General features: G+C 60.4%; 46 protein-coding genes. 28 read left to right on the forward strand and 18 right to left on the reverse strand.

Annotation, left to right across the window (positions count from 1 at the left end):
• The coding region (locus tag DCO47_RS27010) for a hypothetical protein (RefSeq protein ID WP_177434314.1) at window positions 1-252 on the forward strand (252 nt) is incomplete at its 5' end.
• Window positions 253-353: 101 nt separating this feature from the next.
• Here the strand turns inward: DCO47_RS27010 and gatB are convergent.
• Genes gatB through gatC form a run of 3 tightly spaced genes read right to left on the reverse strand, consistent with a single transcriptional unit; the run spans window position 354 to window position 3,565 of the window.
• Entirely contained in the window at window positions 354-1,799 is a 1,446-nt protein-coding gene (gene gatB, locus DCO47_RS09130; RefSeq protein ID WP_016771702.1) for an Asp-tRNA(Asn)/Glu-tRNA(Gln) amidotransferase subunit GatB, read from the reverse strand.
• A 10-nt stretch (window positions 1,800-1,809) separates the two neighbouring features.
• Window positions 1,810-3,261 carry an Asp-tRNA(Asn)/Glu-tRNA(Gln) amidotransferase subunit GatA gene (gene gatA, locus DCO47_RS09135; RefSeq protein WP_042608774.1) on the reverse strand — a complete coding sequence of 484 codons (1,452 nt, stop codon included), beginning with the start codon at window positions 3,259-3,261 and terminating at the stop codon, window positions 1,810-1,812.
• Window positions 3,262-3,277: 16 nt separating this feature from the next.
• Window positions 3,278-3,565: an Asp-tRNA(Asn)/Glu-tRNA(Gln) amidotransferase subunit GatC gene (gene gatC, locus DCO47_RS09140; RefSeq protein ID WP_024011606.1), complete on the reverse strand. Its 288-nt coding sequence runs from the start codon at window positions 3,563-3,565 to the stop codon at window positions 3,278-3,280.
• A gap of 211 nt (window positions 3,566-3,776) precedes the next feature.
• On the opposite strand from gatC, the gene mreB reads away from it, so the two are divergent.
• The 8 genes from mreB (at window position 3,777) to tldD (ending at window position 15,202) form a co-directional block, all read left to right on the forward strand.
• Complete coding sequence (mreB, locus tag DCO47_RS09145) at window positions 3,777-4,814, forward strand: rod shape-determining protein MreB (protein ID WP_002555108.1); 1,038 nt, start codon at window positions 3,777-3,779, stop codon at window positions 4,812-4,814.
• 305 nt (window positions 4,815-5,119) lie between these two features.
• Entirely contained in the window at window positions 5,120-6,223 is a 1,104-nt protein-coding gene (gene mreC / locus DCO47_RS09150) for a rod shape-determining protein MreC (protein ID WP_116657956.1), read from the forward strand.
• A complete protein-coding gene (mreD, locus tag DCO47_RS09155; RefSeq protein ID WP_042608773.1) occupies window positions 6,223-6,714 on the forward strand; it encodes a rod shape-determining protein MreD in 492 nt (163 codons plus the stop codon). The genes mreC and mreD overlap by 1 nt, the downstream gene beginning before the upstream one ends.
• Window positions 6,715-6,751: 37 nt before the next feature.
• Window positions 6,752-7,348 (forward strand): nucleoside triphosphate pyrophosphatase, encoded by a 597-nt coding sequence (locus DCO47_RS09160; RefSeq protein ID WP_116657957.1) that lies wholly within the window; start codon window positions 6,752-6,754, stop codon window positions 7,346-7,348.
• Between the two features lie 58 nt (window positions 7,349-7,406).
• Window positions 7,407-8,864, forward strand: coding sequence for a ribonuclease G (gene rng, locus DCO47_RS09165; protein WP_016771696.1), 1,458 nt, complete (start codon window positions 7,407-7,409; stop codon window positions 8,862-8,864).
• 75 nt (window positions 8,865-8,939) lie between these two features.
• Window positions 8,940-12,743 (forward strand): YhdP family protein, encoded by a 3,804-nt coding sequence (locus DCO47_RS09170; protein ID WP_116657958.1) that lies wholly within the window; start codon window positions 8,940-8,942, stop codon window positions 12,741-12,743.
• 151 nt (window positions 12,744-12,894) lie between these two features.
• Entirely contained in the window at window positions 12,895-13,755 is an 861-nt protein-coding gene (locus DCO47_RS09175; RefSeq protein ID WP_116657959.1) for a carbon-nitrogen hydrolase family protein, read from the forward strand.
• Window positions 13,756-13,759: 4 nt separating this feature from the next.
• Window positions 13,760-15,202, forward strand: a complete 1,443-nt coding sequence (gene tldD, locus DCO47_RS09180) for a metalloprotease TldD (protein WP_116657960.1) — start codon at window positions 13,760-13,762, stop codon at window positions 15,200-15,202.
• A gap of 51 nt (window positions 15,203-15,253) precedes the next feature.
• Here the strand turns inward: tldD and yjgA are convergent, their stop codons facing one another.
• Window positions 15,254-15,778: a ribosome biogenesis factor YjgA gene (gene yjgA / locus DCO47_RS09185; RefSeq protein ID WP_042608768.1), complete on the reverse strand. Its 525-nt coding sequence runs from the start codon at window positions 15,776-15,778 to the stop codon at window positions 15,254-15,256.
• 108 nt (window positions 15,779-15,886) lie between these two features.
• Here yjgA and pmbA point away from each other — a divergent pair, with 108 nt between their 5' ends.
• From pmbA to DCO47_RS09220, 6 genes are all read left to right on the forward strand, one after another.
• The gene (gene pmbA / locus DCO47_RS09190; RefSeq protein WP_116657961.1) at window positions 15,887-17,233 is read left to right on the forward strand and encodes a metalloprotease PmbA; all 1,347 of its coding nucleotides are present in this window, start codon (window positions 15,887-15,889) and stop codon (window positions 17,231-17,233) included.
• A 251-nt stretch (window positions 17,234-17,484) separates the two neighbouring features.
• Complete coding sequence (locus DCO47_RS09200) at window positions 17,485-17,892, forward strand: hypothetical protein (protein ID WP_042608766.1); 408 nt, start codon at window positions 17,485-17,487, stop codon at window positions 17,890-17,892.
• Window positions 17,873-19,249, forward strand: coding sequence for a lyase family protein (locus DCO47_RS09205; protein ID WP_116657963.1), 1,377 nt, complete (start codon window positions 17,873-17,875; stop codon window positions 19,247-19,249). Before DCO47_RS09200 ends, DCO47_RS09205 begins: the two co-directional genes overlap by 20 nt.
• A gap of 27 nt (window positions 19,250-19,276) precedes the next feature.
• Window positions 19,277-19,717, forward strand: a complete 441-nt coding sequence (locus DCO47_RS09210) for a hypothetical protein (RefSeq protein ID WP_116657964.1) — start codon at window positions 19,277-19,279, stop codon at window positions 19,715-19,717.
• Between the two features lies 1 nt (window position 19,718).
• Window positions 19,719-20,330, forward strand: coding sequence for a superoxide dismutase (locus DCO47_RS09215; RefSeq protein WP_065615789.1), 612 nt, complete (start codon window positions 19,719-19,721; stop codon window positions 20,328-20,330).
• A 30-nt stretch (window positions 20,331-20,360) separates the two neighbouring features.
• The gene (locus DCO47_RS09220) at window positions 20,361-21,254 is read left to right on the forward strand and encodes a ZIP family metal transporter (protein ID WP_064364465.1); all 894 of its coding nucleotides are present in this window, start codon (window positions 20,361-20,363) and stop codon (window positions 21,252-21,254) included.
• A 38-nt stretch (window positions 21,255-21,292) separates the two neighbouring features.
• Here the strand turns inward: DCO47_RS09220 and DCO47_RS09225 are convergent, their stop codons facing one another.
• The 10 genes from DCO47_RS09225 to DCO47_RS09270 form a co-directional block, all read right to left on the reverse strand.
• Complete coding sequence (locus tag DCO47_RS09225; protein WP_064364464.1) at window positions 21,293-21,568, reverse strand: HPr family phosphocarrier protein; 276 nt, start codon at window positions 21,566-21,568, stop codon at window positions 21,293-21,295.
• Between the two features lie 15 nt (window positions 21,569-21,583).
• On the reverse strand, window positions 21,584-22,441 hold the full coding sequence (rapZ, locus tag DCO47_RS09230) for an RNase adapter RapZ (protein WP_042608760.1): 858 nt from the start codon (window positions 22,439-22,441) through the stop codon (window positions 21,584-21,586).
• Between the two features lie 2 nt (window positions 22,442-22,443).
• Window positions 22,444-22,908: a PTS IIA-like nitrogen regulatory protein PtsN gene (gene ptsN, locus DCO47_RS09235; protein WP_042608759.1), complete on the reverse strand. Its 465-nt coding sequence runs from the start codon at window positions 22,906-22,908 to the stop codon at window positions 22,444-22,446.
• Between the two features lie 12 nt (window positions 22,909-22,920).
• Window positions 22,921-23,229, reverse strand: coding sequence for a ribosome hibernation-promoting factor, HPF/YfiA family (gene hpf / locus DCO47_RS09240; protein ID WP_042608758.1), 309 nt, complete (start codon window positions 23,227-23,229; stop codon window positions 22,921-22,923).
• 73 nt (window positions 23,230-23,302) lie between these two features.
• Complete coding sequence (locus DCO47_RS09245; RefSeq protein WP_116657965.1) at window positions 23,303-24,793, reverse strand: RNA polymerase factor sigma-54; 1,491 nt, start codon at window positions 24,791-24,793, stop codon at window positions 23,303-23,305.
• 166 nt (window positions 24,794-24,959) lie between these two features.
• Window positions 24,960-25,685 carry an LPS export ABC transporter ATP-binding protein gene (lptB, locus tag DCO47_RS09250; protein ID WP_024011621.1) on the reverse strand — a complete coding sequence of 242 codons (726 nt, stop codon included), beginning with the start codon at window positions 25,683-25,685 and terminating at the stop codon, window positions 24,960-24,962.
• Window positions 25,685-26,230: a lipopolysaccharide transport periplasmic protein LptA gene (lptA, locus tag DCO47_RS09255; protein WP_016771679.1), complete on the reverse strand. Its 546-nt coding sequence runs from the start codon at window positions 26,228-26,230 to the stop codon at window positions 25,685-25,687. The genes lptB and lptA overlap by 1 nt, the downstream gene beginning before the upstream one ends.
• Complete coding sequence (gene lptC, locus DCO47_RS09260; protein ID WP_042608756.1) at window positions 26,217-26,789, reverse strand: LPS export ABC transporter periplasmic protein LptC; 573 nt, start codon at window positions 26,787-26,789, stop codon at window positions 26,217-26,219. The genes lptA and lptC overlap by 14 nt, the downstream gene beginning before the upstream one ends.
• A gap of 8 nt (window positions 26,790-26,797) precedes the next feature.
• Window positions 26,798-27,322, reverse strand: coding sequence for an HAD family hydrolase (locus tag DCO47_RS09265; RefSeq protein ID WP_016771677.1), 525 nt, complete (start codon window positions 27,320-27,322; stop codon window positions 26,798-26,800).
• Window positions 27,322-28,296, reverse strand: a complete 975-nt coding sequence (locus tag DCO47_RS09270; protein WP_042608754.1) for a KpsF/GutQ family sugar-phosphate isomerase — start codon at window positions 28,294-28,296, stop codon at window positions 27,322-27,324. The genes DCO47_RS09265 and DCO47_RS09270 overlap by 1 nt, the downstream gene beginning before the upstream one ends.
• Window positions 28,297-28,568: 272 nt before the next feature.
• Here DCO47_RS09270 and DCO47_RS09275 point away from each other — a divergent pair, with 272 nt between their 5' ends.
• The 10 genes from DCO47_RS09275 (at window position 28,569) to hisC (ending at window position 36,534) form a co-directional block, all read left to right on the forward strand.
• Window positions 28,569-29,378 (forward strand): ATP-binding cassette domain-containing protein, encoded by an 810-nt coding sequence (locus DCO47_RS09275; protein ID WP_039759369.1) that lies wholly within the window; start codon window positions 28,569-28,571, stop codon window positions 29,376-29,378.
• Window positions 29,378-30,175 (forward strand): lipid asymmetry maintenance ABC transporter permease subunit MlaE, encoded by a 798-nt coding sequence (mlaE, locus tag DCO47_RS09280; RefSeq protein WP_042608753.1) that lies wholly within the window; start codon window positions 29,378-29,380, stop codon window positions 30,173-30,175. The genes DCO47_RS09275 and mlaE overlap by 1 nt, the downstream gene beginning before the upstream one ends.
• The gene (gene mlaD, locus DCO47_RS09285) at window positions 30,175-30,642 is read left to right on the forward strand and encodes an outer membrane lipid asymmetry maintenance protein MlaD (protein ID WP_016771673.1); all 468 of its coding nucleotides are present in this window, start codon (window positions 30,175-30,177) and stop codon (window positions 30,640-30,642) included. Before mlaE ends, mlaD begins: the two co-directional genes overlap by 1 nt.
• Before the next feature lie 11 nt (window positions 30,643-30,653).
• Window positions 30,654-31,307, forward strand: coding sequence for a phospholipid-binding protein MlaC (locus tag DCO47_RS09290; RefSeq protein ID WP_116657966.1), 654 nt, complete (start codon window positions 30,654-30,656; stop codon window positions 31,305-31,307).
• Window positions 31,304-31,609, forward strand: a complete 306-nt coding sequence (locus DCO47_RS09295) for a lipid asymmetry maintenance protein MlaB (RefSeq protein ID WP_039759362.1) — start codon at window positions 31,304-31,306, stop codon at window positions 31,607-31,609. The genes DCO47_RS09290 and DCO47_RS09295 overlap by 4 nt, the downstream gene beginning before the upstream one ends.
• Window positions 31,610-31,724: 115 nt before the next feature.
• Window positions 31,725-31,964, forward strand: a complete 240-nt coding sequence (locus DCO47_RS09300; RefSeq protein WP_042608750.1) for a BolA family protein — start codon at window positions 31,725-31,727, stop codon at window positions 31,962-31,964.
• Window positions 31,965-31,986: 22 nt separating this feature from the next.
• Window positions 31,987-33,252: a UDP-N-acetylglucosamine 1-carboxyvinyltransferase gene (murA, locus tag DCO47_RS09305; RefSeq protein ID WP_042608749.1), complete on the forward strand. Its 1,266-nt coding sequence runs from the start codon at window positions 31,987-31,989 to the stop codon at window positions 33,250-33,252.
• A 128-nt stretch (window positions 33,253-33,380) separates the two neighbouring features.
• Window positions 33,381-34,016 (forward strand): ATP phosphoribosyltransferase, encoded by a 636-nt coding sequence (gene hisG, locus DCO47_RS09310; RefSeq protein WP_016771668.1) that lies wholly within the window; start codon window positions 33,381-33,383, stop codon window positions 34,014-34,016.
• Between the two features lie 125 nt (window positions 34,017-34,141).
• Window positions 34,142-35,479: a histidinol dehydrogenase gene (gene hisD / locus DCO47_RS09315; protein ID WP_042608748.1), complete on the forward strand. Its 1,338-nt coding sequence runs from the start codon at window positions 34,142-34,144 to the stop codon at window positions 35,477-35,479.
• A 2-nt stretch (window positions 35,480-35,481) separates the two neighbouring features.
• The gene (hisC, locus tag DCO47_RS09320) at window positions 35,482-36,534 is read left to right on the forward strand and encodes a histidinol-phosphate transaminase (protein WP_116657970.1); all 1,053 of its coding nucleotides are present in this window, start codon (window positions 35,482-35,484) and stop codon (window positions 36,532-36,534) included.
• An 84-nt stretch (window positions 36,535-36,618) separates the two neighbouring features.
• Here hisC and DCO47_RS09325 read toward each other — a convergent pair whose 3' ends face one another.
• The 4 genes from DCO47_RS09325 to algW form a co-directional block, all read right to left on the reverse strand.
• Entirely contained in the window at window positions 36,619-37,059 is a 441-nt protein-coding gene (locus tag DCO47_RS09325; RefSeq protein ID WP_116657967.1) for a hypothetical protein, read from the reverse strand.
• A gap of 482 nt (window positions 37,060-37,541) precedes the next feature.
• Window positions 37,542-38,261 (reverse strand): DUF4198 domain-containing protein, encoded by a 720-nt coding sequence (locus DCO47_RS09330; RefSeq protein WP_065615793.1) that lies wholly within the window; start codon window positions 38,259-38,261, stop codon window positions 37,542-37,544.
• 12 nt (window positions 38,262-38,273) lie between these two features.
• Entirely contained in the window at window positions 38,274-40,379 is a 2,106-nt protein-coding gene (locus DCO47_RS09335; RefSeq protein ID WP_116657968.1) for a TonB-dependent siderophore receptor, read from the reverse strand.
• Window positions 40,380-40,467: 88 nt separating this feature from the next.
• Complete coding sequence (algW, locus tag DCO47_RS09340; protein WP_042608743.1) at window positions 40,468-41,625, reverse strand: Do family serine endopeptidase AlgW; 1,158 nt, start codon at window positions 41,623-41,625, stop codon at window positions 40,468-40,470.
• Between the two features lie 104 nt (window positions 41,626-41,729).
• Here algW and DCO47_RS09345 point away from each other — a divergent pair, with 104 nt between their 5' ends.
• The 3 genes from DCO47_RS09345 (at window position 41,730) to cysN (ending at window position 45,563) form a co-directional block, all read left to right on the forward strand.
• Window positions 41,730-42,488: a Nif3-like dinuclear metal center hexameric protein gene (locus tag DCO47_RS09345; protein WP_116657969.1), complete on the forward strand. Its 759-nt coding sequence runs from the start codon at window positions 41,730-41,732 to the stop codon at window positions 42,486-42,488.
• 249 nt (window positions 42,489-42,737) lie between these two features.
• Window positions 42,738-43,655, forward strand: coding sequence for a sulfate adenylyltransferase subunit CysD (gene cysD, locus DCO47_RS09350; RefSeq protein ID WP_007912374.1), 918 nt, complete (start codon window positions 42,738-42,740; stop codon window positions 43,653-43,655).
• A gap of 9 nt (window positions 43,656-43,664) precedes the next feature.
• Window positions 43,665-45,563 (forward strand): sulfate adenylyltransferase subunit CysN, encoded by a 1,899-nt coding sequence (cysN, locus tag DCO47_RS09355; RefSeq protein ID WP_083354229.1) that lies wholly within the window; start codon window positions 43,665-43,667, stop codon window positions 45,561-45,563.
• The last annotated feature ends 44 nt before the right edge of the window (window positions 45,564-45,607 follow it).

A 45,607-nucleotide genomic window follows, 5' to 3' on the forward strand; every position in this document is an offset into this window, starting at 1 on the left:
AGAGTGAAGAAAGGAAAGAGGAGGAGGGAGGCGGAAAGGGAGGAAAGGAAGAAAGAGAAGGAGAAGGAGGAGAGAGAAACGAGGAGAAAGGAAAGGAAAAAGGAGAAGAGGAGGGAAAGGAAGAAAAGGAGAGAGAAGAAGGAGAAAGAAAAGGAGAAAAAGGAAAGAAGGGAGAGAAGGGAGAAGAAAAAAAAAAGGGGAAAAAAGAAAGGAAAAAAGGAAAAAAAGAAGGAGAGAGAATGCTCGCGATAGCGGTTCGACAGTCACTTTTTCAGTGTCTGACATTTCGCTATCGCGAGCAGGCTCACTCCTACAGGGGATGGAGCCAGGCTTTGGATCTGGCTCCATTGTGGTCAGCCTTCGAGCTTGCTTTTCAGCAGTTCGTTCACCTGCTGCGGGTTGGCCTTGCCTTTGGAGGCTTTCATGGCCTGGCCCACGAAGAAGCCGAACATCTTGCCGCGTTTGGCTTCGTCTGCCGCGCGGTACTGTTCGACCTGTTCGGCGTTGGCTGCGAGCATTTCGTCGAGCACCGCGGAGATTGCGCCAGTGTCGGTGACCTGCTTGAGGCCGCGCTTTTCGATGATCTCGTCAGCGCTGCCTTCGCCGTTGGCCATCGCTTCGAACACCACTTTGGCGATCTTGCCGGAAATGGTGTTGTCCTTGATGCGCTGGAGCATGCCGCCCAGTTGCTCGGCGGACACTGGCGAATCCTCGATGTCCAGGCCCTGCTTGTTGAGCAGGCTGCCCAACTCGACCATCACCCAGTTCGCCGCCAGTTTCGCGTCGCCACCGATGGCCGCGACTTTCTCGAAGTAATCCGCCTGCTCACGGCTGGTGGCCAGCACGTTGGCGTCGTAGGCCGACAGACCGAACTGGCTCTGGAAGCGCTCGCGCTTTTGCGGTGGCAGTTCCGGCAAGGTCGCACGCACTTCACCGAGGAACGACTCTTCGATGACCACCGGCAGCAAGTCCGGATCGGGGAAGTAACGGTAGTCGTTGGCTTCCTCTTTCGAACGCATTGGACGGGTCTCGTCCTTGTTCGGATCGTACAGGCGAGTCTGCTGAATCACTTTGCCGCCGTCTTCGATCAGTTCGATCTGGCGCTGGATTTCGGAGTTGATCGCCTTCTCGATGAAGCGGAACGAGTTGACGTTCTTGATCTCGCAGCGGGTGCCGAATTCGACCTGGCCTTTCGGGCGCACCGAGACGTTGCAGTCGCAACGCAGCGAGCCTTCGGCCATGTTGCCGTCGCAGATGCCCAGATAACGCACGAGTGCGTGAATGGCCTTGACGTAAGCCACGGCTTCCTTGGCGCTGCGCATGTCCGGCTCGGAGACGATTTCCAGCAGCGGCGTGCCGGCACGGTTGAGGTCGATGCCGGTGGCGCCGTTGAACTCTTCGTGCAGGCTCTTGCCGGCGTCTTCTTCCAGGTGCGCGCGGGTAATGCCGACGCGTTTGACCGTGCCGTCTTCCAGGGCGATGTCCAGGTGGCCCTTGCCGACGATCGGCAATTCCATCTGGCTGATCTGGTAGCCCTTCGGCAGGTCCGGATAGAAGTAGTTCTTACGGGCGAACACGTTGTGCTGGCCGATCTCGGCGTCAATCGCCAGACCGAACATCACCGCCATGCGCACCGCTTCCTGGTTGAGCACCGGCAGCACGCCGGGCATGCCCAGGTCGATCAGGCTGGCCTGGGTGTTCGGCTCGGAACCGAAGGTGGTGGAACTACCGGAAAAGATTTTCGACCGGGTGGTGAGCTGAGTGTGAATCTCCAGCCCGATCACGACTTCCCATTGCATGTGTGTCTCCTCAGAAGCCGGTTGGGGTGCGGGTGTGCCAGTCAGTGTTGAGCTGATACTGGTGGGCAACGTTCAACAGGCGGCCTTCCTGGAAATACGGCGCGAGCAACTGCACGCCCACCGGCAGACCGTCGACAAAACCGGCCGGCATCGACAGGCCCGGCAGGCCGGCGAGGTTGGCGGTGATGGTGTAGACGTCTTCCAGATAGGCAGCGACCGGGTCGCTGTTCTTCGCGCCGAGTTTCCACGCCGGGTTCGGTGTGGTCGGGCCGAGGATGATGTCGACTTCATTGAAGGCAGCCATGAAATCGTTTTTCACCAGACGACGGATCTTCTGCGCTTTCAGGTAGTAGGCGTCGTAGTAACCGGCGGACAGCGCGTAGGCACCGACCATGATCCGGCGCTGTACTTCCGCGCCGAAGCCTTCGCCACGGGAGCGCTTGTACAGGTCGATGAGGTTTTCCGGGTTCTCGCAGCGGTGGCCGAAACGCACGCCGTCGAAACGCGACAGGTTGGAGGAGGCTTCTGCCGGGGCGATCACGTAGTACGCGGGAATCGCGTGCTGCATGTTCGGCAGGCTGATTTCCTTGATCACCGCACCGAGCTTCTGCAACTGCTGGATGCTGTTCTGGATCAGCTCGGCGATGCGCGGGTCGAGACCGGCGCTGAAGTATTCCTTCGGCACGCCGATGCGCAGGCCTTGCAGCGAATCACCGAGGCTGGCGGAGTAATCCGGCACCGGCTCATCGATGCTGGTGGAGTCGTTCGGATCGAAGCCGGCCATGCCTTGCAGCAGGATCGCGCAGTCTTCGGCCGTGCGCGCCAACGGACCGCCCTGATCGAGGCTGGACGCGTAGGCGATCATGCCCCAGCGCGAAACGCGACCGTAGGTCGGCTTCAGGCCGGTGAGGTTGGTGAACGCCGCCGGCTGACGGATCGAGCCGCCGGTGTCGGTTGCGGTGGCCGCCGGCAACAGACGCGCAGCAACCGCCGCCGCCGAACCACCGGACGAACCGCCCGGCACATGTTCCAGGTTCCACGGGTTTTTCACCGCGCCGTACCAGCTCGACTCGTTGGCCGAACCCATGGCGAATTCGTCCATGTTGGTCTTGCCCAGGGTCACGGCGCCGGCAGCGGCCAGTTTCGCGACTACGGTGGCGTCGTACGGAGCCTTGAAGTTGTCGAGCATTTTCGAGCCGCAGCTGGTGCGAATGCCCTGGGTGCAGAACAGATCCTTGTGGGCGATCGGCGCGCCGAGCAGGGCGCCGCTCTCACCGTTGGCCCGGCGTGCGTCGGCGGCTTTCGCCTGCTCGATGGCCAGGTCCTCGGTGAGGCTGATGAAGCTGTTGAGCTGCGGATCGAGCTGGGTAATACGCGCCAGCAGGACTTTGGTCAGCTCTTCGGAGGAAAACTTTTTATCGGCGAGACCGCGGGCGATCTCGGCCAGAGTCATTTGATGCATTGCAGGCTCTTTCCCTTTAGTCGATGACTTTCGGAACCAGATACAGGCCGTTTTCGACCGCTGGTGCGATGGACTGGTAGGCCTCGCGATTATTCGTCTCGGTCACCACGTCGGCGCGCAGGCGCTGACTGGCTTCCAGGGGGTGGGCCAGCGGCTCGATACCGTCGGTATCAACGGCCTGCATTTCGTCGACCAGCCCGAGAATGCTGTTGAGGGCGGAAGTAATGTGCGGAAGATCGGCATCATTGAGGCCAAGGCAGGCCAGGTGCGCGATTTTTTCCACGTCGGAGCGTTCTAGCGCCATCGGGATTCTCCAGTGGAAAACAGAACGGACGGCGTCCGTGTGTTAGATTGTCGGAACACTACCGCACTTCTACGGTCATAAGGCCGCGATTGTGGGGCTTGGTGCACAGAAAAGCGGCCAATTTAACATATTGGCGCCTTGCCCAAAATCCCTGTCGTTGTTAGAGTTTGCCGCACTTTTTTACCCACGCGTTGCCTAGGGTCCCTTTCCCATGTTCAAGAAACTGCGTGGCATGTTTTCCAGCGATCTTTCCATTGACCTGGGCACTGCCAACACCCTTATTTACGTGCGCGAGCGCGGTATCGTCCTGAATGAGCCATCGGTTGTGGCCATTCGGACACACGGTAACCAGAAAAGTGTCGTCGCTGTCGGCACCGAGGCCAAGCGCATGCTCGGCCGTACGCCGGGCAACATTGCTGCCATTCGTCCGATGAAGGATGGCGTGATCGCCGACTTCAGCGTCTGCGAAAAGATGCTGCAGTACTTTATCAACAAGGTTCACGAAAACAGTTTCCTGCAGCCCAGCCCTCGTGTGCTGATCTGCGTTCCATGCAAGTCCACCCAGGTTGAGCGTCGTGCCATCCGTGAATCGGCCCTTGGCGCCGGTGCCCGTGAAGTGTTCCTGATCGAAGAGCCGATGGCCGCTGCGATCGGTGCCGGTCTGCCGGTCGAAGAAGCGCGCGGTTCGATGGTCGTGGATATCGGTGGTGGTACCACTGAAATCGCCCTGATCTCCCTCAACGGTGTGGTTTACGCCGAATCCGTCCGTGTCGGCGGCGACCGTTTCGACGAAGCGATCATCACCTACGTGCGCCGCAACTACGGCAGCCTGATCGGTGAATCCACCGCTGAGCGCATCAAGCAGGAAATCGGTACCGCCTACCCGGGCGGCGAAGTCCGCGAAGTCGATGTTCGCGGTCGCAACCTGGCCGAAGGCGTTCCACGCGCATTCACCCTGAACTCCAACGAAGTGCTCGAGGCTCTGCAAGAGTCGCTGGCGACCATCGTTCAGGCCGTGAAAAGCGCTCTGGAACAATCGCCGCCGGAACTGGCTTCCGACATCGCCGAGCGTGGCCTGGTGCTGACCGGTGGTGGCGCGCTGCTGCGTGACCTCGACAAGTTGCTGGCCCAGGAAACCGGTCTGCCAGTGATCGTTGCCGAAGATCCGTTGACTTGCGTTGCTCGCGGCGGTGGCCGTGCATTGGAAATGATGGATAAGCACACCATGGATCTGCTTTCGAGCGAATAATCAAACGGCGTGAAAGCTACTCAGGGCTGGGAGCCTTCGGCTTTACGCGCGCAATACTGCGTTAAAAACAGGCTCGGAATGCTCATTTACAACCCGTAAACTCCGCTTCCTCGCCTGTTTTTGCCTTGTCTTGCCGTCGCTCGCTACGCTTTCACACCATTTGATGCTTCGAATGCAATACGTGGGTGAACGCACAGGCAGCACTTTGCAGTGCTGCCTGTTGGCGTTTATCTTCTGTCAGTCTTCATCCAGGCCGGTTTGATGCCGTATGAATAAACAGAACATTTGCCTGGGAGGAGCGGCTTATTAAACCGCTTTTCACCAAGGGCCCTTCGTTGGGCGTGCGCCTGTTGGTGCTGGCCGTGCTCGCGGTCGCGCTGATGGTGGTCGATGCGCGTTTCGACCTGCTCAAGCCCGCGCGCAAACAAGCGTCGCTGGTGCTCATGGACGCCTACTGGATCACTGACCTGCCCGGCCGCTTGTGGGAAGGGGTCGCCAGCCAGTTCGGCAGCCGCACCGAGCTCGTCGCCGAAAACGAAAAACTCAAGACCGAAAACCTGCTGTTGCAGGGACGCATGCAAAAGCTCGCGGCCCTGACCGAGCAGAACGTTCGGCTGCGCGAGCTGCTCAATTCCTCTGCACTGGTCAACGAAAAGGTCGAAGTGGCCGAGTTGATCGGCATGGACCCCAACCCCTTCACCCATCGCATCATCATCAACAAAGGTGAGCGCGACGGCGTGGTGCTCGGCCAACCGGTGCTCGATGCACGGGGGCTGATGGGCCAGGTGGTCGAATTGATGCCTTACACCTCGCGTGTCCTGCTGCTGACCGACACCACCCACAGCATTCCGGTGCAGGTGAACCGCAACGGTCTGCGCGCGATTGCCAGTGGCACCGGTAACCCGGAGCGCCTGGAATTGCGTCATGTCGCCGACACGGCGGACATCAAGGAAGGCGATCTGTTGGTCAGTTCCGGTCTCGGCCAGCGTTTTCCGGCCGGCTATCCGGTGGCCACGGTCAAGGAAGTCATCCACGATTCCGGCCAACCGTTTGCCATTGTCCGCGCTGTGCCGACCGCCGCCCTGAACCGCAGCCGCTACCTGCTGCTGGTGTTCAGCGACAGCCGCACCGCCGAGGAGCGCGCCAATGACGCCGCCCAAGCCCAGGAACAGCTCGACGCCCACGGTGGCGGGCCGATGTTGCCGGCCAGCGTACCGAAACCGTTGATCATGCCTGCCACGCCTTCCACCGCTACCGCCGCGCCGGCCGCCGAAGCCGCAGCACCTGCCGCCACGCCAGCCAAGCCCGCCGCGAGCAAGCCGCCCGCTGCCGCGCCGGCCGCGGCCAAGCCACCGGCCGCCAGCAAATCACCGGCGAAACCGCCAGCGACTACCGGGGGACGAGAATAATGGTCGGCGCGAAAAAATCCGCAAACGGCTGGATGATCTGGCTGACCTTCTTCGTCGGCATCCTGCTCAGCGTTTCACCGTTGCCGATCTTCATGGAAATCCTCCGCCCGCTGTGGCTGGCCTTGCTCGTGACCTTTTGGGCGCTGTACATGCCGCACACGGTCGGCATGGTCACCGCGTTCTGTCTGGGGCTGGCCGAAGATGTCCTGCAGGGCGACCTGCTTGGGCAGAACGCGCTGATCCTGACCCTGATCACGTTCCTTGTACTGTCGTTGCAGCAGCGTCTGCGCATGTTCCCGATGTGGCAACAGTGCCTGGTGATCCTGGTGATCTTCGGCCTCGCACAATTGGCGCAACTGTGGCTCAGCGCCTTGACCGGCAATCGTCAGCCAACCCTGGCGTTGGTCTTGCCGGCACTGGTCAGTGCCTTGCTCTGGCCGTGGGTGAGCTTCGCCCTGCGCGGGATGTGCCGACGCTACAGAATCTATTGAGCCGGTGAAGCAGGGCACTGAACAGGGAGATGTTTTGATGAAACTGCTTTACCTCGCCTCCGGCTCACCGCGTCGCCGTGAATTGCTCACGCAGGTCGGCGTGCAGTTCTCCGCCATCAGTGCGGATATCGACGAAACCCCGCTTCCTGATGAATCCCCTTCGGCCTATGTCGAACGCCTCGCGCGCGGCAAGGCTGAGGCCGGTCGCCGCTCGGTCGTCTCTGACCAGCCGTTCTGCGTGCTCGGCGCCGACACCGCTGTGGTGCTCGACGGCAAAATTCTTGGCAAACCGGTGGACGAAGCCGATGCATGCGCCATGCTGATGATGTTGTCCGGCAACGAACACGAAGTGCTGACGGCCATCGCCGTGCTCGAAGGCGAGCGCTGCGAGTCGCGGGTGGTGCGCAGTCGGGTGCATTTCCGCACGATCAGCCGCAGTGAGGCCGCCGCCTACTGGGCCAGTGGCGAACCGCGTGACAAGGCCGGCGGTTACGGCATTCAAGGCCTCGGTGCGGTGTTTGTCGCCGGGCTCGAAGGCAGCTATTCGGCGGTGGTCGGCCTGCCGTTGTGCGAAACCTGCGAGCTGTTGGGCCATTTCGGCATACCCTGTTGGCAAAACCTGAACACGCGCTGAGCGTCGTACGAATCCAGATGCGGCCACTATCGTGAACATGCCTGAACGAGATCCTGCCATGAGTGAAGAGATTCTGATCAACATCACGCCGATGGAGTCGCGCGTGGCGGTGGTCGAAAACGGTGTGCTGCAAGAAGTCCACGTCGAGCGCACGCAGAAACGCGGGATCGTCGGCAACATCTATAAAGGCAAGATCGTCCGTGTTCTTCCGGGCATGCAGGCGGCATTCGTCGACATCGGTCTCGATCGCGCCGCCTTCATTCACGCCGCTGAAATCTCCCTGCGCGAAGGCCCGGCGGTAGAAAGCATCAGCTCGCTTGTGCATGAAGGCCAGAGTCTGGTGGTGCAGGTCACCAAGGATCCGATCGGTTCCAAAGGCGCACGTCTGACCACGCAACTGTCGATTCCTTCGCGTTATCTGGTGTACATGCCGCGCACCGCTCACGTCGGCATTTCCCTGAAGATCGAAGACGAAGCTGAACGCGAGCGCCTCAAGCAGGTGGTGAGTGATTGCGTGGCCAAAGAGGGCATCAAGGAAGCCGGCGGCTTCATTCTGCGCACCGCCGCCGAAGGCGCGGGCGCTGATGAAATTCTCATGGACATCCGTTACCTGCGCCGGCTCTGGGACCAGATCAATGAGCAGATCAAGACCATCGCCGCGCCAAGCGTGATCTACGAAGACCTCGGCCTGGCCCTGCGCACCCTGCGTGATCTGGTCAATCCGAAGATCGAGAAGATCCGCATAGATTCCCGGGAAACCTTCCAGAAAACCACGCAGTTCGTCGCCGAACTGATGCCGGAAATCGCCGATCGTCTGGAGCACTATCCGGGTGAGCGGCCGATCTTCGATCTGTACGGAGTCGAAGACGAAATCCAGCGCGCGCTGGAGCGCAAGGTACCGCTGAAGTCTGGCGGCTATCTGGTGATCGATCCGGCGGAAGCCATGACCACCATCGACGTCAACACCGGGGCGTTCGTCGGTCACCGCAACCTCGAAGAAACCATTTTCAAGACCAACCTCGAAGCGGCTACCGCGATTGCCCGGCAGATGCGCCTGCGCAATCTCGGCGGGATCATCATCATCGACTTCATCGATATGGAAGATGAAGAGCACCAGCGTCAGGTCCTGCGCACTCTGGAGAAACAGCTGGAGCGCGATCACGCCAAGACCAACATCATCGGTATCACCGAGTTGGGCCTGGTGCAGATGACCCGCAAGCGCACCCGTGAAAGCCTTGAACAGGTGCTGTGCGAACCATGCAGCAGTTGCCAGGGACGCGGCAAACTGAAAACCGCCGAAACCATCTGTTACGAGATTTTCCGCGAGATTCTGCGCGAGGCTCGTGCCTATCAGGCCGAGGGTTACCGGGTGCTGGCCAACCAGAAAGTGGTCGATCGCCTGCTCGACGAAGAGTCCGGTAACGTCGCCGAGCTTGAAGGCTTTATCGGTCGCACCATACGCTTCCAGGTGGAAACCATGTATTCCCAGGAACAATATGACGTGGTGCTGCTCTGAAGCCCTGCAACACCTTTCATTCAACGCGGCTGGCCTCAGCTTTTCGCAGTTTTTTTGCCATGGGAGCCAACTGACATGGAGCGTCTGACACGCATACTGGCCGCACTCACCCGCTGGGGGCTGGGCCTGTGCGCGTTGGTTCTGGTGTTGTTGGCGCTATACGTCAGCCTCGGCCGCGAGCTGACGCCACTGGTGGCCGAATACCGCGCCGACATCGAAGACAAGGCCAGTGCCGCCCTCGGCATGCCCTTGCAGATCGGTGAGCTGGAAGGCAACTGGAGCGGTTTCGCGCCGATCCTGCTGGCCCATGACGTGATGGTCGGCGACGGTGCCAACGCACTGCGCCTTGATCGCGTGCGGGTAGTGCCGGATCTGTGGGCCAGTGTGTTGGCTCGCGAAGTGCGCCTCGCGCATATCGAACTCAACGGTCTGAAGATCAGCCTCAAGGAAGCCGAAGACGGCACCTGGGCGCTGGAAGGCTTGCCGGTGCAGAAGGATCAACCGTTCGATGCGGCGCAACTGTTCCAGCGCTCGCAGATGATCAGGCAGTTGTCGGTGCTCGATAGCCAGGTGACCCTGCAACCGCTCGATCATCCGCCCATGACGCTCACCTATGTCGGCCTCAATCTGCGCACCGGCGCCAGCCGTCAGCGGCTCGATGCGCGTCTGACCTTGCCCGATGGCCAGCCCGTTGCGCTGAGCCTGCGCAGCCAGCTTCGTCCCGATCAATGGCAGAACAGCGCCATCGAGGGTTACGCCAGCCTGCCGCAGAGCGACTGGTCGAAGTGGCTGCCCGAGCGGCTGACCCAGCAATGGAATTTTTCCGAGATCAAGGCCGGCGGCGAACTCTGGGTCGATTGGGCCGAAGGCGCATTGCAGAGCGCCGCGTTGCGCTTGAATGCGCCGCAAGTGACGGGCGCCTACGCCGAGCGCAAGCCAATCCAGATCAATAATCTGGCGCTCAACGCCTACTACCGCAACAGCGCCGAGGGCGTGAACGTCACCCTCGATTCACTGGCGATGAGCTTTGGCGAAACCCGCTGGGAATCCCGCGTTCAGATACAGCAGACCCGCGCCAGCGCCAAGGCTGAAGAGCTCTGGCATTTGCAGGCGGATCGCCTCGATCTGACCCCGATTACGCCGCTGCTCAATGCGCTGGGGCCGTTGCCGCAGAGTCTTGCCACGGTGGTTGAACGCTTGAAAGTGACCGGCGGCCTGCGCAATGTTCTGATGGATTTCCGTCCGACTGTCACCGACGGCAACAAATTCGGCTTCGCCGCCAACCTCGACAACGTCGGTTTTGACGCCTACCACGGTGCTCCGGCGGCGCGAAATGTCAGCGGCAGCCTCAGCGGCAATCTCGACGGCGGCGAGTTGCGCCTCGACAGCAAGGATTTCGTCCTGCACCTTGATCCGATTTTCGCCAAGCCGTGGCAATACCTGCAGGCCAATGCGCGCCTGACCTGGAAACTCGACAAGGATGGCTTCACCCTGATCGCGCCGTATCTGAAGGTGTTGGGCGAGGAGGGCAAGATTGCCGGCGACTTCCTCATCCGCCTGCACTTCGACCATAGCCAGGAAGACTACATGGACCTGCGCGTCGGTCTGGTCGACGGCGACGGTCGCTATACCGCTAAATACCTGCCGGCCGTGTTGAGCCCCGCGCTTGATGAATGGCTGCGCACGGCGATCCTCAAAGGTGCGGTGGATCAGGGCTTCTTCCAGTATCAGGGTTCGCTGAACAAGAACGCCGGTGAGGCTGACCGCAGCATCAGTCTGTTCTTCAAAGTGCACGACGCCGAACTGGCCTTTCAGCCGGGGTGGCCACATGTGAGCAAGGTCAGCGGTGACGTGTTCATCGAGGACAGCGGTGTGCGCATCTGGGCCAGTAAAGGCCAGTTGCTCGACACGCAGGTCAGCGATGTCTTCGTCAATATTCCTCATGTACCGGCCGGACAGAATTCGCATTTGTTGCTTGATGGCGCATTTGCCGGTGGCCTGGGCGATGGCTTGAAGATCCTCCAGGACGCGCCGATCGGCACTGGCGAGACCTTTGCCGGTTGGGAAGGCGTGGGCGATCTCAACGGCAAGCTCAAGCTCGATATTCCGCTGGCCAAGGGCGAGCAGCCGAAAATCCTCGTCGACTTCAAAACCGCCAATGCGCGGCTGAAACTGGCCGAACCGAAGCTGGAACTGAGCCAGCTCAAGGGCGATTTCCGCTTCGACAGTAACAAAGGCCTCAGCGGTCAGAACATTTCTGCGCGGGCCTTCGACAAACCGGTCACTGCGCAGATCTTCGCGGATGGCAGCCCCAACCAGATCAAGACTCGGGTGGCGGCGTCGGGGCAGGTCGAAGTCAAAAAGCTTACCGACTGGCTGGGCGTCACCCAACCGTTGCCGGTGTCCGGGACCCTGCCTTATCAGTTGCAGCTGAATCTTTCCGGGGCCGACAGCCAGTTGATGGTCAGCTCCAGCCTCAAAGGCGTGGCGGTGGATCTGCCGGCGCCTTTCGGCATGGCCGCCGATGTCGGGCGGGACACGGTGTTCCGCATGACCCTGCAAGGTCAGGAGCGACGCTACTGGGTCAACTACGACCAATTGGCCAATTTCACCTTCGCCGCGCCACCGAGCAATTTCGCCGATGGCCGTGGCGAGCTGTTTCTCGGCACGGGCGAAGCCGTCCTGCCGGGCGCCAAAGGCCTGCGGATTCGCGGCGTGCTGTCGGAGCTGGACGTGGCGCCGTGGCAGGATCTGGCCAATAAATACGCCGGGCAGGATCCTGGCGGTAGCGCCAAGCAACTGCTCAGCAGCGCTGACATCAAGGTCGGCAAACTGACTGCGTTCGGCACCACACTGGATCAGGCCTCGGTGCAGATCAATCGCAAGCCCGGCGCATGGAATCTCGCTCTCGACAGCCAGCAGGCCAAGGGCAGCGCCAGTCTGCCGGACGCCAAAGGCGTGCCGATCGCGGTGAATCTGCAGTACGTGAAACTGCCGGCGCCGGACCCGGCCGTGCAGGCTGACGAAAACGCGCCGGATCCACTGGCCTCTGTCGACCCGACAAAAATTCCGGCGCTGGATATCACCCTTAACCAACTGTTCCTCGGTCCCGATCTGGTCGGTGGCTGGTCGCTGAAAGTAAGGCCGACCGCCAAAGGCATCGCCCTGAACAACCTCGACATGGGGCTCAAAGGCATCCTTCTGCAAGGCAACGGCGGCTGGGAAGGCACGCCGGGTTCGACCAGCAGCTGGTACAAGGGCCGCATTGGCGGCAAGAACCTGGCTGACGTGCTCAAGGGCTGGGGCTTCGCGCCGAGCGTGACCAGCGAAGAATTCCACATGGACGTCGACGGCCGTTGGCCGGGCTCGCCGGCGTGGCTGGCGACCAAGCGTTTCTCCGGCACCCTCGACGCCTCGCTGAACAAGGGCCAGTTTGTCGAGGTCGAGGGCGGCGCTCAGGCGTTGCGGGTGTTCGGCCTGCTCAACTTCAACTCGATTGGCCGGCGTTTGCGTCTGGATTTCTCCGACCTGTTCGGCAAAGGCTTGAGCTACGACCGGGTCAAAGGTTTGCTGGTGGCGAACAATGGCGTCTACGTCACCCGTGAGCCGATTCGCCTGACCGGGCCTTCGAGCAACCTCGAGCTGGACGGCACGCTGGATCTGGTTGACGACAAGGTCGATGCGAAATTGCTGGTGACCTTGCCGGTGACCAACAATCTGCCGATTGCTGCGCTGATCGTCGGCGCACCGGCGGTAGGCGGCGCGCTATTTCTCATCGACAAACTGATCGGTGACCGCGTGGCGCGCTTCGCCAGCGTCAAGTACACCGTCAAAGGCCCATGGAAAGAGCCGAAAATCACCTTCGACAAGCCTTTTTAACTAGCAGACACTAGCCCCGTAGGAGCTGCCGAAGGCTGCGATCTCTTGATCTTGTTGTTGAAGATCAAGATCAAGATCAAGAGATCGTCCGATCGCGGCCCGAGCCTTCGGCAGCTCCTACACAGTTCTGCGTAAATTCCGAGGAGCGGCCATGTCTTTAGCGGTGATTCAAATGGTCAGCCAGAGCGACGTGCTGGCCAACCTCGCCCAGGCCCGACGCCTGCTTGAACAGGCAGCCGCCAGCGGGGCGAAACTCGCGGTGCTGCCGGAAAATTTCGCCGCCATGGGCCGTCGCGACGTGGCCGATATCGGCCGCGCCGAGGCTTTGGGCGAAGGGCCGATCCTGCCCTGGTTGAAACAGACCGCCCGCGACCTCACCTTATGGATAGTCGCCGGTACATTGCCCTTGCCACCGCTGGGCCAACCCACGGCCAAAGCCAATGCCTGCTCGCTGTTGGTCGATGAACACGGCGAGATCTTCGCGCGTTATGACAAGCTGCATCTGTTCGATGTCGATGTCGCCGACAATCGTGGCCGGTATCGTGAATCCGATGACTATGCTTATGGCGGTAATGTAGTAGTGGCGGACACGCCGGTAGGCCGCGTTGGTCTGAGCGTGTGTTACGACTTGCGCTTCCCGGAGCTGTACAGCGAATTGCGCGCCGCCGGTGCCGAGTTGATTACCGCACCGTCGGCGTTTACTGCCGTGACCGGCGCCGCGCATTGGGATGTGCTGATCCGTGCACGGGCCATCGAAACACAATGTTATGTGCTGGCGGCAGCACAGGGCGGCACCCATCCGGGGCCTCGGGAAACCTTCGGGCATGCGGCGATTGTCGACCCGTGGGGACGCGTGCTGTCCCAGCAAGATCAAGGCGAGGCGGTGTTGCTGGCCGCCCGCGACAGCGATGAACAAGCGTCCATCCGGGCGCGCATGCCGGTGACGCGTCATCGGCGGTTTTTCTCGCAGGGCGCCCAGCGGCCTGCTTCAGAACACGAATTTAAGGCGTAAACCTATGAGCGAGTTGTTGTCCTCAGTCAGTGATCACCTGTTGGCACCCGGCGGTGTCACGATCGAGAGCCTGCAAGGCGTGCTCGGCGATCTGGCCGGGCCGGGCATCGATGCCGCCGACCTGTATTTCCAGGGCCAGATCTCCGAGTCGTGGGCGCTGGAAGACGGCATCGTCAAGGAAGGCAGCTTCAACCTCGACCAAGGTGTCGGTGTACGTGCGCAGTCCGGTGAAAAAACCGGATTTGCCTACAGCAATGCGATCACCCTCGAAGCCCTCGGCGCCGCGGCCCGTGCCGCGCGCTCGATCTCCCGCGCCGGGCAAAACGGCACCGTGCAGGCGTTCACCAGCCAGGACGTCGCGCAACTGTATGCACCGGATAACCCGCTGGAAGTGCTCAGCCGCGCGGAAAAAGTCGAATTGCTCAAACGCATCGACGTCGCCACCCGCGCACTCGATCCACGCATTCAGCAGGTCAGCGTGAGCATGGCCGGCGTCTGGGAGCGGATTCTGGTTGCCTCCACCGACGGTGGTCTGGCCGCTGATGTGCGCCCATTGGTGCGCTTCAATGTCAGTGTCATCGTTGAACAGAATGGCCGGCGCGAGCGCGGCGGGCATGGCGGCGGCGGGCGTACCGATTACCGCTACTTCCTCGCCGAAGACCGCGCCATGGGCTATGCCCGCGAAGCACTGCGTCAGGCACTGGTCAATCTGGAAGCGATTCCGGCGCCGGCCGGTACCTTGCCGGTCGTGCTCGGTTCCGGCTGGTCCGGCGTGCTGCTGCACGAAGCGGTCGGTCATGGTCTGGAAGGCGATTTCAACCGCAAGGGCAGCTCCGCCTACAGCGGGCGCATGGGCGAAATGGTTGCTTCCAAACTCTGCACCATCGTCGATGACGGCACCTTGAGCGGCCGTCGCGGTTCACTGAGCGTCGACGACGAAGGCACGCCGACCGAGTGCACCACGCTGATCGAAAACGGCGTGCTCAAGGGCTACATGCAAGACAAGCTCAACGCGCGGCTGATGGGCGTGGCGCGTACCGGTAACGGTCGCCGCGAATCCTATGCGCATCTGCCGATGCCGCGCATGACCAACACCTACATGCTCGGTGGCGAAAGCGATCCGGCGGAAATCATCGCCTCGGTGAAGAAGGGCATCTATTGCGCCAACCTCGGCGGCGGTCAGGTCGACATCACCAGCGGCAAGTTCGTGTTCTCCACCAGCGAGGCGTATCTGATCGAGGACGGCAAGATCACCGCGCCGGTCAGAGGCGCGACGTTGATCGGCAACGGCCCAGAGGCGATGAGCCGGGTGTCGATGGTCGGTAACGATCTGGCGCTGGACAGCGGTGTGGGCACGTGCGGCAAGGATGGGCAGTCGGTGCCGGTGGGTGTCGGCCAGCCAACGCTGAAAATCGATGCGATCACCGTGGGTGGCACGGGCGCATAAGAACGGTGGGGCTTTCGGGTGGCGCGCAGGACGGCCACCCGGTGGCGATGATCAACGCAGGCCGCGTTGAGTCTCGTCCAGCTCCCGAATGTATTTGAAGATCTTGCGGCTCGAAGCAGGGGGTTTGTTTTGCGCAACCTCATGCTGGGCCTGACGGATCAGGGAACGCAATTGCTGGCGATCGGCGTCCGGGTACTCGACGACGAATTTCTCCAGCACGGCGTCATCGCCCGCGATCAGGCGGTCACGCCAGCGTTCCAGGTTATGGAAACGCTCGTTGTACTGGCGAGTGGAGGCATCGAGTTGATCGAGCAGAATCAGAATCGCGTCAGTGTCCTGATCGCGCATCAGTTTGCCGATGAACTGCAAATGCCGTTTACGCGCGATGTTCGCGGTGTGCTTGGGCGCATCGGCCAGTGCCCGGCGCAGAGCGTCGGTCAAGGGCAGTTTGGCGACCAGATCAGGCTTGAGTGTGGTCAGGCGCTCGCCGAGGTCAACCAGCGCATGCAGCTCGCGTTTGACCTGAGATTTGCTTTTTTCTCCCGTATCGAGGGAGTCGTCGTAAGAATCAACCATGGTGGCAGTCCGCAAAGAAACGCCGCCATGATAACCAGTCGGGGGCCGCTTGTCCGGCCCGGTCGCTCGATGACCCCAGCCGAAAGCAGAATTTGAGTGGAGATGAGCATGAGTGCAGTTCAAAGCGTCGGCCCGCAGGCATTGCCGGCACTGCAAGAACAGGTCGAGCAGATCATCGCCGAAGCCAAGCGCCAGGGCGCCAGCGCCTGTGAAGTCGCGGTGTCGCTGGAGCAGGGCCTGTCGACCTCGGTGCGTCAGCGCGAGGTCGAAACCGTTGAGTTCAATCGTGATCAGGGTTTTGGCATCACCCTGTACGTCGGCCAGCGCAAGGGCTCGGCGAGCACCTCGGCCACTGGCCCTGAGGCGATCCGTGAAACGGTCGCAGCTGCGCTGGCCATCGCCAGACACACTTCCGAAGATGAAGCCTCGGGCCTCGCCGATGCGGCACTGATGGCCAGGGATGTGCAGGATTTCGACCTGTTCCACGAGTGGGACATCACCCCGGAGCAAGCCATCGAGAAGGCCCTGCTCTGCGAGGCTGCGGCTTTCGACGCCGATGCGCGGATCAAGAACGCCGACGGCACCACCCTCAGCACCCATCAGGGTTGCCGCGTTTACGGCAACAGCCACGGTTTCATCGGCGGTTACGCGTCGACCCGGCACAGCCTGAGTTGCGTGATGATCGCTGAAGCCGAGGGCCAGATGCAGCGTGATTACTGGTACGACGTCAATCGCCAGGGCAGCTTGCTCGCCGATCCGGTGAGCATCGGCCAGCGTGCCGCGCAGCGGGCGGCCAGCCGTCTGGGCGCGCGTCCGGTGCCGACCTGTGAAGCGCCGGTGCTGTTTTCCGCGGAGCTGGCGGGTGGTCTGTTCGGCAGCTTCCTCTCGGCAGTATCCGGCGGCAGTCTGTATCGCAAATCGTCGTTTCTGGAAGGCACGCTGGGGCAGAAGCTGTTCCCGGAATGGCTGACCATCGATGAGCGTCCGCATCTGATGCGCGCCATGGGCAGTGCTTCCTACGACGGCGATGGCCTGGCGACTTACGCGAAACCGTTCGTCGAAAAGGGCGAGTTGGTCTCCTACATCCTCGGTACCTACTCCGGGCGCAAACTGGGCATGCCAAGCACCGCCAACGCGGGCGGTGTGCACAATCTTTTCGTCACCCATGGCGATGAGGATCAGGCAGCGCTGTTGAAACGCATGGGCCGAGGACTGCTGGTTACCGAGTTGATGGGCCATGGCTTGAACATGGTCACTGGCGACTACTCGCGCGGGGCGGCGGGTTTCTGGGTGGATAACGGGGAGATCCAGTTCGCCGTGCAGGAAGTGACCATCGCCGGCAATATGCGCGACATGTTCAAGCAGATTGTTGCGGTGGGTAACGACCTGGAGCTGCGCAGCAACATCCGCACCGGTTCGGTATTGATCGAGCGGATGACCGTCGCGGGCAGCTAAACCGCGATTCCGCCAAACCAAAAGGCGCGCCATCCGTTGTGGATGGCGCGCCTTTTTTATTCGCTTCGCCACAAACTCCTTGTGGGAGCGAGCCTGCTCGCGAAAGCGGTGGACCGAACAAAACATCCCAACCGGCCAGAAGCATTCGCGAGCAGGCTCGCTCCCACAAATGGGCAGCGCAAACTCGATCGCTTGTGTTGGTTCTCATTATCATCTAATAATGAATCTCATCTCCGAACGAGTCCCGGATCATGAGTTCTGCCTTGCACGAGCAGCCCTACCTCGAAAGCTGGCGCTGGATGAGCCGCCAGATCCGTTGCGCACTGGATCCTGACGAACCGCGCCTGATCGAACATTACCTCGCCGAAGGGCGCTATCTGTCCTGTTGCACAGCCACTTCGCCCTGGACCGTCGCCGAAACGTCTTTCCGTCTGCTGCTCGACACGGCCAGCGACACCGCGTTGCCGTGGCACTGGCGCAGCGTCTGTCTCGATCAAGCCTGGCGCCCGTTGCGTGACATGGAGCGCCTGTCGCTGTGCCAATGCCGCCTGCAGCGCTGGCAACGCTACACCTGGCAGCTCGCCACTTGCGAGTTGCAACCGTCGATTCCTCTTATTGATTTGCTGCAAGGACATTCGAATGACCAAGACACGTATTGAGCGCGACAGCATGGGCGAGCTGCAGGTGCCGGTCGACGCGCTCTATGGCGCGCAGACCCAGCGCGCAGTGGACAACTTCCCGATCAGCGGCAAGCCGATGCCGACGCAATTCATCCGCGCGCTGATTCTCGCCAAAGCCGCCGCGGCCCGGGCCAATGTTGAGCTGAACCAGATCAGCGTGGCCCAGGGCAAAGCCATCAGCGATGCCGCGCAAGGTCTGCTCGAAGGCGATTTCATGCAGCATTTTCCGGTGGATATCTTCCAGACCGGTTCCGGCACCAGCTCGAACATGAACGCCAACGAAGTGATCGCCACGCTGGCCAGCCGCATGCTCGGTGAGCCGGTCAATGCCTACGATCACGTCAACTGCGGGCAGAGCAGCAACGACATCATCCCGACCACCATTCACGTCAGCGCCGCGCTAGCGCTGCATGAACAACTGTTGCCGGCGCTGTTGCATCTGGTCCAGGTCATCGAGCGCAAGGCCGGACAGGTGCATCATCACGTCAAAACCGGACGCACCCATCTGATGGACGCGATGCCGGTGCGCATGAGTCAGGTGCTCAACGGCTGGGCGCAGCAGCTCAAGGCCAACGTCGCACATCTGCAGGATTTGCTGCCGAGCCTGCAATCCCTGGCGCAGGGCGGCACCGCGGTGGGTACCGGGATCAATGCGCATCCGGAATTCGCCGCGCGATTCAGTCGGCATCTGAGCCAATTGACCGACGTGCAATTCACGCCGGGCAAGGACCTGTTCGCTTTGATCGGCTCGCAGGACACCGCCGTCGCTGTCTCCGGCCAACTCAAGGCCACCGCCGTGTCGCTGATGAAAATCGCCAATGACCTGCGCTGGATGAACTCCGGCCCGCTGGCCGGCCTCGGCGAAATCGAACTCGAAGCGCTGCAGCCGGGCTCGTCGATCATGCCCGGCAAGGTCAACCCGGTGATCCCGGAAGCCACCGCCATGGTCGCCGCGCAAGTGATCGGCAACGACTCGGTGATCACCGTGGCCGGGCAATCGGGCAACTTCGAACTGAACGTGATGCTGCCGATCATCGCGCACAACCTGCTGAGCAGCATCGAACTGCTGGCCAATTCCAGTCGCCTGCTCGGTGACAAGGCGATTGCCAGCTTCAAGGTCAACGAATCGCGGTTGCAAGAAGCGTTGTCGCGCAACCCGATTCTGGTCACCGCCCTCAACCCCATCATCGGCTACCAGAAAGCCGCAGACATCGCCAAGCAGGCCTACCGGGAAAGCCGCGCGGTGATTGACGTTGCCCTGGAACACACCGACCTGTCGCGCAGCCAGCTGGAAGAGTTGCTCAACCCCGAGAAGCTCACCGCCGGCGGCGTGTAAACCCCGCAACTGCTTTGGAGGCTCACCATGGAGCACTGGAAACGCACGATCGAACGGGCCAATCGCTGCTTCATGCTGGGCGAATTGATCGACGCCCGCGAGGCTTACCTGCAAGCCCTGGCCCTGGCGCAAGTGCTGTTCGAACGCTGGGCGGATGCCGACGAAGCGGTGGCGGCCTGCGTCGTCTCGCATCACAACCTCGCCGACCTGCATCTGCGCCTGAACCAACCGGAGGAGAGCGCCGAGTACCTGTGCGCCATCCACCAACGCCTGTTGCAGACCATGCAGGACGAACGCCTGCGCCCGGCCCTGCGTGAAGCGGCGCTGCGCCAGAGCAGCAAGACCTACGTCGAACTGTTGAATTTCATCAGTGAGCATGGGGAATACCCGCGCACCCAGCGTCTGCTGCATCCCGACACCGGCAATGCCCGCCGCACCTCAACTTCTCATCAGTACGGAGTCCATTGAAATGGCTTTTACCTTGCCTGCCTTGCCCTACGCCTACGATGCCCTCGAGCCGCACATCGATGCGCAGACCATGGAGATCCATTACACCAAGCATCACCAGACCTACATCAACAACCTCAACGCCGCCGTGGAAGGCACCGAGTTTGCCGAGTGGCCGGTGGAAAAGCTCGTCGCCAGCGTGCAGCAACTGCCGGAAAAACTTCGCGCGGCGGTGATCAACCAGGGCGGCGGTCACGCCAATCATTCGCTGTTCTGGGAAGTCATGGTGCCCAACGGTGGTGGTAAACCCGACGGCGAGCTGGCCAAGGCCATCGACGAGCAACTGGGCGGACTGGACAGTTTCAAGGAAGCGTTCACCAAAGCCGCGCTGACTCGTTTTGGCAGTGGCTGGGCCTGGCTCAGCGTGACCCCGGAGAAAAAGCTCATCGTGGAAAGCAGTGGCAACCAGGACAGTCCGTTGATGAACGGCAATACCCCGATTCTCGGGCTCGACGTCTGGGAGCACGCCTACTACCTGCGCTACCAGAACCGTCGCCCGGAATACATCAACGCGTTCTACAACGTGATCAACTGGCCGGAAGTTGCTGCGCGCTATCAAGCCGCACTGGTTTGAGCCTTCAATAAAAACAATCCAGGGCTGACTATGAGCACTGAAACACTGGCGATTGGCAGCGGGCGGATGTTTCGTTACGCGGTGGGCTCGCTGTTGCTGTTGGCGGGGATGGCTCTGCTGGTCGCCCACGGTTTGCACTGGCTGAATCTTGAACCCAGGTTGCTGCGCGCATTGCAGGGCGGCGCTATCTGCGCCTTGGGCACGGCGCTCGGCGCGGTGCCGGTGCTGATAATCCGGCGCATGCCGCAGGCACTCAGCGACACCTTGCTGGGATTTGGTGCCGGGGTGATGCTGGCGGCGACGGCGTTTTCGCTGATCGTGCCGGGCATTGCTGCGGCTGAGAGTCTTGGCCTGACGCCGTGGGCCGCCAGTGGTTTGATCTGCTTTGGCATCCTGCTCGGCGCCTTCGGCCTGTATCTGGTGGATCGCAGGGTTTCCGGTGCCACGCCGGAGATGCTCGTCGGCACGCTTGAGCGTCCGGTGATTCCACCGCGCATCTGGCTGTTCGTGTTCGCCATCATCGCGCACAACATTCCGGAAGGCATGGCGGTCGGCGTTTCTGCCGGTGGCGGTATGGCGGATGCCGACAGTCTGGCGATGGGCATCGCGTTGCAGGATGTGCCGGAAGGTCTGGTGATTGCATTGGTACTGGCCGGGGCGGGAATGTCGCGGGTCAGGGCCTTTCTGATCGGCGCGGCGTCAGGGCTGGTCGAACCGGTGTTCGCGTTGTTATGCGCGTGGCTGGTGAGTCTGGCTCAAGTGCTGTTGCCACTGGGGCTGGCGCTGGCGGCCGGGGCGATGTTGCTGGTGGTGACTCACGAAGTGATTCCGGAGTCGCGCCGGCATGGACATGACAAGCTGGCGAGTCTTGGCTTGCTGATCGGTTTTTGTCTGATGATGGTGATGGATACGGCGTTGGGTTGAATGAAGGTGAGGAGGGAGCAAGCTCCCTCATTGGCGGATCATTCGCCTTCGTCGAAGTAGTTGTTGATCAGTTTGACCAAGGCGTCCATAGCTTCCTGAGCCTGTTCGCCCTCGGTGCTCAAATGGATTTTGGTGCCCTTGCCAGCCGCGAGCATCATCATCGCCATGATGCTTTTACCGTCCACTGCTGTCTCGGGCGTGCGGCCGACTCTTATCGTAGTCTGCGGAAACTTGCCGGCCACGCCGACAAATTTGGCCGATGCCCGGGCATGCAGGCCCAGCTTATTGATGATTTCGATTTCACGAGCAGGCATCGCGGTGTGAATCCTTTAGGTGAGGTCGCGGTGGCGAACCTGGACGTTCTTCAGGGTTTTCTGCAGGGCCTGACCCAGGCGTTCGGTCAGGTAGACGGAGCGGTGGTGCCCGCCGGTGCAGCCAATGGCAATGGTGACGTAGGCGCGGTTGCTGGCGGCGAAACGTGGCAGCCACTTGTTCAGATAGGCGTAGATGTCCTGATACATTTCTTCGACATCCGGCTGTTCCGCCAGGTACTCGGCCACTGGTGCATCGAGACCCGACTGCGCACGCAGCTCTGGTTTCCAGTACGGATTAGGCAGGCAGCGGACGTCGAAGACCAGATCGGCATCGACCGGCATGCCGCGCTTGAAACCAAACGATTCGACCAGGAACGCCGTACCCGGCTCAGGCTGATTCAACAGGCGCAACTTCAGGGTGTCGCGCAGTTGATACAGATTGAGGTGGGTGGTGTTGATTTTCAGGTCGGCCAGATCGGCGATCGGGCCGAGCAGGGCGCTTTCATCGTGGATGGCTTCGGCCAGGGAGCGATTGGCGTTGCTCAACGGGTGACGACGACGGGTCTCGGAAAAACGCTTGAGCAGGGTTTCTTCGTCTGCGTCCAGATAGAGCACATCGCACTTGATATGCTTGGCCCGCACGTCTTCGAGCAATTCGGGGAAACGAGACAGATGGCTCGGCAGGTTGCGCGCATCGATCGATACCGCGACCAGCGGCTGCGCCAGCTCGGTGTGGATCAACGCGCGCTCGGCCAGTTCCGGCAGCAAGCCGGCCGGGAGGTTGTCGATGCAGTAGTAACCGTTGTCTTCAAGGACATTCAGGGCGGTACTTTTGCCCGAGCCCGAACGGCCACTGACGATGATCAAACGCATGATTAGTGCCCGTTCTGCTCGTCCAGTACAACCTGGTACAGGGCCTCGTTGCTCGGAGCGCTGCGCAGTTTTTCGCGCACTTCCTTGCGGTCGAGCATACTGGCGATCTGGCGCAGCAATTCCAGATGCGCATCGGTCGCGGCTTCCGGGACCAGCAGCACGAACAGCAGGTCCACCGGGGCGCCGTCGATGGCGTCGAAATCGATCGGGGCTTCGAGGTGCAGCAGCGCGCTGACCGGCGCCGTGCAGCCCTTGAGGCGGCAGTGGGGAATGGCGATGCCGTTGCCGAAACCGGTGGAGCCGAGTTTCTCACGGGCGATCAGCGCCTCGAAGACATCCTGCATCGCCAGATCCGGCACTTCGCGGTGGATCAGGTTGGCAATCTGTTCGAGGGCTTTTTTCTTGCTGCCGCCCGGCGCGTTCACCTGGGAACGGCCGGGGGTCAGGATGGTTTCAAGTCGGATCATGGGATAGGGGGGTTAACGACCGGTTGCGCCCTGGAGGAGGCTCTCGGTCTTTTCCTTATGCTTTTTGAGTTGGCGGTCCAGCTTGTCGGTGAGTGAGTCGATCGCAGCATACATGTCGGTATCTTCTGCGTTGGCGACCACTTCTTTTCCGGGAATATGCAAGGTGGCTTCGATTTTCTGCTGCAGTTTTTCGACGCACATCGTGACCTGCACGTTGGTGATCTTGTCGAAATGTCGCTCCAGTCGTTGGAGTTTTTCCTCGATGTAGGAACGCAGAGGTTGGGTCACTTCCAGTTGGTGTCCACTGATGTTGACTTGCATACAGCTTCTCCTTCGTTGCCAGTGCATAAAGCGGCAGGCCGAAAAGCCTGCCACTGGAACGCTGTAACGTGGCTTACATCAACCGCTTGCGTTCGCTCGAAGGCGCGATTCCGAGGGATTCGCGGTACTTGGCGACGGTGCGGCGAGCCACCTGAATGCCTTGTGCCTCCAGTAAACCAGCGATCTTGCTGTCACTCAACGGCTTTTTCTGATTTTCCGCCGCGACCAGTTTCTTGATGATCGCGCGAATCGCCGTGGACGAGCATTCGCCGCCTTCGGAGGTGCTGACGTGGCTGGAGAAAAAGTATTTCAGTTCATAAATACCGCGCGGGGTATGCATGAATTTTTGGGTGGTCACCCGTGAGATCGTCGACTCGTGCATGCCGACCGCTTCGGCGATGTCATGCAGCACCAGCGGCTTCATCGCTTCGTCGCCATATTCGAGGAAACCGCGCTGATGTTCGACGATCTGCGTGGCCACTTTCATCAGGGTTTCGTTGCGGCTCTGCAGGCTCTTGATGAACCAGCGGGCTTCCTGCAACTGATTGCGCATGAAAGTGTTGTCGGCGCTGGTGTCGGCACGCTTCACAAAACCGGCGTACTGGGCGTTGACGCGCAGACGTGGCACTGATTCCTGGTTCAGTTCCACCAGCCAGCGCTCGTTGTTCTTGCGCACGATCACATCGGGAATGACGTATTCGGCTTCGGTCGATTCGATCTGCGAGCCCGGACGCGGATTGAGGCTCTGCACCAGTTCGATGACCTGGCGCAGTTCGTCTTCCTTGAGCTTCATGCGCCGCATCAACTGGCTGTAATCGCGGCTGCCGAGCAGGTCGATGTAATCGGCGACCAGACGTTTGGCCTCGGTGAGCCACGGCGTCTTCGCGGGCAGCTGGCGCAATTGCAGCAGCAGGCATTCGCTGAGGTTGCGTGCGCCGATCCCGGCGGGCTCGAATTGCTGGATGCGATGCAGGACGGCTTCGATTTCGTCGAGCTCGATGTCCAGTTCCGGGTCGAACGCTTCGAGGATTTCTTCAAGCGTTTCGTCCAGGTAACCCTGATTGTTGATGCAATCGATCAGGGTCACGGCGATCAGGCGATCGGTGTCGGACATCGGCGCCAGGTTCAGTTGCCAAAGCAGATGGCTCTGCAGGCTCTCGCCGGCGGAAGTGCGGGTGGTGAAATCCCACTCGTCGTCATCGCTGCTGGGCAGGCTGCTGGCGCTGGTCTGATAAACATCTTCCCAGGCGGTGTCTACCGGCAGTTCGTTGGGGATGCGCTCGTTCCATTCGCCATCTTCAAGGTTGTCCACCGTCGGGGCGGCTTCCTGATAGGAGGGTTCCTGGATTTCGGCGGGCTTCTGTTCGGCGTTGTCGGCCAAGGGATCGGCGTTATCGAAGTCGTCGCCTTCTTCCTGGCGTTCGAGCATCGGATTGGATTCCAGAGCCTCCTGGATTTCCTGTTGCAGGTCCAGGGTCGACAATTGGAGCAGGCGGATGGCCTGTTGCAGCTGCGGTGTCATCGTCAGCTGCTGGCCCATTCTCAAGACTAGCGATGGTTTCATGGCAGGGGCTTAACACCTTATTCGCCGGCGCTTTGCGCCATCCACTACAGGGCGCCGAAGCGCCAAACTTAAGCAAATTATATGCCTGAAACTGAAGTGTTTGCCTAGAGCGCTGTAACAATTAAAGCGGATAAATGCGCCTTGAATCGATACAGCGCTGGCGCGCTTACAGGCGGAACTCGTGACCCAGATACACTTCCTTGACCAGATCGTTGGCCAGGATGGTCTCGGCATCGCCTTCAGCGATCAGTTGACCGTCGTTGACGATGTAAGCGGTTTCGCAGATATCCAGCGTCTCACGGACGTTGTGGTCGGTGATCAGCACCCCGATGCCCTTGGCCTTGAGGTGGTGGATGATCTGCTTGATGTCGCCGACCGAGATCGGGTCGACACCGGCGAACGGTTCGTCGAGCAGGATGAATTTCGGCGCAGTGGCCAGAGCGCGAGCGATTTCCACCCGGCGACGCTCGCCACCGGACAGGCTCATGCCGAGGTTGTCGCGGATGTGGCTGATGTGGAACTCCTGCAGCAGGCTTTCCAGCTCCTTGCGACGACCGGCCTTGTCGAGTTCAGGACGGGTCTCGAGGATCGCCATGATGTTGTCGGCGACCGACAGTTTGCGGAAGATCGATGCTTCTTGCGGCAGATAGCCGATACCGGCCTTGGCGCGGCCGTGCATCGGCTGGTGGCTGACGTCCAGATCATCGATCAGCACCCGGCCCTGATCGGCCTGCACCAGGCCGACGATCATGTAGAAGCAGGTCGTCTTGCCGGCGCCGTTCGGGCCGAGCAGGCCGACGATCTGCCCGCTGTCGATCGACAGACTGACGTCACGCACGACCTGGCGGCTTTTATAGGCCTTGGCCAGGTGCTGAGCTTTCAGAGTTGCCATTACTGGGATTTCTCTTCGGTTTTCTTCTTCGGCTGGATCACCATGTCGATGCGCGGACGCGATTCGGTGACCTTGCTGCCCGTGGCGCGACCGGCGCTGGCGAGTTTCTTCACGGTGTCGTAGACGATTTTTTCGCCCTGGGTGACGTTGTTATCCTTGTCGATAACCTTGGCCTTGTCGATCAGCACCACGCGGTTCTGCTGGGCGTGGTATTGAATCGTCACGCCGTAGCCCTTGACCGGGTTGGCGTCGCCCTGGGTCTGCAACTGCTCGAAGTAAGCCAGATTGCCCACCGAGGTCACCACGTCGATATCGCCGTTGGGCGCGCGAGTCATGGTCACCGTGTTGCCTTTAACGATCATCGAGCCCTGGGTAATGATCACGTCACCTTTATAGGTGGCGATGCCATTCTTGTCGTCCAGCTGGGCGTCGTCGGCCTGAATGCGGATAGGTTGCTGCTGATCGTTCGGCAGGGACCAGGCGCTCGCGCTTCCCAGTGCTGCGCCCAGACTGAGCAAAATAGGGAGGGTTTTAACGAGCCTCATACTGTCCTCTTACGTTCGATTGCAGGTGTATCCTGCTGTCCTTCAGGTACGCTTTCATTCCGACGCCAGTCGACACGCCGCCAGCACCCTCGATTCTAACGGGTTGCGCAGTCTGCGCATATTCCTGCTGCGGGAACACGGTCATGCGGGTGCTGGTGATCAGGGTGCCGCGCTTTTTCTCATCGGTGCGCTGTACGCGGACCGAATCGATCAATTCCACTTCGGTACCGCCCGAGTTCACTTCGCCGCGCTCGCTGGTCACGTGCCACGGGAAGTCGGTGCCGCGATACATGTTCAAATCAGGCTTGGTCACCAGCGTGACATCGGTGGCCTTGACGTGCTCGGCCTTGTCGGAGGTCATCTCGTATTGCACCTTGCCGTCGGGCAGGTACTGGATGGTGTGCGTGTTGGTCGCGTACCAGTCGATCGGGTTCTCGGCAGTCGAGACCGGAGGCTTGTCGAGGAAGCGTTCCGGGCTGATGTTCCAATAGCCGACCGCAGCGAAAATCGCCGCGATGCAGCCGAACAGCAGGAAGTTGCGAAACTTTTTGCTAAACATGGTCTGGCTCACAGGTACGCGGCGTTGGCCGCTTCGAGGCGGCCCTGGGCGCGCAGGATCAATTCGCAGAATTCGCGGGCAGCACCTTCGCCGCCACGGGCGCGGGTAACGCCGTGGGCGTGTTCGCGGACGAAATCGGCAGCGTTGGCCACCGCCATGCCCAGCCCTACGCGGCGGATTACCGGCAAGTCTGGCAGATCGTCGCCCAGATAGGCGACTTCTTCATAGCTTAGGCCCAGTTGTGCGAGCAGGCCGTCGAGCACCACCAATTTGTCTTCGCGCCCCTGAAACAGATGCGGGATGCCGAGATTCTTCGCGCGGCGCTCGACCACTGGGGTCTTGCGACCGCTGATGATCGCGGTTTGCACGCCGGCATTCATCAGCATCTTGATGCCCTGGCCGTCGAGAGTATTGAAAGTCTTGAACTCGCTGCCGTCTTCGAGGAAGTACAGCCGACCGTCGGTGAGTACACCGTCGACGTCGAAGACTGCCAGTTTGATCGCTTTGCCGCGTTGCAGCAGATCGTTGCTCATTACATGACTCCTGCGCGCAGCAGATCGGAGAGGTTGAAGGCGCCGATCGGGCGATCCTCCTCGTCGACGACTACCAGGGCGCTGATTCGATGGTCTTCCATGATTTTCAGGGCTTCGGCGGCAAGCATGTCGGGCCGCGCGGTTTTGCCATGTGCGGTCATCACTTCGTCGATGGTCGCGTTGCGAATGTCGATGGTGCGGTCCAGGGTGCGACGCAAATCACCGTCGGTGAAGATCCCGGCGAGTTTGCCGTCGGCCTCAAGGATAGCGGTCATGCCGAGGCCCTTGCGGGTCATTTCCATCAGCGCGTCCTTGAGCAGGGTGCCGCGTTGTACTTGCGGCAGCTCCTCCCCGGCGTGCATGACGTTTTCCACTTTCAGCAACAGGCGCCGGCCAAGTGCGCCGCCCGGATGCGAGAAGGCAAAATCTTCGGCGGTAAAACCGCGCGCTTCCAGCAAGGCCACGGCCAGGGCGTCACCCATGACCAGCGCTGCGGTAGTCGAAGATGTCGGTGCCAGGTTCAACGGGCAGGCTTCGTGCTCAACGTGCACATTGAGATTGACCTCGGCAGCCTTCGCCAGCGGCGACTGCGGGTTGCCAGTGACGCTGATCAACTGGATGCCCAAGCGTTTGATCAATGGCAGCAGCGTTATGATTTCGTTGGTCGAGCCGGAGTTCGACAGCGCCAGAATCACGTCGTCGCGGGTGATCATGCCCATGTCGCCATGGCTGGCTTCGGCGGGATGGACAAAAAACGCCGGAGTGCCGGTGCTGGCCAGGGTCGCGGCGATCTTGTTGCCGATGTGCCCGGATTTGCCCATGCCGACCACGACCACACGGCCCTTGCTGGCCAGAATCATCTCGCAAGCGCGTACGAAATCGGCGTCGATATGGGCCATCAAGCCTTGGACGGCTTCCACTTCGAGGCGGATGGTGCGTTGTGCCGATTGAATCAGGTCGCGGGTTTTGCTCATGTCAGAATCGTATGGGCCGATGAAAAGGCGGCGATTATAGCGGTTATGTGGCAAAGCCTCACGCAAGTTCGTCGTGCTTTGTCATTACTGGTTACCAAAACCCTCTGAAAGTCGCTGCGACCCTCATCTGTCGGCGATTCAGGCCGGGTTCTCGCTTGGGCGCTCAGCCTTTGCAGTGATATAGTTCGCCGCCAGTTCGGCCTGCCCGGGATGCAGGTGTTTCCGAGGAAAGTCTGGCATCCCAGTGAGAGGCTGCATCGCAAGGAGTTTAGATGAGTGCCGATAACGCCTACGCGGTCGAGCTGAAGGGAGTCTCCTTCAAGCGCGGTGCGCGGAGCATTTTCAATAACGTCGATATCCGCATCCCGCGCGGCAAGGTCACCGGCATCATGGGGCCTTCCGGCTGCGGCAAGACCACGCTGCTGCGTCTGATGGGCGCGCAGTTGCGCCCGTCCAGCGGCGAAGTCTGGGTCAACGGGCAGAACCTGCCGACGCTGTCGCGCAGTGACCTGTTCGATGCGCGCAAGCACATGGGCGTACTGTTTCAGAGCGGTGCGCTGTTCACCGACCTCGATGTGTTCGAGAACGTGGCCTTTCCGCTGCGGGTTCACACGCAACTGCCGGAAGACATGATCCGCGACATCGTCCTGCTCAAGTTGCAGGCCGTGGGGCTGCGCGGTGCCATCGAACTGATGCCGGACGAGCTGTCCGGCGGCATGAAGCGCCGCGTCGCGCTGGCCCGGGCAATTGCCCTCGATCCGCAGATTCTCATGTACGACGAGCCTTTCGTGGGCCAGGACCCGATCGCCATGGGCGTACTGGTGCGCCTGATTCGTTTGCTCAACGATGCACTGGGCATCACCAGTATCGTGGTGTCCCACGATCTGGCGGAGACCGCGAGCATTGCCGATTACATTTATGTAGTGGGCGATGGTCAGGTGCTGGGGCAGGGCACGCCGGATGAGCTGATGAATTCGGATGAGCCGCGTATCCGCCAGTTCATGACCGGCGATCCCGATGGTCCGGTGCCGTACCATTTTCCAGCGACGGATTACCGCGCAGATCTTCTGGGGAAGCGCTGATGCGCAGAATTTCATTGATGGAACGCGTGCGTCGGTTCGGCGAATCGGCGATCGACGCGGTCGCGGTGTTTGGTCGGGCGACCCTGTTCCTGTTTCACGCCCTGCTGGGCCGTGGCGGTATCAGCGGTGGTTTCGGCCTGTTGGTCAAGCAGCTGCACTCGGTCGGCGTCATGTCGCTGGTGATCATCGTGGTCTCCGGCATTTTCATCGGCATGGTGCTCGCGCTGCAGGGCTTCAGCATTCTTTCCAGCTATGGTTCAGAGCAGGCGGTGGGGCAGATGGTCGCCCTGACGTTGCTGCGTGAACTGGGGCCGGTGGTCACGGCGTTGCTGTTTGCCGGTCGCGCCGGTTCGGCATTGACCGCCGAGATCGGCAACATGAAATCCACCGAGCAGTTGTCCAGCCTGGAAATGATCGGTGTCGATCCGCTCAAGTACATCATTGCCCCGCGCCTGTGGGCCGGGTTCATTTCCCTGCCGGTGCTGGCGATGATCTTCAGTGTCGTCGGCATCTGGGGTGGTTCGTGGGTCGCGGTCGACTGGCTGGGCGTCTACGAAGGCTCCTACTGGGCGAACATGCAGAACAGCGTGACCTTCACCAGCGACGTGCTCAACGGCGTGATCAAGAGTGTCGTTTTCGCTTTCGTCGTGACGTGGATCGCCGTATTCCAAGGCTATGACTGTGAACCCACTTCCGAGGGAATCAGTCGTGCCACCACCAAGACCGTGGTGTTTGCCTCGCTGGCAGTGCTCGGTCTGGACTTTATTCTGACCGCTTTGATGTTTGGAGATTTCTGATGCAAAACCGCACCCTGGAAATCGGTGTCGGCCTGTTCCTGCTGGCAGGGATCCTGGCTTTGCTGCTGCTCGCCTTGCGCGTCAGCGGCCTGTCTCCGACTTCGTCCACCGACACCTATAAGTTGTATGCCTATTTCGACAATATCGCCGGTCTGACGGTCAGAGCCAAAGTGACCATGGCCGGTGTGACCATCGGCAAGGTCACCGCCATCGATCTGGATCGCGACAGCTTCACCGGTCGGGTCACGCTGCAGGTGGATAAAAAAGTCGACAACCTGCCGGTTGATTCGACTGCGTCTATTCTCACCGCGGGCCTGCTGGGCGAGAAATACATCGGTATCAGCGTGGGCGGTGAAGACACTCAGTTGAAAGACGGTGGAACCATCCATGACACGCAGTCGTCACTGGTACTGGAAGACCTGATCGGTAAATTCCTGCTCAATACCGTTAGCAAAGACGCCAAATGAGGAGCTTTTGAATGATCTCTATCTTGCGACGTGGCCTGTTGGTGTTGCTCGCGGCCCTGCCGTTGATGGCTAACGCTGTACAGGGACAATCGGCTCATGACCTGATTCAGGACACCACGAACCGGATGCTTGCCGATTTGCAGGCCAATAAAGAGAAGTACAAGCAGGATCCGCAGGATTTCTATGCGGCGCTGAACAGCATCGTCGGTCCCGTGGTGGATGCCGAGGGCATCTCCAAAAGCATCATGACCGTGAAGTATTCGCGCAAGGCCACGCCTGCGCAGATGCAGCGCTTCCAGGAAAACTTCAAGCGCGGTCTGTTCCAGTTCTACGGCAACGCTCTGCTGGAATACAACAACCAGGGCATCACCGTTGACCCGGCCAAAGACGAATCGGGCGACCGCACCAGCGTCAACATGACCGTCAAGGGCAGCAACGGCGCGATCTATCCAGTGCAGTACACCCTTGAGAAGATCAATGGCGAGTGGAAGCTGCGCAACGTGATCATCAACGGCATCAACATCGGCAAGCTGTTCCGTGACCAGTTCGCCGACGCCATGCAGCGCAATGGCAACGATCTGGACAAGACCATCGATGGCTGGGCCGGTGAAGTGGCCAAGGCCAAGCAGGAAACCGACAAAGCCGCCGCGAAGCCAGCCCAATGAGTGAGGCGGCAGTACGGATGAGTGATGTCGACGAATTGGTACTCAGCGGCGTGCTGGATTACCGCACCGGGCCTGACCTGCGCAAGGAAGGGCAGGCGCTGATCAAGTCGAGCAAGGCGTCGGCGCTGGTCATCGATTGTTCGGCGGTGCAGAAGTCCAGCAGCGTCGGCCTATCGTTGCTGCTGTGCTTCATGCGTGATGCTCAGGCGGCCGGCAAGGCCGTCAGCATCCGCGCGATGCCCGAAGACATGCGCGAAATCGCTCAGGTCAGTGAGTTGACCGAGCTGTTGGCGCACCCCTGAACCCTCATCTATAAAGAAGCCCCCCGTCAGAGTCCTGCGTTGCGGGGTTCGCAGGCGCGGGGCTTTTTTGTATGATGTCCGACCCGTGCGCACAGGGCGCCGATTGAGGTTGAGCATGCAGGCCGTAGAAGTGAAGAGCTTCCTTGAAGGAAAGCTGCCAGGAACGCTGGTAGAAGTTGAAGGCGAAGGCTGCAACTTCCAGCTGAACGTGATCAGCGATGAACTGGCGGCGTTGAGCCCGGTGAAGCGTCAGCAGCAGGTCTATGCCCATTTGAACCCATGGATCGTCGATGGCAGCATCCATGCGGTCACTATGAAATTTTTCAGCAGCGCGGCCTGGGCCGAGCGCACCTGAGCCCTAGGGCGTCGAGATACTAATGGATAAATTGATTATTACCGGTGGCGCTCGTCTTGATGGCGAGATCCGCATTTCCGGGGCAAAGAACTCTGCCCTGCCGATCCTGGCCGCGACCCTGCTGTGCGATGGCCCGGTGACCGTTGGCAACCTGCCGCACCTGCACGACATCACCACCATGATCGAGCTGTTCGGGCGCATGGGCATTGAGCCTGTGATCGACGAGAAGCTCAGCGTCGAAATCGACCCGCGCACCATCAAGACTCTGATCGCGCCGTACGAACTGGTGAAAACCATGCGTGCGTCGATCCTCGTACTGGGCCCGATGGTCGCGCGTTTCGGTGAGGCCGAAGTCGCACTGCCTGGCGGTTGCGCCATCGGTTCGCGTCCGGTCGACCTGCACATCCGTGGTCTCGAAGCCATGGGCGCGGTCATCGACGTCGAAGGCGGCTACATCAAGGCCAAGGCGCCTGAAGGTGGCCTGCGCGGCGCGCACTTCTTCTTCGACACCGTCAGCGTGACCGGTACCGAAAACATCATGATGGCCGCAGCACTGGCCAAAGGTCGCAGCGTGTTGCAGAACGCCGCCCGCGAGCCTGAAGTGGTTGACCTGGCGAATTTCCTCAACGCCATGGGCGCCAAGGTTTCCGGCGCCGGCACCGACACCATCACCATCGATGGCGTCGAGCGTCTGGGTTCGGCTTTCTACAAGGTCATGCCTGACCGTATCGAAACCGGCACCTACCTGGTTGCTGCAGCCGTCACCGGTGGCCGCGTCAAGGTCAAGGACACCGATCCGACCATCCTCGAAGCGGTGCTGGAAAAGCTGCGTGAAGCCGGCGCGGAAATCACCTGCGGTGAAGACTGGATCGAGCTGAACATGCACGGCAAGCGCCCGAAAGCGGTCAACGTGCGCACCGCGCCGTACCCGGCGTTCCCGACCGACATGCAGGCACAGTTCATCTCGCTCAACGCCATTGCCGAAGGCACCGGTGCGGTGATCGAGACGATCTTCGAAAACCGCTTCATGCACGTGTACGAACTGCACCGCATGGGCGCCAAGATCCAGGTCGAAGGCAACACCGCGATCGTCACCGGTACCGAAATCCTCAAGGGCGCGCCTGTGATGGCCACCGACCTGCGAGCTTCGGCCAGTCTGGTGATCTCGGCACTAATGGCCGAAGGCGACACGCTGATCGACCGCATCTACCACATAGACCGTGGTTACGAGTGCATCGAAGAAAAACTGCAAATGCTGGGTGCCAAGATCCGTCGCGTTCCGGGCTGATCGCTGCATCGGGACACACGGACGTGTCCACTGAATTCGTTTCGAGTCGAGGGTGTGCGCACCCTCGATGTGTGTCCGGCGCCGATTGCGACCGGGCATGAGTACCTTGATAAGGACTGACGTTTCCCATGTTGACCATCGCACTGTCCAAGGGCCGCATCCTTGACGACACACTGCCGCTTCTCGCTGAAGCGGGCATCGTGCCGACCGAGAATCCGGACAAGAGCCGCAAGCTGATCATCCCCACGACCCAGGACGACGTGCGTCTGCTGATCGTGCGCGCCACCGACGTGCCGACCTATGTCGAGCATGGCGCGGCCGACCTCGGCGTCGCCGGTAAGGACGTGCTGATGGAATACAGCGGCCAGGGCCTGTACGAGCCGCTGGACCTGCAGATCGCGCAGTGCAAGCTGATGACTGCCGGCAAAATCGGCGCGGCCGAGCCCAAGGGCCGTCTGCGCGTGGCGACCAAGTTCGTCAATGTTGCCAAGCGTTACTACGCCGAGCAGGGCCGTCAGGTCGACATCATCAAGCTGTACGGCTCGATGGAACTGGCGCCGCTGATCGGTCTGGCCGACAAGATCATCGACGTGGTCGACACCGGCAACACCCTGCGCGCCAACGGCCTGGAGCCACAGGAACTGATCGCCACGATCAGCTCGCGCCTGGTGGTCAACAAGGCTTCAATGAAAATGCAGCACGCCCGAATCCAGGCGTTGATCGACACCCTGCGCAACGCAGTGGAATCGCGACACCGCGGCTGATCTACCTGCGTGGCCCAAGGCCGCGCCGTCTATCCGCCTCATAGCCAGAATTCTCAGGTGCCCAAGCGGATCGAATGCTAGTTTCGGGCGCCTGAGTTATTTGCCATTCCTATGAGGCTCTCGCTATGACCGCAACCACTGCAATTCGCCGACTCAACGCTGCTGACCCGGATTTCGCGCATCATCTGGATCATCTGCTGAGCTGGGAAAGTGTGTCTGACGACTCGGTCAATCAGCGCGTGCTGGATATCATCAAGGCTGTGCGCGAACGCGGTGACGCGGCGCTGGTCGAGTTCACCCAGAAGTTCGACGGCCTCGAAGTCGCCTCGATGGCTGACCTGATCCTGCCGCGCGAGCGCCTCGAACTGGCCCTGACCCGCATTACGGTGCCGCAGCGCGAAGCATTGGAAAAAGCCGCTGCCCGGGTGCGCAGCTATCACGAAAAGCAGAAGCAGGATTCCTGGAGCTACACCGAAGCCGACGGCACGGTGCTCGGCCAGAAAGTCACGCCGCTGGATCGTGCCGGCCTGTATGTGCCGGGTGGCAAAGCGTCGTATCCGTCATCGGTGTTGATGAATGCGATTCCGGCCAAGGTTGCCGGCGTGACCGAAGTGGTCATGGTCGTGCCGACCCCGCGCGGTGAGCTCAACGAACTGGTGCTGGCCGCTGCCTGCATCGCCGGTGTCGACCGGGTGTTCACCATCGGCGGTGCGCAAGCGGTTGCTGCGCTGGCGTACGGCACTGAAAGCGTGCCGCGTGTCGACAAAGTCGTCGGCCCGGGCAACATCTACGTCGCCACCGCCAAGCGTCACGTGTTTGGCCAGGTCGGCATCGACATGATCGCCGGCCCTTCGGAAATCCTTGTGGTCTGCGATGGCCAGACCGATCCGGACTGGATCGCCATGGACCTGTTCTCCCAGGCCGAGCACGATGAAGACGCGCAAGCGATTCTGGTCAGCCCCGACGCCGAGTTCCTCGACAAGGTCGCCGCGAGCATCGACAAACTGCTGCCGACCATGGACCGCGCAACCATCATCGAGACCTCGATCAATGGCCGTGGCGCGCTGATCCAGGTGAGCGACATGGCCCAGGCCATCGAAGTCGCCAACCGCATCGCGCCGGAACACCTGGAGTTGTCGGTCGCTGATCCGCAAGCCTGGCTGCCGCAGATCCGTCACGCTGGCGCGATCTTCATGGGCCGCCACACCTCCGAAGCGCTGGGCGACTACTGCGCCGGCCCGAACCACGTCTTGCCGACTTCGGGCACTGCGCGTTTCTCCTCGCCGCTGGGTGTCTACGATTTCCAGAAACGTTCTTCGATCATCTTCTGCTCCGAGGCCGGTGCTTCGGAGCTGGGCAAGACTGCATCGGTACTGGCCCGTGGCGAATCGCTGAGCGCCCACGCCCGTAGCGCCGAATACCGCATCAAAGATGAAGACTTTCTGAAAGAGCAGGGGGAATGAGCATGAGTAAATTCTGGAGCCCGTTCGTCAAGGATCTGGTGCCGTACGTACCGGGCGAACAGCCGAAGCTGACCAGACTGGTCAAGCTCAACACCAACGAAAACCCCTACGGCCCGTCGCCAAAAGCATTGGCGGCGATGCAAGCCGAGCTCAACGACAATCTGCGCCTGTACCCGGACCCGAACAGTGATCTGCTGAAAAACGCCGTGGCCGAATACTACGGCGTGCAAACCAGTCAGGTGTTCCTCGGCAACGGTTCGGACGAAGTGCTCGCGCACATTTTCCACGGTCTGCTGCAACACGATCAGCCGCTGCTCTTCCCGGATATCAGCTACAGCTTCTATCCGGTCTATTGTGGGCTCTATGGAATTGAGTTCGACGCGGTGCCGCTGGATGCGCAATTCCAGATCAACCCGGCGGACTACGCCAAGCCGAACGGCGGGATCATTTTCCCCAACCCGAACGCCCCGACCGGCTGCCTGCTGGCGCTGGACGCCGTCGAGCAAATCCTCAAGGCCAGCCCGGATTCGGTGGTCGTGGTGGATGAGGCCTACATCGACTTCGGCGGCGAAACCGCGATCAGTCTCGTGGGCCGCTATCCGAACCTGCTGGTGACACAGACATTGTCCAAGTCCCGCTCGCTGGCCGGTCTGCGTGTCGGTCTGGCGGTAGGGCATCCGGATCTGATCGAGGCGCTGGAGCGGATCAAGAACAGCTTCAACTCCTATCCGCTGGATCGTCTGGCGATTGTAGGTGCGGCGGCGGCGTTTGAAGATCGCGAATATTTCGACGAGACCTGTCGTCAGGTGATCGAGAGTCGCGATTGGGTCGTTGCGCAATTGCAGGCCAAGGGCTTTGAAGTCCTGCCGTCGGCGGCCAACTTCATCTTCGCCCGGCACCCGCAGCATGATGCGGCGGGCCTGGCTGCGAAACTGCGCGAGCAGGGCGTGATCGTACGGCACTTCAAACAGGAGCGGATTGCGCAGTTCCTGCGGATTTCGATTGGCACGCCGGAGCAGAATCAGGCGTTGATCGATGGCCTGCGAGGGTTGTAATACTTCGGACGCCCTCTATTGATTTTGGACTTCCTGCTCTTGCGAGTATTGCGCAAGAGCAGGAGTTTATTCTTTTGGCATGGTTTAACTCAAAGTTCGGGGTCTCAAATAAAAGTCTCCCGATATCTGTATGTCGTTCTCGGTTTTGAATGAATATTCGCCTTTAGCAGTTTCGCCCAGAGTCTCGATGGTGATCTTCAGGTTTCCTGATTTTGCAGTATGGTATTTTTCGTCCTTGTAGTATGTCCACTCCGCGACCATGTGTTCAAAATCATTTGGGTAGGTATAGTTTTGCGGGCTACCTATCATTGTGTTGAGTGGGTAAGTGAGTTGAATGAAATCTTTGGATTCAACGTTTTCGAGTGCTGATCCCCGCATTATGCCACCGCCCTCTGGTAAAGGGCCTAAGTGGACGGAGTTCAGGGTAACTGGTGAATCCTGGCCAAACTCGACTTTAATATGGCCCCTTGACTCAGCGAGTTTGTCGTTTTCTGCAGTTTTGGTGGTTGGGGTTGTTTTTGTCATGGTTCTTTCCCTGGGTTTTGTGGGGGAGATAGTTATAAAGTGAAGTGTTGGGTGGTAATCAGCAACTGTCAGAGTTGACAGGTTTTTATATTTTTTTATTATTGTTCATATAGCGGAAAGTCGTAATTGGGAAGGGCGCTTCTGCATTGCATGCAGGCCGGTCCAATGACCTTGTACGAGAGAAGGTGGCCGTCACTTTTAATCGCAGGGCATCGCACAGTTGATCAGGATTTCGATTAGTGCGACGGAGCAGAATCAGGCACTCATCGATGGACTGGGCAACCTCTAAAAGCAAAAAGCCCCTCACCCTAACCCTCTCCCAAAAGGAGAGGGGACTGATCGGGGGATATTGCTGAGGTACGCCGACCTGAATTTGCTTTACCGAATCCATAATCGACTCGCTCTTTCAGGTCGATGTATCCCGCAAGATAACTCGGTCGGCTCCCTCTCCCCCGGGAGAGGGCTGGGGTGAGGGGAGCTTTTTATTCGTGATGCGGCTCGCCAAGGAACGTCAGTGAACTGAACAGCCCTCGACTATCCACATCCACACTGTCCTTCACCGGCACCTCAACCTGCGCCGCAATCACATTCAAACCCTCATTTCTCACCAGCACCTGCGCACGCCCATCCGTGTCGGTCTCGGTGCTCAGCGTATTCGGCGCGCTGCGATAGTCGCCGTACAACTTCACGCCCGCCGCCGGTTTGCCATCGAGCAACACCCGCACCGGCAACGATTTGCCCGGCCCTACCGTCAGCGGATCGACCTCCGGCAGGATCAGCAGTTTGATTTGATCCAGCTTCGGCAACTTTGCCCCCGGTTGATAAATCGCCAGGCTGTACTTGAACGTTTGTGTGGCCTCGGTGGCGCCGGGCACTTTGCTGCGTCCTTCGTTGATCCACTTCTTGTCCGCCGTCTGCGACCACATGCCATTGTTCAGCGCTACGGCCATCACTGCCGGCGGCTTCAACGGTTTCAGCCGTGCATGATCAGCCAGGCGCTCGACGCTGACCGGGATCATCTTGCCGCCCGCGTCATAAGCCCAGGCACCGCTGATTTTCTGCGCCTTGAAGGCGTTGTCTTCGGCGCCGTGGCCGTAGATCACTTCGATATTGCCGCGCCGTTCCTCTGTCCACAGGCCGTGGGCCGAAACCTGGCCTGCGAACAACGCAGCGATGAGCAGAAGGGGTTTGCCGTAGTGCATGGTGACGTCCTTTTACAGGTTGAGTGTCAGGCTGACGGTGAAATTGCGCGGTTCGCCGGGGTTGACCCAGTAGTTGCTGTAGGAGCGCTCGTAGTATTTCTCGTCGAAGATGTTGTTCAGGTTCAGGCCGACCGTGACGTTCTCGCTGGCCTTGTAGTGCGCGAGCAGGTCGACGGTTTGGTAGGCCGGCAATTCAAAGTCGCTGCCTGACTCGCCCGAGCGATCGCCGACGTAAGTGAACGCTGCGCCGACGTCTGAACCGCGCAGACGGCCATCCTGAAATTCATACACACCCAGCAGACTGCCGCTGCGCTTGGCCACGCCGAGGATGCGGCTGCCGGCGGGAATGGTCGCGTCACCCTTGGTCACCTCGGCGTCGATGTAGGCGAAGGCGCCGATGACCCGCACCGCGTCGGTCACCTGGCCGCTCAATTGCCAATCGAAACCCCGGCTTCGCGCCTTGCCCATGGCGCGGCTGGTGTCGGTGCCCGGATCGAGGGCGAGGACGTTTTCCTTGTCGATGTGAAAGAAGGCGAGGGTGCTGCTCACGCGCTCATCGAACAATTCGTTCTTGATCCCCACTTCGTAACCGACGCCTTCTTCCGGATCGAAGGATTTGCCCGAAGCATCCAGCCCGTTGTTCGGTTTGAACGAGGTCGAGGCGTTGGCGAACAGGCCAGTGTTCGGCGTGAGTTGATAGAGCACGCCGGCGCGTTGGGTCAGCGCGTCGTGGCGCTGCTGGCTCTTGGCGTTACGGCTGTGGTCGTCGATGCGCTGATCGAAGTGCTCGAAGCGCGCACCGAGCATGCCGCGCAGCTTGTCGGAGAAGATGATCTGGTCCTGCAGGTTCAACGCATGGCTTTCGACGTGTTCGAAGAAGTCAGTGCCCGAGCGCGCACCGTTGGGTTTTGGCTGGCCGTAGACCGGCTTATAGATGTCGATGGCGTAGGGGCCGCCGGCGACGGTGGTGACGCGTTCGTCCTTGCGGTAATTCTCGTACTCGGTGCCCACCAGCAATTCATGCTGCCACGGGCCGAGGTCGAACAGACCGCGCAGTTCCAGTTGGGTGATGCTGTCGTGCCAATTCGTATCGCGTTCGCGCAAGCGGCGGTTGACCGTGTGGCCGTCGGCGTTCAGCGCGCGTTGTTCCGAGGCGTCGCCCCAGAGCTTGCCTTCCTTGTAGTGGCTGGCCAGACGCAATTTCCAATTGTCGTTCAGATGGTGCTCAAGCGTGGCCTGAAGCAGGTTGTTGTGGTTGTCGATGTTGCCGTCGTTGGGTTCGCCCAGGAACGTCGAACGCGATACGCCGCTCCATTTATTGTTTGGCGCCACCACGCCGCGATCGAACGTCGACTTGTGACGAACGATTTCGCTTTCCACCAGCAGCGAGGTGTCCGGGTTCAACTGCCAACTGATCGAGGGTGCGACGAAGACCCGCTGGCTGTCGACGTGATCGCGAAAGCTGTGGTTGTCCTCGACGGCGAGATTGATGCGCGAGAGTACGTCGCCCTGTTCATCGAGGGGCGTATTGACGTCCAGCGCGGTGCGATAGCGGTCCCAACTACCGGCGCTGGTTTGTAGAGTGGTGAACGCTTGCGGCTGGGGTTTCTTGGTGACGATGTTCACCGTGCCGCCGGGATCGCCTCGACCGTAGAGGCTGGCGGCCGGGCCTTTGAGCACTTCGATGCGTTCGATGTTGGCCGCATCCGGCGTGCTCGGGTAGCCGCGATTCGCGCTGAAGCCATCCTTGTAGAACTCGGACGTGGTGAAGCCGCGCACGCTGTATTCGTACAGGGTCAGGCCGCCGAAGTTGTTCTGTTTCGATACCCCGCCAGCGAAATCCAGCGCGCGTTCAACGCTGGCGCTGCCCAGATCCGAAAGCACGCTGGCCGGGACTACGCTGATGGCTTGCGGGATATCGCGAATCGCCGTGTCGGTTTTGGTCGCACTGGCGGAGCGAGTCGCGCGATAGCCGCTGACCGGGCCGGTAGGAGATTCATAGTCGGAGGTGACGCTGATGGCTTCGAGCTCAACGGGCTGCGGTTCATCGGCGAAGGCGGGATCGCAGAGCAAACCCAGGGTCAGGCCCAGCAGCGAAGCCTTTTTTCGAGACGACATGTTATGTTGTTCCAATTGTCAGAATTGAAACAATATAACATGCCCGTTGAGAATGTCTGTTATTCGCGCCGCTGGCGCGAAAACATTTTTACTCTTCTTTTTCTTTCACTGGTGCCGGCGGTGGACGCAGGCCGATTTCAGCGCTCAGCTTCAGCTCCTTGCCGTTGCGCATGACCTGGATCGTCACCTTGTCAGTCGGTTTGATTCGCGCCACCTGGTTCATCGAACGGCGACCATCGCCGGCCGGTTCGCCATCGATACTCAGAATCACATCGCCCAGCTGCAGGCCGGCTTTCTGCGCCGGGCCGTCACGGAAAATCCCCGCGACGACAATTCCCGGACGTCCGGACAAGCCAAACGACTCGGCCAGTTCCTGGGTCAGCGGTTGCACTTCGATGCCCAGCCAGCCACGGATCACCTGACCGTGCTCGATGATCGACTTCATGACTTCCATCGCCAGTTTCACCGGAATCGCAAATCCGATGCCTTGCGAGCCGCCGGACTTGGAGAAGATCGCCGTGTTGATGCCGGTGAGGTTGCCATTGGCATCGACCAGCGCACCGCCGGAGTTGCCCGGGTTGATCGCCGCGTCGGTCTGGATGAAGTCTTCGTAATTGTTCAGGCCCAACTGATTACGCCCGGTGGCGCTGATGATGCCCATGGTCACGGTCTGGCCGACGCCGAACGGGTTGCCGATGGCCAGCGCGACGTCGCCGATGCGAATGCTGTCGGAGCGGCCGACGGTGATCGCCGGGAGGTTTTTCAGGTCGATTTTCAACACCGCGAGGTCGGTTTCCGGGTCGCTGCCGATGACCCGTGCCAGCGTCTCGCGACCATCCTTGAGCGCCACGACAATCTGGTCGGCGCCGCTGGTGACGTGGTTGTTGGTGAGGATATAGCCCTCCGGGCTCATGATCACGCCGGAACCGAGGCTCGATTCCATGCGCTTCTGTTTCGGCGAGTTGTCACCGAAGAAGCGGCGGAACTGCGGATCCTCGAACAACGGATGCGCCGGTTTGTTGATGACCTTGGTGGTGTACAGGTTGACCACCGACGGTGCGGCGATACCTACCGCATCCGCATAGGACACCGGCCCCTGTTGCACGATCGTTGTCTGTGGCGCCTGTTGCAGATTGACGTCGAGGCTCGGTAGCCCGACCCACTCGGGGTAACGCTGAATAATCAACAGAGCGATAAGCACACCGGCCAACAGTGGCCAGCCAAAAAAACGCAGCGCCTTGAGCATTAAGCACGTTCCTGGAAAGGTTGCAGGCGAGGTCAGACCGCCCATAATGTCGCGCATTATACGAGGCCGCGCGTGCCTCTGAACGGGATATTTAGGAGTCTTTCATGGCCGTTGCCCTCAGCACCCTCGTCGAAGAAGCCGACCGTTACCTGACCAGTGCGAAAATTGCCGATTATTGCCCCAACGGTTTGCAGGTCGAAGGCCGCCCGCAGGTGATGCGCATCGTCAGTGGCGTCACCGCCAGCCAGGCTTTACTGGACGCCGCCGTGGAAGCCGAGGCCGACCTGATCCTGGTCCACCACGGGTATTTCTGGAAAGGCGAAAACCCCTGCGTCACCGGCATGAAACAGCGTCGCTTGAAAACCCTGCTCAAGCACGACATCAGTCTGCTGGCGTATCACCTGCCGCTGGATCTGCACCCGGACGTCGGCAACAACGTGCAACTGGCGCGTCAGCTCGACATCACTGTCGAAGGGCCGTTGGACCCGGGCAACCCGAAAGTCGTGGGTCTGGTGGGTTCGCTGAATGAGCCGATGACTGCCCGGGATTTCGCGCGCAAGGTACAGGAAGTCATGGGCCGCGAGCCACTGTTGATCGAAGGCAGCGGCATGATCCGCCGCGTCGGCTGGTGCACCGGCGGCGGCCAGGGTTATATCGATCAGGGCGTGGCGGCGGGGGTCGACCTGTTCATCAGTGGCGAGGCCTCCGAGCAGACGTTTCACAGCGCGCGGGAAAACGACATCAGCTTCATCGCCGCCGGCCATCACGCCACCGAACGCTATGGCGTGCAGGCGCTGGGCGATTATCTGGCGAAGCGCTTTGCCCTTGAGCACATCTTCATCGACATCCCGAACCCTATCTGACACACCGCGTTTCCCCTGTAGGAGTGAGCCTGCTCGCGATAGCTTTGTCATATCCAACATAGCTGTGACTGATTCACCGCTATCGCGAGCAGGCTCACTCCTACAGGGGGCTTTGCGCCCAAACGAGTGGGCATATTCATATACCCTTTCGATCTAGTTGGCGTCCTGATTAGAAGAGGTCGCTGTGCTAGGATTCCCCGCTCGAACACGGCCCGCTGGCCGTTCATAAGAAAGCTTTCGTGAGTAGCCATGGTCGACAAACTGACGCATCTGAAACAGCTGGAGGCGGAAAGCATCCACATCATCCGCGAGGTGGCCGCCGAGTTCGATAACCCGGTGATGCTGTACTCCATCGGTAAAGACTCCGCCGTGATGCTGCACCTGGCACGCAAGGCGTTCTTCCCGGGCAAACTGCCGTTTCCGGTGATGCACGTCGACACCCGCTGGAAATTCCAGGAGATGTACAAGTTCCGCGACAAGATGGTCGAAGAACTGGGCCTGGACCTGATCACCCACATCAACCCCGATGGCGTGGCGCAGAACATCAACCCGTTCACCCACGGCAGCGCCAAGCACACCGACATCATGAAAACCGAAGGCCTGAAGCAGGCACTCGACAAGCATGGTTTCGACGCAGCCTTCGGCGGTGCCCGTCGCGATGAAGAGAAGTCCCGCGCTAAAGAGCGCGTGTACTCGTTCCGCGACAGCAAGCACCGCTGGGACCCGAAAAACCAGCGTCCCGAACTGTGGAACGTCTACAACGGCAAGGTCAACAAGGGCGAATCCATCCGTGTATTCCCGTTGTCGAACTGGACCGAGCTGGACATCTGGCAGTACATCTACCTCGAAGGCATCCCGATCGTGCCGCTGTATTTTGCCGCCGAACGCGAAGTGATCGAGAAGAACGGCACGCTGATCATGATCGACGACGAGCGCATCCTTGAACACCTGTCCGACGAAGACAAAGCGCGCATCGTGAAAAAGAAAGTGCGGTTCCGCACCCTGGGCTGCTACCCGTTGACGGGCGCGGTGGAGTCCGAGGCCGAAAGCCTCACGGACATCATTCAGGAAATGCTCCTGACGCGAACTTCCGAGCGCCAGGGCCGGGTCATCGACCACGATGGCGCAGGCTCGATGGAAGACAAAAAACGTCAGGGTTATTTCTAAGGGGTTGTCATGTCGCACGCATCTGATTTGATCAGCGAGGACATCCTCGCCTACCTGGGCCAGCACGAACGTAAAGAGCTGCTGCGCTTTTTGACCTGCGGTAACGTCGACGACGGCAAGAGCACCCTGATCGGGCGCCTGCTGCACGACTCGAAGATGATCTACGAAGATCACCTCGAAGCGATTACCCGCGACTCGAAGAAATCCGGCACTACCGGTGACGACATCGACCTGGCGTTGCTGGTCGACGGTCTGCAGGCCGAGCGTGAGCAGGGCATCACCATTGATGTGGCCTACCGCTATTTCTCTACCGCCAAACGCAAATTCATCATCGCCGACACCCCCGGCCATGAGCAGTACACCCGCAACATGGCCACCGGTGCATCCACCTGTGACCTGGCGATCATTCTGGTCGATGCCCGTTACGGCGTGCAGACCCAGACCCGTCGCCACAGCTTCATCGCTTCGTTGCTGGGCATCAAACACATCGTCGTCGCCATCAACAAGATGGACCTGAAGGACTTCGATGAAGGCGTGTTCGAGTCGATCAAGGCCGACTACCTGAAGTTCGCCGAAGGCTTGAAGATGAAGCCGACCAGCATGCACTTCGTGCCGATGTCTGCCCTCAAGGGCGACAACGTGGTGAACAAGTCCGAACGCTCGCCGTGGTACACCGGCCAGTCGCTGATGGAAATTCTCGAGACCGTGGAAGTGGCGGGCGATCGCAATTTCACCGACCTGCGTTTCCCGGTGCAGTACGTCAACCGTCCGAACCTGAACTTCCGTGGTTTCGCCGGCACCCTGGCCAGCGGCATCGTGCACAAGGGCGACGAAGTCGTGGTGCTGCCGTCCGGCAAGAGCAGCCGGGTGAAGTCCATCGTCACGTTCGAAGGTGAGCTGGAACACGCAGGTCCCGGTCAGGCGGTGACGCTGACCATGGAAGACGAAATCGATATCTCCCGTGGCGACCTGCTGGTGCATGCCGACAACGTGCCGCCGGTCACCGACAGCTTTGAAGCGATGCTGGTGTGGATGGCCGAAGAGCCGATGCTGCCGGGCAAGAAATACGACATCAAACGCGCCACCAGTTACGTGCCGGGCTCGATTGCCAGCATCGTCAACAAGGTCGACGTCAACACTTTGGAAGAAGGCCCGGCGAGCGCGTTGCAGCTCAACGAAATCGGCAAGGTGAAGATCGCACTCGATGCACCGATCGCCCTCGACGGTTACGAAAGCAACCGCACCACCGGCGCATTCATTGTCATCGATCGCCTGACCAACGGCACCGTTGGCGCCGGCATGATCGTCGCTCAGCCAGTGGCTCATGGCACCGCCACGCACCACGGCAAACTGGCTCACGTGGCAACTGAAGAACGTGCCCAGCGCTTCGGCCAGCAACCGGCCACCGTGCTGTTCAGCGGCCTGTCCGGTGCGGGTAAAAGCACCCTGGCGTATGCGGTCGAGCGCAAGCTGTTCGACATGGGCCGTGCGGTGTTTGTACTGGATGGCCAGAACCTGCGTCACGATCTGAACAAAGGTCTGCCACAGGATCGCGCCGGTCGCACCGAGAACTGGCGTCGTGCTGCACACGTGGCGCGTCAGTTCAACGAAGCGGGCCTGCTGACATTGGCCGCCTTCGTTGCGCCGAGCGCCGAAGGTCGCGAGCAGGCCAAGGAACTGATCGGCAAGGATCGCTTGCTGACGGTCTACGTGCAGGCCTCGCCAACCGTATGCGCCGAACGTGATCCGCAAGGTCTGTATGCCGCTGGCGGCGACAATATCCCTGGCGAATCCTTCCCCTACGACGTGCCGCTCAACGCCGACCTGGTGATCGACACGCAGTCGCTGAGTCTGGAAGAAAGCGTCAAGCAAGTGCTGGAGCTGTTGCGTCAGCGTGGCGCCATATAAGCGTTAGCGCCAAATAAAAAGCCCGCCGATGAGCAATCATCGGC

This window comes from Pseudomonas sp. NDM (assembly GCF_003105095.1).
In the GTDB taxonomy this organism is placed as follows: domain Bacteria; phylum Pseudomonadota; class Gammaproteobacteria; order Pseudomonadales; family Pseudomonadaceae; genus Aquipseudomonas; species Aquipseudomonas moraviensis_A.

Excerpts from the sequence above, each read along its gene's own strand:
- murA (WP_042608749.1), top strand. The coding sequence starts at position 31,987 with ATGGATAAATTGATTATTACCGGTGGCGCTCGTCTTGATGGCGAGATC.
- yjgA (WP_042608768.1), bottom strand. The coding sequence starts at position 15,778 with ATGGTTGATTCTTACGACGACTCCCTCGATACGGGAGAAAAAAGCAAA.
- DCO47_RS09265 (WP_016771677.1), bottom strand. The coding sequence starts at position 27,322 with ATGAGCAACGATCTGCTGCAACGCGGCAAAGCGATCAAACTGGCAGTC.
- DCO47_RS09200 (WP_042608766.1), top strand. The coding sequence starts at position 17,485 with ATGAGTTCTGCCTTGCACGAGCAGCCCTACCTCGAAAGCTGGCGCTGG.
- DCO47_RS09210 (WP_116657964.1), top strand. The coding sequence starts at position 19,277 with ATGGAGCACTGGAAACGCACGATCGAACGGGCCAATCGCTGCTTCATG.
- DCO47_RS09275 (WP_039759369.1), top strand. The coding sequence starts at position 28,569 with ATGAGTGCCGATAACGCCTACGCGGTCGAGCTGAAGGGAGTCTCCTTC.
- hisG (WP_016771668.1), top strand. The coding sequence starts at position 33,381 with ATGTTGACCATCGCACTGTCCAAGGGCCGCATCCTTGACGACACACTG.
- DCO47_RS09325 (WP_116657967.1), bottom strand. The coding sequence starts at position 37,059 with ATGACAAAAACAACCCCAACCACCAAAACTGCAGAAAACGACAAACTC.
- mreD (WP_042608773.1), top strand. The coding sequence starts at position 6,223 with ATGGTCGGCGCGAAAAAATCCGCAAACGGCTGGATGATCTGGCTGACC.
- DCO47_RS09245 (WP_116657965.1), bottom strand. The coding sequence starts at position 24,793 with ATGAAACCATCGCTAGTCTTGAGAATGGGCCAGCAGCTGACGATGACA.
- DCO47_RS09290 (WP_116657966.1), top strand. The coding sequence starts at position 30,654 with ATGATCTCTATCTTGCGACGTGGCCTGTTGGTGTTGCTCGCGGCCCTG.
- tldD (WP_116657960.1), top strand. The coding sequence starts at position 13,760 with ATGAGCGAGTTGTTGTCCTCAGTCAGTGATCACCTGTTGGCACCCGGC.
- hpf (WP_042608758.1), bottom strand. The coding sequence starts at position 23,229 with ATGCAAGTCAACATCAGTGGACACCAACTGGAAGTGACCCAACCTCTG.
- gatC (WP_024011606.1), bottom strand. The coding sequence starts at position 3,565 with ATGGCGCTAGAACGCTCCGACGTGGAAAAAATCGCGCACCTGGCCTGC.
- mlaD (WP_016771673.1), top strand. The coding sequence starts at position 30,175 with ATGCAAAACCGCACCCTGGAAATCGGTGTCGGCCTGTTCCTGCTGGCA.
- DCO47_RS09220 (WP_064364465.1), top strand. The coding sequence starts at position 20,361 with ATGAGCACTGAAACACTGGCGATTGGCAGCGGGCGGATGTTTCGTTAC.
- DCO47_RS09330 (WP_065615793.1), bottom strand. The coding sequence starts at position 38,261 with ATGCACTACGGCAAACCCCTTCTGCTCATCGCTGCGTTGTTCGCAGGC.
- DCO47_RS09345 (WP_116657969.1), top strand. The coding sequence starts at position 41,730 with ATGGCCGTTGCCCTCAGCACCCTCGTCGAAGAAGCCGACCGTTACCTG.
- lptA (WP_016771679.1), bottom strand. The coding sequence starts at position 26,230 with ATGAGGCTCGTTAAAACCCTCCCTATTTTGCTCAGTCTGGGCGCAGCA.
- rapZ (WP_042608760.1), bottom strand. The coding sequence starts at position 22,441 with ATGCGTTTGATCATCGTCAGTGGCCGTTCGGGCTCGGGCAAAAGTACC.
- mreB (WP_002555108.1), top strand. The coding sequence starts at position 3,777 with ATGTTCAAGAAACTGCGTGGCATGTTTTCCAGCGATCTTTCCATTGAC.
- DCO47_RS09295 (WP_039759362.1), top strand. The coding sequence starts at position 31,304 with ATGAGTGAGGCGGCAGTACGGATGAGTGATGTCGACGAATTGGTACTC.
- gatA (WP_042608774.1), bottom strand. The coding sequence starts at position 3,261 with ATGCATCAAATGACTCTGGCCGAGATCGCCCGCGGTCTCGCCGATAAA.
- DCO47_RS09335 (WP_116657968.1), bottom strand. The coding sequence starts at position 40,379 with ATGTCGTCTCGAAAAAAGGCTTCGCTGCTGGGCCTGACCCTGGGTTTG.
- DCO47_RS09270 (WP_042608754.1), bottom strand. The coding sequence starts at position 28,296 with ATGAGCAAAACCCGCGACCTGATTCAATCGGCACAACGCACCATCCGC.
- cysD (WP_007912374.1), top strand. The coding sequence starts at position 42,738 with ATGGTCGACAAACTGACGCATCTGAAACAGCTGGAGGCGGAAAGCATC.
- pmbA (WP_116657961.1), top strand. The coding sequence starts at position 15,887 with ATGAGTGCAGTTCAAAGCGTCGGCCCGCAGGCATTGCCGGCACTGCAA.
- DCO47_RS09205 (WP_116657963.1), top strand. The coding sequence starts at position 17,873 with ATGACCAAGACACGTATTGAGCGCGACAGCATGGGCGAGCTGCAGGTG.
- DCO47_RS09160 (WP_116657957.1), top strand. The coding sequence starts at position 6,752 with ATGAAACTGCTTTACCTCGCCTCCGGCTCACCGCGTCGCCGTGAATTG.
- algW (WP_042608743.1), bottom strand. The coding sequence starts at position 41,625 with ATGCTCAAGGCGCTGCGTTTTTTTGGCTGGCCACTGTTGGCCGGTGTG.
- rng (WP_016771696.1), top strand. The coding sequence starts at position 7,407 with ATGAGTGAAGAGATTCTGATCAACATCACGCCGATGGAGTCGCGCGTG.
- hisD (WP_042608748.1), top strand. The coding sequence starts at position 34,142 with ATGACCGCAACCACTGCAATTCGCCGACTCAACGCTGCTGACCCGGAT.
- DCO47_RS09175 (WP_116657959.1), top strand. The coding sequence starts at position 12,895 with ATGTCTTTAGCGGTGATTCAAATGGTCAGCCAGAGCGACGTGCTGGCC.
- hisC (WP_116657970.1), top strand. The coding sequence starts at position 35,482 with ATGAGTAAATTCTGGAGCCCGTTCGTCAAGGATCTGGTGCCGTACGTA.
- DCO47_RS09170 (WP_116657958.1), top strand. The coding sequence starts at position 8,940 with ATGGAGCGTCTGACACGCATACTGGCCGCACTCACCCGCTGGGGGCTG.
- cysN (WP_083354229.1), top strand. The coding sequence starts at position 43,665 with ATGTCGCACGCATCTGATTTGATCAGCGAGGACATCCTCGCCTACCTG.
- lptC (WP_042608756.1), bottom strand. The coding sequence starts at position 26,789 with ATGTTTAGCAAAAAGTTTCGCAACTTCCTGCTGTTCGGCTGCATCGCG.
- mlaE (WP_042608753.1), top strand. The coding sequence starts at position 29,378 with ATGCGCAGAATTTCATTGATGGAACGCGTGCGTCGGTTCGGCGAATCG.
- DCO47_RS09215 (WP_065615789.1), top strand. The coding sequence starts at position 19,719 with ATGGCTTTTACCTTGCCTGCCTTGCCCTACGCCTACGATGCCCTCGAG.
- ptsN (WP_042608759.1), bottom strand. The coding sequence starts at position 22,908 with ATGATCCGACTTGAAACCATCCTGACCCCCGGCCGTTCCCAGGTGAAC.
- gatB (WP_016771702.1), bottom strand. The coding sequence starts at position 1,799 with ATGCAATGGGAAGTCGTGATCGGGCTGGAGATTCACACTCAGCTCACC.
- DCO47_RS09300 (WP_042608750.1), top strand. The coding sequence starts at position 31,725 with ATGCAGGCCGTAGAAGTGAAGAGCTTCCTTGAAGGAAAGCTGCCAGGA.
- DCO47_RS09225 (WP_064364464.1), bottom strand. The coding sequence starts at position 21,568 with ATGCCTGCTCGTGAAATCGAAATCATCAATAAGCTGGGCCTGCATGCC.
- lptB (WP_024011621.1), bottom strand. The coding sequence starts at position 25,685 with ATGGCAACTCTGAAAGCTCAGCACCTGGCCAAGGCCTATAAAAGCCGC.